We start from the raw sequence: 48790 nt of genomic DNA on the forward strand, positions 1-48790 counted from the left end.
GAATCTTTAGGAGCCGCCATGACCCTGCTCAGGATCGACGAGCCGCAGCAAGCCGCCGACAACAACACTTCGTTCAGCCATCATCCGCTGTTCCGGCTCGGGTTCCGGCCGTTCTACCTGCTTGCCGCCGCTTTCGCCGCGGTCAGCGTGCCGGTATGGGTTGCGCGCTACTACGGCATGGCTTCCTTCCTCACGCATGTCGATTTGAACTGGCACATGCACGAGATGACCTTCGGATTCGCGCTGGCGGTGATCATCGGTTTCCTGTTTACCGCCGGGCGCAACTGGACCGGCCTGTGGACGCCGCGCCGCGGCCATCTCGCGGCGCTGGCCGGACTCTGGCTTGCGGGCCGCATCGCGATGCTGGCAGCGCCCGCGTGGCTGGCCGCGATCGTCGACCTGCTGTTCCTGCCGCTGGCGGCCTGGCCGATCTATCGCGTGCTGCAACGCACCGGCAACAAGCGCAACATGTTCCTGGTCGGCCTGCTCGGCCTGCTGACCCTGGTCAACGCATGCTTCCATGCGGCGGTGCTCGGCCTGATCTCCGCCTCGTCGGTCACGCCCATCCATGCGGCGGTGCTGATCATCGTGATGATCGAATCCGTGATCGGCGGCCGCGTGATTCCCGGCTTTACCGCGAATGCGGTGCCGGGCGTGAAACCGGTCACCGACGCGCGCCAGGACAAGATCAGCCTGACCCTCACCGCGCTGGCGGCGCTGGCGTGGCTGGCGCAGCTGCCGGCGCCCTTCGTCGCGTCGCTCGCGATTGCCGCGGCATGCGCACAGACAATGCGGCTGGCAGGATGGAAATCCCATGTCACCGTGCGCAATCCCATGCTGTGGATCCTGCATCTTTCCTACGCGTGGATCCCGGTCGGGTTCTTCCTGCTGGGCCTGGCCGCGATCGACGTCGTGGCGGCGACGTCCGCCTTCCATGCGCTGGCGATCGGCTCGATGGCGGGACTGATCATCGGGATGATCACGCGCACCGCATTGGGGCATACCGGCCGCCAGCTGAAGGCGGGGCGCAGCGAATTCGCGATGTATCTGCTGGTGCAGTGCGGCGTGCTGGCGCGCCTGCTTGCCGCCGCCGGCGTGATGCGCACGCCGATGCTGCTTGCCGCCGCCGCCTGCTGGAGCGCCGCATTCCTGCTGTACGTTGCTGTTTATGCGCCTTACCTGATGGCGCCCCGCGTCGATGGCCGCGAAGGTTGATTGCAACGTAACACTTGACATTTTTTCGCAGGGTAACGCAATTCCGGGCTATTTGACTTAGATCAAGGCTGCGCTTTCGTCCGGAAACGTACACTGCAAGCCAGTCTGATAGCGCGCCATTCCTGGCGCGCGCGACAGCAGGAGCTTATTAATATGGCAGTCCCCGCCAACGCAGTACCCGTCATCTCCAACGTCCAGTTCGATGCGCCGCTCATCCGCAAGATGAGCCAGCAGGGACCGCGTTACACGTCGTATCCGACGGCCGACAGGTTCACCGACCAGTTCGGAATGGGGGATTACCTGCAAGCAGTCAACAGCGTGCGCGCGATGGGCGCGCGCAATCCCTTGTCGCTCTATGTGCACATCCCGTTCTGCGACAAGCTCTGCTACTACTGCGCCTGCAACAAGATCATCACCAAGAACCGCAGCAAGGCCGAGGAATACCTGACCTACCTGAAGCGCGAGATCGAGATCCAGGGCAAGCTGTTTGCCGACATGAACACGGTCGAGCAGCTGCACTTCGGCGGCGGCACCCCGACCTACCTGTCGGATGCGCAGATGGGCGAGCTGATGGCGTTCCTGCGCAAGTGGTTCCGTTTTGCTACGGACGAAGCCGGCGAGTACTCGATCGAGATCGATCCGCGCACGGTGTCGCCGGAGCGCGTGCATTCGCTGCGCGCGCAGGGCTTCAACCGCATCAGCTTCGGCGTGCAGGACTTCGATCCGGACGTGCAGAAGGCGGTCAACCGCATCCAGCCGGAAGAATGCACGCTCGGCGTGATGCAGGCCGCGCGCGACGCCGGTTTCCGCTCGATCAGCATCGACCTGATCTACGGCCTGCCGAAGCAGACCATCATCACGATGGGCCAGACCCTGACCAAGGTGATCGCGGCCAACCCGGACCGTATCTCGATTTACAACTATGCGCACATGCCGGCCTTGTTCAAGCCGCAACGCCGCATCAACGAAGATGAACTGCCGAGCGGCGAAACCAAGCTCGACATGCTGTCGCTGTGCATCAAGCGCCTGACCGACGCCGGCTATGTCTACATCGGCATGGACCACTTCGCCAAGCCGACCGACGATCTCGCCGTCGCGCAGCGCCAGGGCCGCCTTCATCGCAACTTCCAGGGCTATTCGACCCATGCGGAAGCGGAGATGGTGTCGGTGGGCGTGTCGGCGATCAGCTCGGTGGGCTCCACCTACAGCCAGAACGAAAAGACGCTGGAAGCGTACTACGAGCGCATCGAGCAGGGCGAACTGCCGATCTGCCGCGGCATCAAGCTCAACGTCGACGATCTCCTGCGCCGCATCATCATCCAGATGCTGATGTGTAATTTCGAACTGTCCATCAAGTCGCTGGAGCTGGCCTACCCGATCACCTTCGCCAACTACTTCGCCGCGGAACTCGACAAGCTGCGCACGCTCGAAGCCGACGGCCTGCTGACCATCGATTCCGAATGGATCACGGTGACGCCGAAGGGCCGCCTTCTGATCCGTAACATCTGCATGGTGTTCGACCGTTACCTGAACACCAAGCAGGAAGTCAAACTGGAACGCCTGCGTTACTCGAAGACGATCTGACGCAGCACGGCCCGTCTTTCCGGCCAGGACGAGGCTGTCCAAAGCGGCAACATGACAGTGCCTGCGGGTTGGTGCCGGATGTGATGAACACGGGGTTGGCGCGTTTGTGCTATCTTTCGCGGTCTTTCAAACGCGCCGCCCCCATCCCGGCCTTCCTCCTTGAACAGGGAAGGGGGCGCGCGGCGACTGCGAATTGATCGAGTGACCGACTTACACCTTCTTTCTGTTTTCATGATCGGCCTGCTGGGCGGCGTGCACTGCGTCGGCATGTGCGGCGGCATCGTCAGCGCCTTTTCCGTCGCGTCCGCGCGGCGTCCCTTCCCGGTGCGTGTCACCACCTCGGGCGCGCTCGCTTCCGGTGCCGCGCTCGACGACGCGCTGCGCGTGGTCGCCTACAACGCCGGCCGTCTTTCCAGTTATGCCATTGCCGGCGCGATCGCCGGCGGCGTCGCGCAGGGCGTGCGCACGCTGTCCTTCATGTCCTCGCTGCAGATCGGCGCTTATGTGCTTGCCAACCTGATGCTGGTGGCGCTCGGGCTCTTCCTGATGGATGCCTGGCGCGGCCTGGCGCGGCTGGAAGCGGCCGGCCAGCTTGTCTGGCGCCGGGTGCAGCCGCTGGTCAGGCATCTGCTTCCGGTCGACAGCGCCGGCAAGGCGTTTGCGCTCGGCGGGCTGTGGGGCTGGGTGCCCTGCGGCATGGTGTACAGCGTGCTGCTGACCGCGATGCTGAGCGGATCGGCAACTTCCGGCGCCGCCGTCATGCTGGCCTTCGGCGCCGGCACGCTGCCGGTGCTGCTGACCATGGGCATGCTCGGCACGAAGCTGCAGGCGTGGACCCGCCGGCGCGGCGTGCGCATTGCGTGCGGCGCGGTCGTGCTCGCGTTCGGCCTGCTTGGACTGGCGCGCGCCGGCAGCGGCCTGTCGCTCGGCTGGCTCGATGCGGTCTGCATCACTCCCGCCGCCTCCACCGGAGGACACTGATGGCCGGCTTGTCCTGTTTTCACTGCGGCCTGCCGGTTCCGGCGGATTCCTCCTGGTCGGTCGAAATCGCCGGCGAGGCGCAGCAGATGTGCTGCCCCGGCTGCGAAGCGGTGGCGCGCACCATCGTGGAAAACGGCTTGTCGGATTACTACCAGACGCGCGACGGCTATTCCCCCACCGCCGACCAGGAAGCGCTGGTCCCGGCCGAACTGCGCCTGTATGACGCGCCCGAGGTGCTCGGCCAGTTCGCGGAGCAGGCGGAAGGCCAGGACAGCCGGTGCGAGGCAGTGTTCTCGGTCGACGGCATCCGCTGCGCCGCCTGCGTCTGGCTGATCGAGCGCCGGCTGGCGCGCGTGCCCGGCATCGAGGCAATGAACCTGAACGTGGCGACCGAGCGCCTGCATGTGCGCTGGCAGAAGGACGCCTGCAAGCCGAGCGATATCCTGAAAGCGGTGCGCGAAGTCGGCTATACCGCTTATCCGTTCGATGCGGTGCGCCATGACGAGCAGCTGCAGCGTGCGGCCAAGAAACTGTTCCGGCAGGTGTTCATCGCCGGCCTGTCGATGATGCAGGTCATGATGTATGCGGTGCCGGTCTATATGGCGACCGACGGCACGATGGATGCCGACATGGAAGCGATGATGCGCTGGGCCAGCCTGCTGCTGACGCTGCCGGCGGTCTGCTATTCGGCGCTGCCGTTCTTCCAGGGCGCCTGGGCGAACCTGAAGGCGCGCGCGCTCGGCATGGATGTGCCGGTGGCGCTGGGGATCGGCGCGGCCTTCATCGGCAGCACGGTGGCCACCATCAGCGGCAAGGGCGACGTCTATTTCGATTCGGTCACGATGTTCATCTTCCTGCTGCTGTGCAGCCGCTACCTGGAACTGGTGGCGCGGCGCAAGGCGGCGTCGGCGCTCGAGCGGATGCAGCATGGCCTGCCGGCGGCGGCCGCGCGCATGCCGGGATTCCCCGCCGACCGGACCACCGAGACGGTGCCGGCGGCGCAACTGCAGGCCGGCGACATGTTGCTGGTCAAGCCGGGCGAGGCGATCGCGGCCGACTGCGTGATCGTGGAAGGCAGCACCGCGATCGACCTGTCGCTGCTGACCGGCGAAAGCAAGCCGCAGCGCAAGCAGCCAGGCGATATGCTGCCCGGCGGCGCGGTGAACGCGTCGCAGGCGATCGTTGTCAGGGTGACCAAACTGGCGCGCGACAGCACGCTGTCGACGCTGGTCAAGCTGATCGAGCGCGCGGGGCAGGCCAAGCCCCAGCTCGCGCTGTGGGCGGACAAGGTTGCCGCCTGGTTCGTGGCGGCGCTGCTGCTGTTCGCGGTCGTGATTTTCGGCGTGTGGCAGTGGGTCGACCCGTCGCGCGCCTGGCCGATCGCGATCGCGGTGCTGGTGGTGTCCTGCCCGTGCGCGCTGTCGCTGGCGACACCGAGCGCGCTGGCGGCGGCAACCGACCGGCTGGTGCGGCAAGGCGTGCTGGCGGTGCAGCCGCATGTGCTGGAGACCTTGCACCGTACCACGCATGTCATTTTCGACAAGACCGGCACGCTCACCCTCGGCCGGCCGGCGCTGCGGCAGATCGCCGCACTGGCGCGCCAGGACGAGCTGCAGTGCGTGCGCATCGCCGCGGCGCTGGAGGCATCCAGCGCGCATCCGCTGGCGCAGGCGATCGTGGAAGGCGCAAGCTCGCGCGCCGCGGCGCCACTGCCGGAGGCGGGCGATGTGGTGAATCATGCCGGGCAGGGCGTGGAAGGCATCGTGGACGGGCGGCGCTACCGCCTCGGTTCCGCCGCCTTCGTGGCCGGCATCACCGGCTGTCCGGCGCCGGACGCCGCCGTGCCCACGCTGACGCCGGTCTACCTCGGCGCCGAGGACGGCTGGCTGTCCCGTTTCGATCTCGCCGACGAGCCGCGCCCGGACGCGGCGGCGGTGGTCGAGTACTTCCGCGCGCACGGCAAGACGGTGATCCTGCTCAGTGGCGACGAGGAGGGGGTGGCGCAGCGCGTCGGCCGCGAACTCGGCATCGACGCCGCGCACGGCGGCCGCCTGCCCGAGCAGAAGCTGGAATTCGTGCAGCGCCTGCAGCAGGGCGGGGCGGTGGTGGCGATGGTGGGCGACGGCATCAATGACGCCGCGGTGCTGCGCGCCGCCGATGTTTCCTTCGCAATGGGCGGCGGCGCCGCGCTCGCGCAGACCCATGCCGATACGGTGCTGCTGTCCGGCCGCCTGTCATCGGTCGCCGAAGCGCACCAGGCGGCGAAACAGACCATGGCGGTGGTGCGCCAGAACCTGGCCTGGGCGACTCTCTACAACGTGATTGCGATTCCGGCCGCGGCGCTCGGATTGCTCAATCCCTGGCTGTCCGGCATCGGCATGTCGGCCAGCTCGGCCATCGTGGTGATCAACGCGCTGCGGCTGCGCCGCGTACCGCAGTCGCGCCCCGCAGCACAACCGCAGCCGGCTCTCGAAGGCCGGCCGGTATAAAGAAAAGAACAGCATGGAAGCACTCTATCTCCTCATCCCGCTCAGCATCGTGATCGTGTTCATCGCGATCTGGGTGTTCTTCCGCGCCTCCGACAACGGCCAGTTCGATGACCTGGTTGGACCGGCGATGCGCATCCTGCAGGACGACGACCGTCCGCGCACCGAGACTCCTTCCGACAAGGACGCTTCCGACAAGGCAGGGAAGCCCTGATTTCCCCCGCATTTTTTTTGCCCGAATGCCCCTTTTTGCAGAAGGGTTGCCTTGATTCGGATCAATTTGATTCAAGTCAAAGTTTTTCGGGGGGCGAACTCGTAACCTGCCCCCCATCGTGTTTCTAACCCTGGGAGAATGTACGTGGATACATCACTGAACTACAACTACAAGGTCGTGAAGCAATTCGCGGTCGCTACTGTAGTGTGGGGCGTGGTGGGCATGCTGGTCGGCGTTTTCATCGCCGCGCAGCTGGCCTGGCCCGCTCTCAACTTCGACATCGCCTGGTTGAGCTACGGCCGCTTGCGTCCGTTGCACACCAACGCTGTCATTTTCGCATTCGGCGGTTGCGCGCTGTTTGCGACGTCGTACTACGTCGTCCAGCGTACCTGCCAGGTACGGCTGTTCTCCGACGGTCTGGCCGCCTTCACCTTCTGGGGCTGGCAGCTGATCATCGTCGCCGCCGCCGTCACCCTGCCGCTCGGTTATACCTCCGGCAAGGAATACGCGGAACTGGAATGGCCGATCGACATCCTGATCACGCTGGTCTGGGTTTCGTACGCGCTGGTCTTCTTCGGCACCCTGGTCAAGCGCAAGGTGCCGCACATCTACGTGGCGAACTGGTTCTTCGGCGGCTTCATCCTCGCCGTCGCGCTGCTCCACGTGGTCAACAGCGTCGAGATTCCGGTCACCCTGACCAAGTCCTATTCCGCCTATGCCGGCGTGCAGGACGCGATGATCCAGTGGTGGTACGGCCATAACGCGGTGGGCTTCTTCCTGACCGCGGGCTTCCTCGGCATGATGTACTACTTCATCCCGAAGCAGGCCGAAAAGCCGGTTTACTCCTACCGCCTGTCGATCGTGCACTTCTGGGCGCTGATCTTCACCTACATGTGGGCGGGTCCGCACCACCTGCACTACACCGCGCTGCCTGACTGGACCCAGTCGCTCGGCATGGTGTTCTCGCTGATCCTGCTGGCACCGTCCTGGGGCGGCATGATCAACGGCATCATGACCCTGTCCGGCGCATGGAACAAGCTGCGCAACGACCCGATCCTGAAGTTCCTGATCGTGTCGCTGTCCTTCTACGGCATGTCCACCTTCGAAGGCCCGATGATGTCGATCAAGACCGTCAACGCGCTGTCGCACTACACCGACTGGACCGTCGGCCACGTGCACGCCGGTGCGCTCGGCTGGGTGGGCTTCATCTCGATGGGCTCGATCTACTACCTGCTGCCGCGCCTGTTCGGCAAGCAGCAGATGCACAGCACCCGCCTGATCGAAGTCCACTTCTGGGTGGCGACCATCGGCATCGTGCTGTACATCGCCGCAATGTGGATCGCCGGCGTGATGCAGGGCCTGATGTGGCGCGCGGTCAACGCTGACGGCACCCTGACCTACACCTTCGTGGAATCCGTCAAGGCGACCTATCCGTACTACGTGATCCGCTTCGCGGGCGGCCTGCTGTACCTGACCGGCATGGTCCTGATGGCCTACAACACGTTGATGACCGTGCGCGGCGCCAAGCCGGCTGATGCACGCATCCCGGCGCTCGCGTCGACCCACGCCTGAATCAAGGAGCAAACATGAAGAAATTTTCACATGAACTGATCGAGAAGAACCCCTGGCTGCTGATCGCGCTGGTTCTTCTGGTGGTCAGCGTCGGCGGCCTGGTCGAAATCGTTCCGCTGTTCTTCCAGAAGTCGACCACGGAACCGGTCGCCGGCCTGAAGCCGTACTCGGCGCTGCGCCTGACCGGCCGCGACGTCTACATCCGCGAAGGCTGCTACAACTGCCACTCGCAGATGATCCGTCCGTTCCGCGCCGAAACCGAGCGCTACGGCCACTACTCGGTGGCGAGCGAGTTCGTCTACGACCGCCCGTTCCAGTGGGGCTCCAAGCGTACCGGTCCGGACCTGGCGCGCGTCGGCGGCCGCTACAGCGACGAGTGGCACCGTACCCACCTCGACAATCCGCGCAGCGTGGTGCCGGAGTCGAACATGCCGGGTTATCCGTGGCTGGCGACGACCAAGGTCGATCCGCAGTCGGCGGCGCCGAAGATGATTGCCCTGCGCAAGCTGGGCCATCCGTACACGGATGAGGAAATCGCCAACGCAGCCAAGGAGCTCGAAGGCAAGACCGAGCAGGACGCGCTGGTCGCCTACCTGCAAGGCCTGGGCATCCAGATCAAGACGAAGAGGTAATCATGGCCTTCGAATCCCTGATCACCGATGCGCGCAATTTGGTGACCGTACTGAGCTTTCTGACCTTCATCGGCATCTGCTGGTGGGCATACAGTGCGCGTCGCAGCGCAGACTTCGAGGCGGCAGCGAACCTGCCGTTCGCTGACGAAATGGATACGCAAGCTGCGGAGAAACAACATGGCTGACTTTACAAGTGATTTCTGGAGTATTTACATTGCGCTGCTGACGATCCTCGGCATCGTTGGCTGCACCATCCTGCTGTGGGTGCAGTCCAAGGCCAAGATCGTCCTGAATGATGGCGAGGAGGCGAAAACCACCGGCCATACCTGGGACGAAGACCTGAGCGAGCTGAACAACCCGATGCCGCGCTGGTGGATGTGGATGTTCGTCATCACCATCGTGTTCGGCGTGGTCTACCTGGTGCTGTATCCCGGCCTGGGCGCGTTCAAGGGCCAGTTGGGCTGGGCATCGACCGGTGCGTATGAAGCCGAGCTGAAGAAGGCAGATGCCGACTTCGGTCCGATCTTCGCGAAGTACCAGCAGCAGGATCTGAAGGCGGTCGCGGCCGACCCGCAGGCCCATGCGATCGGCGAGCGCCTGTTCCTGACCTACTGCGCGCAGTGCCACGGTTCCGATGCCCGCGGCAACAAGGGCTTCCCGAACCTGACCGACAAGGACTGGCTGTACGGCGGCGAGCCGGACGTGATCAAGGCCACGATCATGAACGGCCGCGCCGGCAACATGCCTCCGATGGCAGCGGCAGTCGGCGGCGACAAGGACGTGGAAGCGGTGGCGCACTATGTGCTCTCGCTGTCCGGTTCCACCGCCGACCCGATCAAGGCATCGTTCGGTAAGGAGAAGTTCGCAGCCTGCGCAGCCTGCCACGGTCCGGAAGGCAAGGGCAACCCGGCGATGGGCGCGCCCAACCTGACCGACAAGACCTGGCTGTACGGCGGCAGCGCGGAGACCATCATGGAAACCATCCGCAAGGGCCGCACCAACACCATGCCGGCGTTTAACGACTTCCTCGGCGAAGGCAAGGTGCACCTGCTGGCGGCGTATGTCTGGAGCCTGTCCAACACGACCTCTGACCAGAAGTAATTCTAGCGCGAGGCTATAATGCATGGCGGCCGCTGCGCCGCCATGCTTATTTCAAGAGGGGAAAAGGGTTTCTCCTCCTGAAATAAATATACCGAGCGAGTCATCCAATGAGCGAACCTGCAGCCAAGGTTTCCGTAATCAAGATGTACCAGGCGCGGGAAGAAATCTACCCGCGCGAAATCCAGGGGCGCTATACCACCTGGCGCTGGATCTTCGTCTGGCTCACCCAGATCGTTTTCTACGGCCTGCCCTGGTTGTCCTGGAACGATCGCCAGGCGGTGCTGTTCGACCTCACCGCCCGCAAGTTCTACCTCTTCGGCCTCGTGCTGTGGCCGCAGGATTTCATCTACCTGGCGCTGCTGCTGATCGTCTGCGCGTTCGCGCTGTTCCTGTTCACCGCCGTCGCAGGGCGGGTATGGTGCGGCTATTCCTGTCCGCAGACCGTCTACACCGAGATCTTCATGTGGATAGAGCGGAAGATCGAAGGCACGCGCAGCGCCCGCATGCGGCTGGACAAGCAGCCGATGTCGGTCGAGAAGTTCACCAGGAAGTCGGCCAAGCATCTGGCCTGGGGACTGGTGGCGCTGTGGACCGGCTTCACCTTCGTCGGCTATTTCACGCCGGTCCACGAGCTGCTCGCCGAGGCGGCGACCCTCAGCTTCGGCCCTTGGGAATGGTTCTGGGTGCTGTTCTACGGCTTTGCCACCTACGGCAATGCCGGCTGGCTGCGCGAGCAGGTCTGCACCTACATGTGCCCGTATGCGCGCTTCCAGAGCTCGATGTTCGACAGCGACACGCTGGTCATCACCTATGACCGCGAGCGCGGCGAGCCGCGCGGCGGCCGCAGCAAGTCGGCCAAGTCTTCGTCGCTGGGCGACTGCATCGACTGCTCGATGTGCGTGCAGGTATGCCCGACCGGCATCGACATCCGCAACGGCCTGCAGTACGAGTGCATCGGCTGCGCCGCCTGCGTCGATGCCTGCAACAGCGTGATGGACAAGATCGGCGCGCCGCGCGGCCTGGTGCGCTACGCGACCGACAACGCGATGAAGGACAAGCTGACCCCGCAGCAGATCCGCCGCCGCGCGCTGCGTCCGCGCGTGTTGATCTACTCGGCGATCATGCTGGTCATCATCACCGCCTCGGTCGTGTCGCTGATGATGCGCACGCCGGTGAAGATGGACGTGATCCGTGACCGCGGCTCGATGGGGCGCGAGGTCGAGGACGGCATGATCGAGAACGTCTACCGCCTGCAGATCATGAATACCGACGAACGTCCGCACAAGTACAAGATCAGCGTGTCGGGCATCGATTCGATCGCACTTGCGTCGCCGGATGAGGTCGAACTGAAGGGCACCGAAGCGCGCGCGGTCCCGGTGCGGGTGCGAGTCGGCCCGGGCAAGGGCGAGAAGGGCTCCAACAAGATCGCATTTGAATTGCAGGCGCTCGACGAAGAGCGGCTGCACGTGAAGGAAAAAGCGGTATTCATCGTGCCGCGTTGACGCGTTACTCAGGAGATGGTGATGATGGCAGCAACTGTTCCCAACAAGTCGGCCGACGTGAAGCCGTGGTACAAGCACCGCTGGCCCTGGCTGCTGATGCTCGGTCCGGCAGTCGTCGTGGTCGCGGGCTTCATCACGATCTACATCGCGGTCACCCAGCAGGATGCGCTGGTGGTCGACGACTATTACAAGGAAGGCAAGGCGATCAACCAGGACCTGCGGCGCGACCAGGTCGCCGCCGCCATGCAGCTGGGGGCGGCGCTGCGCTATGACGCGGCCAACGGCCGGCTGCTGGGCACCATCGAAAGCCAGAAGAAGCCGTACGCCGGCAAGGTCTTCGTCAGCCTGGTGCACTCGACCCAGCCGGGCAAGGACATGAAGATGCAGGCGCAGACCGACCAGCAGGGCACGTTCTCGGTGGCGCTGCCGATGCTCGACATCGCGCGCTGGCAGGTCGTGATCGAAGGCGAACAGCGCGACTGGCGCCTGGGCGGGGAATGGATGTGGCCGCAACAGCAGCAGGTGGTGCTGCAGCCCGCTGCCGCCGACGGGCAATGAAATCGGAAACCGGTATTTTTGTCTCAGGGCACGAAGTCAGAGACTCCGGCATAATTCAAATCACCTGATCTTTCTCATTCTCGTGAATCGTTTCCCGGAATCGGGAATCCGTTTCCGGGAAAATGAAAGAAAATTAACAGGCGCAGAACCGGGGAATGCCGATTTTCGGGTTGAAAGGAGGGTAGGTTGATGGCGCGGCTGATGATGGTCGTTTTGTGGCCGTCTTTTCTGGTGGCGATCGTCGCGGAAGGGTTCTTTTTTTCGTTGTTCGACCCGAACGACCTGTCGCTGTTCGGCGGGACTTATCCGGATGTCCAGCCGCTGGCGGTGTATACCCTCGGTTTCTTCTGCTTCTGGGCATTCTGCTCGCTGGCCAGCATGCTGACCTGCTACCTGATGGGCTCGCCGGGTGACAAGCGCCAGCCGTTCTGACCGGATCGCGCACGCACGCGAACGGCAGGGCGCATCATGCACCCTGCCGCCTGATTTTCAGCTAAGTTATTGATTCTTCAAGGGGCGCTCCGGCCGGTGCCGGCCGGCGCTCAGGCGCAAGTCTGGGTCCCGGCCGCCACCGCCTTCAGCGTGGTCGGATCCAGCAGTTCCAGTTCCCGGTTGTTCACCTTGATCCAGCCCTGTTTCTTGAACTTCGAGAGCAGGCGGCTGATGCTTTCGATCGTCAGCCCGAGATAGTTGCCGATTTCCTCGCGCGTCATGCGCAGCTGGAAACTGGTCGACGAATAGCCGCGCACCGAGTAGCGCGCCGACAGGTTGGTCAGGAAGGCGGCGAAGCGCTGTTCCGCGCGCATGTTCCCCAGCAGCAGCATGACACTTTGCTCACGCGTGATTTCCTGGCTCATCATCCGGTGGAAGTGGTGCAGCAGCGTCGGGATCTCGGCGAACAGCGCCTCCAGGCGGGCGAACGGGATTTCGCAGACTTCGCTGTCTTCCAGCGCGATCGCGTTGCAGTGGTGGCGCTCGGTGCTGATCGCGTCCAGGCCGAGCAGCTCGCCCGCCATCTGGAAACCGGTGATCTGCTGGTCGCCGCTCGGATTGATCTGGTGGGTCTTGAAATGGCCCAGGCGGATCGCATACAGGTTCGTAAACGGGTCACCGACGCGGTACAGGTGCGCATCGCGCGGCACCTTGCGGCGGCGTCCGATGATCTGGTCCAGCTTGGCCATATCCAAATCATTCAACCCCATCGGCAGGCAGAGCTGGTGCATGCTGCAGGCGGAGCAGCGCGCGCGCAGGTCATGAACGGTGGCGGTGGACTGAGGGGCAGGGAAAGGGATAGGTTGAGTCATTTCAGCTGGATTGAGTCGATGCAGATTCATTTTACGAGCCCGTTTCCGAGATTATAGAAAATTGCCGTTGTTGCTTCTATTTGAGCTGGGTCAAGAATAGGGATGCAAAAGCCGTACCACATGTGAACCTGTGAACAGGCTGGCAATCCGGGCGCATATCGCCGCTTCGTTTTTCAGGCCCCCGACGATAATTGCTTTCACCCGACGGAAACGCACGCCTCTTTCTAGCAGGTTTCGTGCGCAGTCCGGGACGGAGCCAATTTCGAACGACAGGGACGACATGCTGACTGAACGGGAAATCGAGAGCTGCTATCTCGGCCAATTCATTCCTCTGCACTACCACCATAACATGCTGATGGACAGCCGCCGCATGGAGGGTTTCAAGGCGGCCATCGAGCGCACCGTGTTCGCCGGCGCGCGGGTGCTGGAACTCGGCGGCGGCACCGGCGTGCTGTCCTGGTTTGCCGCGCAAAAAGCGGAAAAGGTCTGGTGCGTCGAATTCAACCCCGAGCTGGTGGCCGAATCGCGCCGCCTGCTGGCCCGCAACCGCAACGGGCACAAGGTGGAAGTGGTGCATGCGGACGCATTTGAATACCTGCCGCCGGAACCGGTCGATGTCGTGATCTGCGAAATGATCCACGTCGGCATGCTGCGCGAGAAGCAGGTCCAGGTGATCGAGGCCTTCAAGCGCCGCTACCGCGAGCGTTTCGGGCCGAAACTGCCGGTGTTCGTGCCGGAGGCGGTCATCATGGCGGTCCAGCCGCTGCAGCAGGAATATGATTTCGCCGGCTTCCAGGCGCCGATTGTGCAGTTCCAGGAGCCCTCGGCGATCCAGGCGGGAAGCAGCGAGCTGTCGCCGCCGGCGGTCTACAGCATCCTCGATTTCACCACCCCGGTCGCCGAGGCCATCCAGTGGGAAGGAAGCTTCCCGGTGATGCAGGACGGCTGCGTCAACGCGCTGCGTTTCATCACCAAGAACATCCTCGCGGTGGTGATGGAGCAGGGCGAGACGATCGACTGGCTGAACCATTACATGGTGCTGCCGCTCGAGGAGCCGGTGCAGGTGGAGGCCGGCGACACGCTGCGGGTAAGCTTCCAGTACCGCGCCGGAGGATCGATCCCGTCGCTGCAGAATGCGCTGCGCGCGGTGCGCGTCACGCACGACGCCGCACGCCTGGTCGAGGAGCGGATCGCGGCCTGAACGGACAATGGGAGAGGGCGCGCACCGCGCGCGCTTTCCCTATTGTTGCTGACACCCGTTTCGTGTCAGGATATCCGCGCGCTTTTCTGTCGTTTTTCTGTCGCTTGGCCGAGCCTTTCGCGCCATGGACTTCGTCATCCGCCCGGAACACGGCTGCGATGCAAGCGCCATCGACGATCTTACCCGCCAGGCGTTTGCGTCTCATCCCCATAGCAGGCATACCGAACATTGCATCGTTCGCGCACTGCGCGCGTCCGGCGCCCTTGCGATTTCACTCGTGGCCGAGCGGTCGTCCCGGGTTGTCGGGCACATCGCCTTTTCACCGGTGGCCGTTTCCGACGGCTCGCACGGATGGTAAGGGCTGGGGCCGGTTTCGGTACTTCCGCCGCTCCAGAAACAAGGCATCGGGCGGGGCCTGATCGAGCATGGCCTGGCGCTGTTGCGCGGACGCGGCGCCGCCGGCTGCGTACTGCTCGGCGAGCCGTCGTACTATGGCCGCTTCGGTTTCGCCAACCATCCCGGGCTTGTTCTGCCCGGGGTGCCGCAGGCGTTTTTCCTGGCGCTTCCGCTCCAGTCCCTTGTCCCGCAAGGCGAGGTTTTCTATCACGCGGCCTTCGGCGCCGCAGATTGATGTCTGGTGGACGGCCCGCGCCGGCGTGCCTCCCCCCGGCACGGCCGGCTCTCTCCGCGTGAGGAAGGCTTACTTGCGCAGATTGAGGAAGATGTTCGCGGCAAACACCAGGATGCCGGCGGCGGCGAGGATTTCGGATGCGGCCAGCACCGGGACCACCTGGCGCGCGCCGGACAGCACAAGGGCGAGCGCGATCGCCATCACCGGCAGCGAGATGTTGTTGAGCCAGAAGTGGATCTTCGCCAGACGGCTGGCGCCGGCTTCCGGGAAGACGCTGTAGACCAGGCCGGCCAGCGCCATCGTGGTCCAGCCGAGCAGGTTGATGTGCGCGTGCACCGGGCGCATCGTGAAGTTCTCGCTGGCGCCCATTGCGATGCCCAGCCCGACGCCGACGATCAGGTAAAGCACCGCCAGCTTGAGCCAGACGATACCGACAGGCGAGATGAGGGTGCGCGGGGAAGCGTGCATGATGATTCTCTCTTTCTTGAATGGGTGGATCAGGCGGGTTGTTCTTCGGCGGCGACGACATGCAGCACATCCCTGCCGGTCAGGCGCGAGGCGGCGGCAACGATCGCGTCGGCCTGCGGCAGGAAGGCCTGCTCCAGCAGGTAGCTGGACGGCGCCGGCGCGTCCGGACCGGTCAGGCGCATCACCGGCGCGCGCAGCGCGTCGAACGCGTGCTCGGCGACGATGGCGCTGATCTCGGCGCCGACGCCGCACATGCGGCTGGCTTCATGCACCACCAGTACGCGCCCGGTCTTGCGCGCCGAACGCAGGATCGCTTCCTCGTCGAGCGGCTTCAAGGTGCGCAAGTCGATCACCTCGGCGTCGATGCCGTTTTCCGCCAGCCGGCCGGCCGCCTGCAGGCAGGTGTCGACCATCTTGGCATAGGAAATGATGGTGACATCGGCGCCTTCGCGGCGCACCGCCGCCTTGCCGAGCGGGATCACGACTTCGCCCTCCGGCACCTCGCCCGGCACGTAGCCAAGTGCGAGGTCGGTGAAGAACAGCACGGGATTGTCGTCGCGGATGGCGGCCTTCAGCAGGCCCTTGAAGTCGGCGGCATTGGACGGCATGACCACCTTGAGTCCGGGGCTGTGCACAAACCAGGCTTCGAGGTTGTGGTTGTGCTGCGCGCCGACCGTCCAGCCGGCGCCGGTCATCGCCATCACGACCATCGGGAATTCGAACTGGCCGCCGGAAATGTAGCGCAGCTTGCCGGCGCTGTTGACGATCTCGTCCATCGCAAAGCACAGGAAGGGCGCGAACAGCAGGTCGACCACCGGGCGCAGGCCGGTCGCCGCCGCGCCGGCCGCGGTGCCGGCGATGATGCCCTCGGCCAGCGGCGTATTGCGCACGCGCAGCTTGCCGAATTCATCGACGAGTTCGCGGCGCTTGGTGGCGACGCCTTCGCCGAACATCAGCACCCGCGCGTCGCGGCGCATCTCTTCGGCGAGCGCCTCGCCGATGGCTTCATTGACGGTCATTTGCGGCATGGCAGTGCTCCTTATGCGTAGACATCGGTAGTGAGTTCGGCGGGCGCCGGGAAGGGCGACGCCGCCGCGAACGCGCCGGCGCGCTCGATCTGTTCATTGACGCGGCGCTGCATGTCGGCCAGATCCGCTTCGCCAAGCACGCCGCGCGCGAGCAGCCGCTGCTGCAGCGTGGCGATCGGATCGCGGGCGCGCCATGCCGCCAGTTCCTGCGGATCGACATACGCCTGGTCGTCCGGCTCGAAATGGCCGCGCAGCCGATAGGTGTAGGTCTCCAGCAGATAAGGCTTGCCGGTGGCGCGGATCGTGGCGACCGCTTCGACCGCGGCCGCATGCACCGCCTCGGCGTCGTTGCCGTCGACCGTGCGCGAGGGCATGCCGTAGCGCTCCGCCCATGCGCTCACATGGTCGCCGCGCATGGTTTCGTTGCGGTGGACGAATGCCTGCCACTGGTTGTTTTCGCAGACATAGAGAATCGGCAGCTCCCACACCGCGGCGAGGTTCAGCGATTCATGGAAGATGCCTTCGCAGGCCGCGCCGTCGCCGAAGAAGCAGGCGGCGATGCCGTCCTGCGCCAGCATTTTCAGCGACAGCGCGACGCCGGTCGCCAGCGACAGTTCGCCGCCGACGATGGTCGAGGTGAGGACCACGCCCAGCTCCTTCGCGGAGATATGCAGGGAGCCGCTCTTGCCCTTGCAGTAGCCGGTGCTGCGGCCCATCACCTCGGCCAGCATGCGGCCCGGTTCCGCGCCGCGCGCGAGCAGGTGGCCGGCGCTGCGGTGGTTGGTGAGGATGCGGTCGGACTCGCGCAGCGCGCGCACCACGCCCACCGCCGATGCCTCCTGGCCCACCGAGGTGCAGGTGCCGGCGGCCTGTCCGGCGGCATGCATCGCGGCGAGTCTTTCCTCGTAGGCCCGGATCAGCATCATGCATTCCAGCATGGCAGCGGGCGAATTTCCTGTCGTGCGTTGATTCATGTTCGTCCTTTCGAATCGCGCGAAATGCGCTGACGGACGAAGTCTAATGCGGCGCCGGGCGGAAAAGACGGGGCGAAAAAAGGCTTAAGATTTTTTTAAGGATTATTGAATGAAGTTTTAAGAAAGCGGGGAGCGGAAGTTTCCGACGGGTTCGGAAACAGGGGGCGAGGGGCTTGCTGAGTGGATTTGGAGGGAGCGGCATCCCGGCGCGCACCGGGATGCCGAAAAGAGCCTGTTCGCGACAGGTATGCGGCTCAGCCGTCGGCGTTGATCTTCGCGATCAGTTCCTGCAGCACCTGTTCCGCCTTGTCGTTGTCGACCTGGCAGGTGCCGGCGTTCTCGTGGCCGCCGCCGCCGTACTTCAGCATCAGCTCGCCGATGTTGGTGTTGGACGTGCGGTTGAGGATGGACTTGCCGGTGGCGAACACGGTGTTCTGGTTCTTCAGTCCCCACAGCACGTGGATGGAGATGTTGGTCTCGGGGAACAGCGCGTAGATCATGAAGCGGTTGCCGGCAAAGATCGTCTCCTCGTTGCGCAAGTCGAGCACCGCGAGGTTCTTGTGCACCACCGTGCAGCGCTTCAACTGCTCCTTGAATTTCTGCTCGTGCTCGAAATACAGGTCGACGCGCTCCCGCACGTCAGGCAGTTCCATGATCTGGTCGATCGTGTGGTTACGGCAGTAGTCGATCAGGTCCATCATCAGGTTGTAGTTGGAGATCCGGAACTCGCGGAAGCGGCCCAGGCCGGTGCGCGCATCCATCAGGAAATTGAGCAGGTCCCATTTTCGCGGGTGCAGGATTTCGTCCCGGTTGAACTGCGCGGCGTCGCCCTTGTCGACCGCGTCCATCATTTCGTTCCACGCGGCCGGGAAGGCGGCCGAGCCGCCGTAGTAGTCGTACACCACGCGCGCGGCCGACGGCGCATGCGGATTGATCACATGGTTGCCGCGGTCGCCGGTATTGCGCAGCGTCTCCGAGTAGTGGTGGTCGAACGCGATATGCGCGCCGGGGACGTAGGGCAGGTTGGTGGTGATGTCGCGGCCGGTGATCTCGATTTTCCCGTCCTGCATGTCCTTCGGGTGGACGAATTTGATGTCGTCGATCAGGTCCAGGTGCTTGAGCAGAACCGCGCACACCAGGCCGTCGAAGTCGCTGCGGGTGACGAGACGATATTTTTGCTGTGTTGCAGACATGAAGGCTCCTTGAACGGATAACGGGCTTGGGCGGAATGCCGGGCGCGCCTCAATGCACCGCCCGGTTGAATTGCCAAAAAGAAAGATCTTACGCCCGGGCGCCGCTGTTTTTCAAGCCGCCGGATCAAGGAGTCCGCGAGAAGCCTATTCGTCCAGCAGCCGGATCGGCCGCTCCACGCACAGCCGGAAGCGGCCGCGGCCGGTTTTCTCGATGTGCACCGGCGCCTTGCGGTCGGCCAGGCGCTTGCTGAGCAGGATCAGGCGCGCTTCGAGATTGTCGCTCACGTCGGGCAGGCGGATGCGGGCGTCCAGCCGCAGCTCGCGGTTGGTGAATTCGGTGCGTTCTTTTTCAAGGAAGTCGCGCAACAGCGTCCAGAAGATCGAGCCGGCCACGCCCTTGATCAGGTAGTCGTCGTCCAGGAAGATGCTGTCGTTCTCGCGGTAATGGCGGATCGCCAGCGGCGTGCCATCCTGCTGCAGCGGCGGTTCGCAGCCGTCCTGCGATTCGTCGGGCGCGTCCGCCGGCGCGTTCTGCAGCAGATGCATCGCCATGCCGAGCTGGCCGGCGAGCGCGACCAGCGCGTCTTCGTCATCGTAGGTGAAGCGCAGGTCCAGCGGGCTTTCGACATACAGCACGCCGAGCAGGCGCTGGCCGGCGCTGATCGGCACCGCGAGCTGGCTGCGCGGCGCCGCCAGCCCGGGCAGCGGGATTTCGGTCTCCAGCGCGCTGGCCCAGTCGCTGTCCTGCGCGCTTTCGCGCACCGCGCGGCTGTACGCGTATTCGGAAGTCATGTGGCCGATGCGGATCGGGGTCCTTTCCCGCGCCGCTACGCCGATCACGCCCTGGCCGAGCGGAATCTCGGAGCCGGCGCCGGACGCTTCGTAGCCGTGGCTGGCCACCGTGTACAGGCGCCCGCCCGGCTGGTCCAGCATCAGCACCATCGCATGCCGGATGCCGAAGTGGCGTTCCAGGCAGGACAGGGTTTCCGCCAGCAGGCGGTCGAGGTCGCCGCACGCGGCCAGGCGCTCCGTCGTCGTGCGCAAGCCGGCCAGCAGGTTGCGCTGCGGCGGTTGCGCCGGCAGCGATTCGCCGGGGATCTTCTGGATATCGAGCACGCGGTACACATCCGAGCCGAGCAGGCGGAACACACCGCCCATGCCGGTGTGCGACGCGATGCCCGCCAGTTTCGCCTTCATCGCCTCGAACAGCGGGCCCGCCGTTTCGGTGCGCAGGTATTCGAGCGCGAGGCGGTACTGGGTGACCGTCACCGGATGCACCAGCACCAGCGCCACGCGCGGGTTGACCATCACGTTCTGGCGCGTCTTGTTGAAGAACTGGTAAGAAAGGGCGACATGTTCGCTGTCGACGAACTGCACCTGGGACAGCAGCGCGATATTGGGCATGCCGTCCGGCGAGGCGGTGGCAATGGTCGCCGGGATCACGCCCTCGAAGCATTCGCGGATGGCGTCGAGCTTGATCGTCATGGGTTTTTCCGCAGGGGTTCGCCGGCGCGCGGGCCGGGTGTCTGGGAATAGGCTTCGCCAGGCGCAAAGCTGATACTGACGATGTCGGCCGGCGGAAAGGAGAGCAGGGTGCGGATCAGCACTTCCGGGTAGCCGAGCGGCTCCAGTTCGCGCGCGAACGCCGTCCGGTACGCGGCAACCGTCTGCAGATCGCCTTCGGTCAGCGCGCCGACTTCCGCATGGCTGCCCTTGACCTGCACCGTGCGGTGGGTGGACGGCTCGCTGAAGACCACGGCAATCGAGCCGTTGTCGCGCAGGCATTTCAGCAGCGGCGCACCCTGGGTGGCCGATATGAACACCGTGACCCGGCGCCGGTCCGGCGAGACCCGGCAGCCGGTGGCGCGCACCAGCGTCGGCAGCGCATCGGCGCCGCAGGTTGCCACGTTGATGGAAACGCCGCGCTGCATGAAGGCGGCGTGGGTCGCGTCAATCGGGGGTTCTGGCTGGGCTGTCATCGAGGCCGGCGAGCGGGAAAATACGGATTCCTGGTGTCGTTATCTGTCCGACAAATCATACCCGCGAAATCCGCGCGCGTCATGCGCGTCGCGGCGATTCCCGCCGGGCCTGCGCTTCTGGTAGAGTCCCGGAATGGCTAAGACGACATGGGACCGGATACTGCAATCGCAAGGATTTGGCAGCCGGAAATGGTGCCGCGAACTGATCGCGGATGGCGAAGTGAGCAGCAATGGCGAGCCGGTGCGCGATTACCGCGCCGGCGCCGACACCGACGGGCTGGAGTTCACGGTGTTCGGCGAGACCTGGCGCTACCGCGAGCATGTCTACCTTGCGCTCAACAAGCCGCCCGGCTTCGAGTGCTCGCGCAAGCCGAGCCACCATCCCGGCGTGCTGACGCTGCTGCCCGAGCAGTTCGGCTGGCGCGACGTGCAGCCGGTCGGGCGCCTGGACCACGACACCACCGGCCTGCTGTTGCTGTCCGACGACGGCGCCTTCATCCATGCGCAGTCCTCGCCGCGCAGGCACGTGCCCAAGCTGTATCTGGCGACCACCCACGCGCCGGCCGACGACGCACTGGTCGCGCGCCTGCTGGAGGGCGTGCAGCTGCACGACGAGCCGGCGCCGCTGGCGGCGACGCACTGCCGCGCGGTGGAAAGCCACCGCATTGAAATCGTGCTGGAACAGGGCAAGTACCATCAGGTCAAGCGCATGCTTGCCGCCGCCGGCAACCACTGTGTTGCGTTGCAGCGCACCGCGATCGGCGCCCTGCGCCTCGATGCGCTTGGCCTGGAAGAGGGCGAGTGGCGCTACCTCGAGCAGGACGACCTGGCGCTGCTGGCGCGGGAAACCGCCGAGGCGCCGCCCGGATCTTTTTCAGCGACTGCTGACGTCAGTCAATGAATTGCGATTGTTTCCCGGCGGACTGGAAAACAACTTCCGGTTTTCCTAATAATATATAGCCCCATCTTCATTACGCACCTTGACGCATGGCTGACACTGAGTACAAGCGCTTGATTCAGGCGGCGAAAGGCCGCGCTCTGTTCGGTTATCTTGCTGTTGTACAACGCGCAATGCAGGATGCGGACAAGAGCATCGTCGATCTGCTGTCGGAAGCAAAATCGGCGATCGACCGCTCGACGCTGACCGCGGTGCGCCATTTCCTGCGCCAGGACGGCAACGTGTTCCTGCGCCGCGTCGACATGCTGTTCCGTGCCGGGCTGGAGCGGGCGATGCAAACCATGTACGTCGACCTGCGCCCGGGGATGCGCCAGGTGTCCGCGGACGAGCTGTCGCTGATCGACGACGAGGTGGTGACCCACCAGATCGAGGTCGGCAGGCTGGCGCAGCGCATGCGCGATGCGAACGAGGAAAGCATCGGCCGCCTGAACGTGATCATCGCCAGGCTGCACGGACAGCATGAGGCGAAGGAGCGGGAAAACCCGTTCCGGCCCTACCTGCTGGCGCGCACGCTGTACGACGCGATCAAGGAAACGGTCGACGACGAGGCCAAGGCGAAGGTATTGTTCGAACACCTGTCGACCACGCTCGCGCACCATCTGCCCGGGTATTACAACGCGATCCGGGAGGTATTCGAATCTTCCGGCGTGGTCGGCAAGTTCCAGGCGCAGCGTTCCCGAGCGGCGCACAACCAGCGCTATTTCGGCGCCCCCGTATCGGACCCGGCGATGTCGGCGCAGCTGTCGGCACGGGTGATGCCGGGGCTGCAGCGCGTGCTCGAGACCCTGCAGTCCAGCCAGGGAGGGGCAGCTGCCGGCGCGGCGTCTTTCGGCGCAGGCGGCCAGGCGGAAGCGCCGGGCGCCGCCGCGCCGGGCGCCGCCGCGCCGCCGTCGGTGCAGGAATTCATCCGCACCATGTTCAGCCCGGCGCGCTCGCCGGGCGCGCGCAGCGACGAGGAGCGGCGCGCGGCCGCGCATGCCAATCCGCTGGTCGCCCAGCTCGACGCATTCCAGAAAAAGGCCGTGGCGGGAGGCGGCGCCGATGCCGGCACCGCGCTGCGCGACCGGATGGACCTGTCCAAGGCATCGACGATGGACCGCATGACGGTCGACGTCGTGTCCATGCTGTTCGAATTCATCCTCGAGGACGACCACGTGCCGGCGGCGCTGCGCGCGCAGATCGCCCGCCTGCAGATCCCGATGCTCAAGGCGGCGGTGATGGAGCCGGCGCTGATGCATGACGAGGAGCATCCGGCGCGCCGGCTGCTGAACCGGATGAGCACCGCGGCGGTGGCCGCCGATCCGGCTTCCGCCGCCGGCAAGAAGCTCGCCGCCGAGATCGAGCGCGTCGTCAACAAGGTGCTGGCTGATTTCGACACCGACAGCGCGGTGTTCGAGGACAGCGTGCGCGAATTCGACCAGTTCATGTCGGACTTCCTGCGCCAGGACGATGCGAAGGTGTCGCGCGGCATCGAAGCGGTGGAAGACGCCGAACGCTTCAGTGTGCTGCTCGGCAACGCGGCCAGGGACCTGATGGATGTCTTGCTGCCGCTGAATGCCGACAAGCGTATCTCCGACTTCCTGATCATGCTGTGGCCGCATGTGCTGGTGCGCGCCGCCTGGCTGGACCAGCAGGCGGGGCTGGGGCCGGACCATGCGCAAAGCCTGTACCGGCAGTTCCATGCGGCGCTGCCCGAGCTGCTGTGGAGCGTGCAGGACAAGACGGCGCAGGACCGCGGCGCGCTGATGCGGCTTTTGCCCGACCTCGTGCGCCGCATCCGGAAGGCGCTGGAAATCATCCAGTTGCCGGAAGAGGAGGCCAAGGGCATCCTCGACCTGCTGATGGAAATGCACACCCAGGTGCTGCGCGGCGCACCGAAGGCGGGAGCGCCGGCGCCGGCGGCGCTGGACGATCTGCGGCAGCAGTTCGCGCGGCTGGTGGTCCACTGGGAGCGCGCGTCATGGAACCAGGCCGAGCCGCCGCCGCCGCGCGAAGACCTGATCGAGGAAATCCTCGGGGGCAAGGCAGTCGGCGCCGAACTTCACTTCGGACTCAATATGCCGGCCGCGAGCGCCGCGGACCGCGAATTCCTCGCGCAGACCTATCTGCTCGGCACCCGCGTCGCATTCCGCGCCGCCGACGGCAGCAACCGCGCCGGACAACTGGTGTGGATCAGCACCCACCGCTCGCTGTACCTGTTCCGGCAGGAGCGCGGCGCGGCGCTTGCGATCTATACGCCGGCGTCGCTGCTTGCCGCGCTGCAGGCGGAAGAAATCGTACCGGTCGAATATGCGCCGGTATTCGAGCGCGCGGTCGAGTCCCTGCTCTTTGGCGCGGGCAGCCTCCAATAGAACAAGCATGTCCCGGCAGCGCCGGGACATCGGTTACTTGATGATGCGATAGCAGGGGTTGTATTTCTTGCCCGGCAGCTTCATCCGGTGCTGCGCGACGAATGACGACAGAAGCGCGTCGAGGTGTTCCATCAGGTCGGCGTCGCCGCGGATTTCGAAGCGCCCGTGCTGTTCGATCGCGCGGATGCCCTGGTCCTTCACATTTCCCGCCACCACGCCGGAGAACGCGCGCCGCAGGTTCGCCGCCAGCAGGTGCCGCTCCTGGTTCTTGTGCAGGTGCAGGTTGCGCATGTTTTCATGCGTCGGCTGGAAGGGCATCTGGAATTCGTGGTCGATTTTCAGTGACCAGTTGTAGTAATAGGCATCGCTGCGCTCCTTGCGGTATTCGCGCACCAGCTTGATGCCCGCCAGCATTTCGCGTGCGACCTCTTCCGGGTCGTTGACGATGATCTTGTAGCGCTTCTGTGCCGCCGGCCCGAGCGTTTCACCGATGAAGCGGTCGATCTGGGTGAAATACTCCTTCGCCGCTTCCGGTCCGGTAAAGATCAGGGGGAAGGGCTGGGTTGCATTGTCGGGATGCAGCAGGATGCCGAGCACGTAGAGAATTTCCTCCGCAGTGCCCGCGCCGCCGGGAAACACCACGATGCCGTGCCCCACGCGCACGAAGGCTTCGAGGCGCTTTTCGATGTCCGGCATGATGACCAGGTCATTGACGATCGGGTTCGGCGACTCGGCGGCGATGATGCCCGGTTCGGTCAGGCCGAGGTAGCGGCCGTTGCCGATGCGCTGCTTCGAGTGCGCGATCGCCGCGCCTTTCATCGGTCCCTTCATCGCGCCCGGCCCGCAGCCGGTGCAGATGTCCAGCCCGCGCAGGCCGAGTTCATAGCCGACCTTCTTCGAATAATCGTATTCCTCGCGCGAAATCGAATGCCCGCCCCAGCACACCACCAGGTTCGGGTTGGTGGTCGGCCGCAGCACGGCGGCGTTGCGCAGGATGTGGAATACCGAGTCGGTGACGCCCTCCGAGGTCGACAGGTCGAATTTCGGATTGTCCTTGATCTCGTCGTTGACGTAGATCACGTCGCGCAGCACCGCGAACAGGTGTTCGTGGATGCCCTTGATCATTTTGCCGTCGACGAAGGCATTCGCCGGCGCGCCCTTGATATCGAGCTTGATGCCGCGCTCGCGCTGGATGATCGAGATGTCGAAGGATTTGTAGCGTTCCAGCAGTTCCTTGCCGTCGTCGAGCGCGTTTCCGCAGTTCAGGACGGCCAGCGAGCAATTGCGGAAGATGTTGTAGAGGCCGCCCTGGCTGGTATCGAGCAGCTTCGCGACCTCCGCCTTGGACAGGATGTCGAGGCGGCCTTCAGGGGAAATCTGGATATCGACGACGTCGTGTTTCATAGTGATATAGAACGCTTCATCAAAGAAAAGTGGAACATGCCTGCGTAGTTTCTTTTCATCCAGCTTACACGGATAACGGCGAGTTGCGTAGTCCGGCGTCAATAACCGTTTGCTTTGTGGAAGGCCGGGAAGGCCGGCGAACGTTCGACAAGCGCCTGCGTCGAATGACTTGCGTGCGATTTATTAAACGGATGACAGCTAAATGATGGATACGATGGTCACGCCGGACGAAGTGACGCGACTGGAGACCCTGGGGCGGTACCGGATCATGGATACCGCCGCCGAGCCCGCATTCGACGACATCGTGGCCCTTGCCGCCGGCATCTGCGGCACGCCAATGGCAGTCGTTTCGCTGCTCGATGATAAACGGCAATGGTTCAAGTCCAGGATAGGGCTGGCGGTGCAGGAGACCGCGCGCGACATCGCGTTCTGCCACCATACGATCCGCCAGGATGCGCTCTTCATCGTCCACAATGCGTCCGCCGATCCGCGCTTTGCGCACAATCCCCTGGTGACCGGCCCGCCTTTCATCAACTTCTACGCCGGCGCGCCGCTGCTTACCCGGGACGGCCACGCGCTGGGCAGCCTCGCAGTTCTCGACCACGTGCCGCGCGAGCTGAGCGAGTTCCAGCAGGCGGCACTGCGCACCCTCGGCCGCGAAGTGGTGGCGCAGATTGAATTGCGCAAGAACCTGGATGATTTGAAGCAAGCGGTTTCTGCACGGGATCAAGCCGCGAACCTGCTGAAGGCGTCCTACCGCCATCTCGAGCAGCGCGTCGCCGAGCGCACCGCCGAGCTGCAGGTCGCCCACGCGACGCTGCAGGCAGAGTTCGAACGGCGAACCCGGGAAGCGAGCCTGTCGCAGAACATCATCGACAGCCTGCCGGGCATCGTCTACGTATTCGACCAGGGCGGGCGGTTCCTGCGCTGGAACCGGAATTTCGAGATCGTCACCGGGTACAGCCATGAAGAGATGGCGCGCTCGCATCCGCTGGATTTCTTCGGCACCGAGGAGGAAAAGGAGCTGGTCGCCGACCGGATCGCCGAGGTGCTGGGGCGCGGCAGCGCGGCCGTCGAAGCCGCGCTGAGAACGGCGGACGGGCGCCGCATCCCGTATTACTTCAATGGCGTGCGCATCGAGCTGGACGGGCGCTCCTGCATCGCCGGCATGGGCGTGGACATCACCGAGCGGCGCCGCGCAGAGGAAACGCTGCGGCTACGCAACCGGGCGATCCAGGCGAGTGTGAACGCGATCATCATCACCGACCTTGACGGCAACATCGAATACGCGAACCCGGCTTTCGAGCGGATCACCGGCTATTCGCCCGCGGAAACGCTGGGACGCAACTGCCGCTTCCTGCAGGGAGACGATAGCGAGCAGCCCGGGGTCGACGCGATCCGGGCGGCGATCCGCCGCCGCGACGAAGCATCGGTGCTGCTGCGCAATTACCGCAAGGACGGCAGCCTGTTCTGGAACGATGTGCACATCGCGCCGGTACGCGGGCCCGATGGGGTCGTATCGCACTTTGTCGGCGTGCTCAACGACATCACCGAGGTCAAGCATTACGAGAAGGAACTGGAACGACAGACCAATTTCGATGCGCTGACCGCGCTGGCCAACCGCAAGGTGCTCAAGGAGCGCATCCGGGATGCGATCGCCACGACGCAGCATTTCGGCGGCTCGGTGGCGGTCGGTTTCATGGACCTCGACAACTTCAAGTTCATCAATGACAGCCTCGGGCACAACGTCGGCGATGAATTGCTCAAGCAGGTGGCCGAGCGCCTGGTGTCCTGCCTGCGCGGCCAGGACACGGTCGCACGCTACGGCGGCGACGAATTCGCGTTCGTGCTGGCGGAGCAGAAGGATGAAAAGGCGGTGGGCGCGCTGATGGAACGGATCCTGAAGACCATCGACCGGCCGTTCCGGGTCGGCAGCCACAAGTTTTTCGTCAGCTGCAGCATCGGCCTGAGCTTCTATCCGCGCGACGGCGCGGACGCCGACACGCTGCTCAAGAATGCCGACGCGGCGATGTACCGGGCCAAGGACAGGGGAAGGAACAACTTCCAGTTCTACGCGCCGTCAATGAACCGGTACGCCACCGAAAGGCTGTCGCTCGAATCACAGCTGCGCCAGGCGCTGGCGGCCGACGAATTCGCGCTGCACTATCAGCCGAAGGTGGATCTGCGTACCGGCGAGATGGTCGGCGCCGAGGCGCTGCTGCGCTGGTATCCCGGCAAAGGCAAGGCGGCGGTGCCGCCATCGGCATTCATCCCGCTGGCGGAAGAGACCGGCCTGATCGTCCCGATCGGCGAGTGGGTGCTGCAAACCGCCTGCGCGCAGATCCGGGCGCTGCAGGACGCCGGCCTGCCGCCGCTGCGTGTGGCGGTCAACCTGTCGGCACGCCAGTTCAAGCCGGCAACGATCACCACCGTGGTGGGCGATGCGCTCGCCGCTTCCGGCCTCGACCCCGGCATGCTGGAACTGGAGCTGACCGAAAGCGTGGTGATGCAGGACCCGGAGGAAGCGGCGGGCGTGCTGCGCGACCTGAAGGACATGGGGCTGCACCTGTCGATCGACGACTTCGGCACCGGCTATTCCAGCCTGTCCTACCTGCAGCGCTTTCCGGTCGATCATCTGAAGATCGACCAGTCCTTCGTGCGCGACATCGGCGCCGACCCGAACGACGCCATTATCGCGCGCGCCGTCATCTCGCTCGGCCACAGCCTCGGCATGAAAGTCATCGCCGAGGGCGTTTCCAGCCGGGAGCAGCTCGACTTCCTGCGTCAAAACGGCTGCGACGAACTGCAGGGCTTCCTGTTCAGTTGCCCGGTACCCGTTGAAGACCTGAGGCGGATGCTGCAGAACCGGCAGACGCTGTCGTTGCATTAGCGGCCTTGCTGCCCGCCTTGGCGATTGCCTTCTTGTGCGCGGATGTGATGGTCCAGTAGTAGATCGTCTTGTGTCCGACGCGCTCCGTCTTTTCCGGCGGCCATTCCGGGCCCATGTCAAAGTCATGCGAGACCACCCGCGTGCCGACCTTGAGCTGCTTCCATAATTGCGGGCGCAGCGCACGGTTGACATCCGGCAGCAGGTACAGCGTTACCACGCTTGCCTCGGAAAAGTTCGCGGTAAACAAGTCGCCGACCATGAACTTGACCTTGCCGTCTACTCCCGCGCTTTCTGCGTTGGCCTTCGCCTCGGCAATGCGCTGCGGGTTGATGTCGATGCCGACGCCGCGCGCGCCGCGCTCCTTGGCGGCGGTGATCACGATGCGGCCGTCGCCGCAGCCGAGGTCATAGAGCACGTCGTCCTTGCCGACCTTGGCCATGTCGAGCATCTTCTCCACGATCGGTTCCGGCGTCGGCACATAGGGCACGTCGGGCTTGCGCGCCGGTTCCTGCTGCGCGAACGCGGGCAGGCCGGACAGCGCCAGCAGGGCGGCGACCAGGAACATCGCGAGCACCGGACTGAAGAGCAGGGTGAAGGGATCTGGGTGGTGGCTAGGTTTCATTTACGTCTCCTTTGGAAAGGTGCTCGGTTTGCATGGCGCCGATGCGCGCCGAGCGCATACGCATCAGCCACAACAGCACGCAACCGGCGGCCAGCACCGCCACGCCCATCCAGGCCGCGTTTATCCCGCCCAGGGACTGGCTGGAAACGTACGAAAGGCTGGACCACAGCATGTAGGCGCAGGTCGCGCAGAAAATCGCCGGCAGCAGCGGGTACAACGGCACCCTGAACGGACGGACGGCAGCCGGCTCGCGCAGGCGCAGCAGGAACAGCGATATGCCGGAAAGCAGGAAGAACAGCCAGAATACCGGTGCGGTGAACTCGACCATCGCATTGAAGCCGCTGCCGGTCATGCTGCCGGCGGCGACCAGCAGCAGCGCTGCGATGCCCTGCACGCGCAGCGCATTGACCGGCGCGCCGCGGCGGCTGTCCCACAGGCCGAGAGACGCCAGCGCCGGCCAGTCGCGCCCCATCGCGTAGCTGGTGCGGGCGCCGACGATCATGGTGGCATTGAGCGAGGTCAGCGCGGCAACCGCGACGATCGCGGAAATCACTTTTTCCCCGGCCGGGCCGAATGCGACGCGCAGCAGGTCGGCCGCCGGCGCCTCGGTCCGCGCGAGGGCGGTGACGCCGAGGCCGTGCCAGTAGGCCCAGTTGACCAGCAGATACAGCGCCGTAATGATGAGGATGGACCAGACCAGCGACCTGACCATGCCGCGCCGCACGTCCTTCAGTTCGGCGCTGATGTAGGCGGCTTCGTTCCAGCCGCCATAGGTCAGCAGCACGAACACCATCGCCAGGCCGAGCGCCTGCGGCCCCGGCGAGGGCACGGCTGCGGCGGCCGCGGTTCCCGCGCCGGCTTCCGGCGCCAGCAGGCCGGCGGCAGCGACCAGCAGCAGGCCGCCGGCTTCGATTGCGGTCAGCCAGGCTTGGGCGGCGATGCCGGTACGGGTGCCGCGCAGGTTGATCCAGGAAATCCCGGCCACCGCGAGCGCCGCATACCATGCTGAACCGCCGAACGGCAGCGGCAGCAGGCGGTTCATGTAGTCGCCGAACACGAATGCAAGCAGCGCGATGGAACCGGTTGTCACCACGGAAAAACGTGCCCACCAGAACAGGAAGGATACCGAAGGCCCGTACGCGCGCTGCAGGAAATGGTAATCCCCGCCGGCGTGCGCGAAGGCGGTCGCGAGTTCCGCATAGCACAATGCGCCGACCAGCGAAATCACGCCGCCGAGCAGCCAGAGAGCGAATATCCAGGTGGGGTCGCCTGCCAGCCCGGCAACCGTTGCCGGCGCCTTGAAGATGCCGGCGCCGACCACGATGCCTACGATCACCGCGGTCGCATCCCGGACGCGCAGCACCTGCTGCGGCGAACCGGGTAACGGCGCCGCGTTGTCATGAGGCTTTGTATGCATGGACATCCTTTAGGTGGACCGAAGGTGCGAAAGCGGCGCGATGAAAAAGTTTCGGCAGGGTGTCGCAAGGTTCGCGCTTGCTCAATAGTCGCAGAGCTTTCGCTCCCGGTAGTCACCGGTGGGCGAACGGAAACATCGAACCGGGAGGATGCCTGCAGTCTAACTACTTGCCTTCTGCATTATTGCCTGGGAAATCCAACCATCGACCAACATAGGAGGAAGTATGAAGAAGCTACCATTGGCGGTATTCATTTCTTTGCTTGGAGCAAGTGCGGCAACATTTGCGCAAGGCAGCAGCTCCTCGTCTTCTGCCACGCCGGACCGGGGGACGACAGGCTCGATGAGCTCCGACAGCCCGGCGGCTGCCGGTTCATCGGCCGGCTCCGGCATGTCGCCGGGCGCCGGCAGCACCGGCGGCGGAAGCGGCATGCCGGGCGGCGCGTCATCCACCGGTAGCGCGGCCGGCAGCAGTGGCGCTTCCGGCACGACCGGAACCGGTGCCAGCGGAACAGGGGCCAGCGGAACAGGGGCGACCGGTGGTGCGGATGCATCCGGTTCGAGCGCCGCCAATCCCGCGTCGGGCGGCGCGTCATCCGCGGGTAGCGCTACGGGCGGCAGCGGCGCCTCCGGCACGACCGGAACCGGCGCTGGCGGCGGCGCGGCGGGCAGCGCCTCGGCGAGCGGCGGGATGAGCAGCGGTTCGGGCTCCGGCGCGGGGAGCAGTGGCGCGGGCAACGCCAGCGGCATGGGCGCGGCGACGACCACCGGGCCGGGTGGTACGCCGAGCAACATCAGTACGGAGGAGGAAAGGCGGCGCCAGATGAACTCGATCGGCGGCGCGACGGGCGGAGGCTCGGGCGGCGCCGGTTCGTCGGGCAGCGGTGCCACGGGCGGCACCGCCGGCAGCTCGAGCCTGCCGGGACCGACCGGCACCAGCAGCGATACCGGCATGGGCAGCAGCGGCGCCGGCTCCGCATCGGGCAGCGGCGCGTCGGGCTCCGGTTCTTCCCCGGGCATGAACAGCACCGGCAGCGGGCCCGGCATGAGCGGGCCGACCGGAACCAGCACCGGCCGCTAGGACGACAGGCGTCGGCCCCGAAGCAGGAACCCGGGCGGGTGCGGGGCACTCCCACCCGCATGAATCAAACGATGCGAGTCGAGGAGGGGTGATGCTTACCGCGGTATTGATCTTGCTGGTCTTGCACGGTCTGCTGGGCGGCGCCGACGTGCTGTTCAATCACGAGTGGCGCGAGCGCCTGCCTTCGCAGGTCTGGGCAAGAACCGAGCAGGCCCTGCACAGCGGGCGCGAACTCGTGTTCGCGCTGCTTTTCGGCAGCATGGCATGGCTGCAGTTCGGCGGCGCGCTGGCCTGGACGCCGGTTGTGCTGCTCCTGGTGGAAATCTCGATCTCGCTCCGCGATACCCTGCTCGAGGACCGGACCAGGCCGGTGTCGGCCGTCGAGCGCACCATGCATACGCTGCTCTTCATCAACTTCGGCGCGTATTCGGCATTGCTGGTGCCGGTGCTGCTGGAATGGCGGGCACTGCCCACCGGTATCGCCATCGAGTACCGCGGCATCCTGACCTGGATGCTGTCGGCGCTTTCGCTGCTGGCGCTCGGGTGGAGCGTGCGCGACTGGCTGAGCTACGTGCTGCTCGGAAAGCGAGAGGCCAGTCAGCATGCGGCCGCGGCAGCAGGATGATTGCCTCACGGCATGGATAACGACGGTGCGTCAAAGTCTGGAACTATTGTCGTCCTTCATGATCTTTTGTCTACGTAGCGGAAATCACAGAACGGCGTAACGCGGACGGATCGTGCCGTCCGGAGTTCGGCGCCCTCCCGGCATCGCTGCCTGTCGCGGGTAGCGCCTCTCCTTGCCAGTACGGGAAGGGGCAGGCCACCGCCGGAACGGTTCCGCGTTTCGCCGTCTGGACTGCCGCTGCGCTCCGACAGTCAACGGACCTTTCCATGCCATTCCGATCATTCCGACTTACCCTGCGCTTCGTAGTGCCCCTGGCTCTCGTGCTCGGTCTGTTTGCGTACGCAGTGGTGCCACTGATGGATAACCTGACGCTGCGCTGGTTCGTGCGCGACCTCGATACCCGATCGCAGTCGCTTGCCAATGCCTTGCAGGATCCGCTGCTCGAATACGTGCCGCAGCGCGCCGAGCGGCGTATCACGCAGCTGTTCGACCGCGTCATGCGCGACGAGCGGCTTTATGCAATCGCGTTCTGCGATATGCAGGGGAACGTGCTCTACAAGACCGCCACCTATCCGCTCTCGCTCGGTTGCCGCCCGCTGGACGGCAGGGCCGGCGGGCCGCAGTCGCTGGTGACGGTACCGAAGGGGCCGCTGCATGTGTCGGAGAGCGCGCTCGAACAGGACATGCAGTCGCTCGGCAAGCTGATCCTGGTGCATGACATGAGCTTCATCGAAAGGCGCAGCGCGGATACCAAGAAATACGTGATCCTGCTGTTCGCGACCCTGGCGGTGGTCATTTCCCTGATTACCGTGTTCGTCGCGCACCTGAGCTGGCGCGACTGGATTTCCTCGGTCAAGAGCCTCCTGCGCCGCGAGGCCGGCGCGCGCGCGCCGCCGCAGGCGACGCCGTCTGAAATCCATCCGCTGGAAGGCGACTTGCGCGCCTTGCTCTACGAATTCAACGTCGACCGCCATACGCGCGACGACGGCACCCACCTCTGGACCCCGGAAAAGCTGCGCGTGCTGCTGCATGAGGAACTGGCCGGCGATGAAATCCTGGTCGTCTCGAACCGCGAGCCGTATTCGCACACCCATGGCCGCGGCGGCATCGAAGTGCAGCGTCCGGCCAGCGGCCTGGTCACCGCGGTCGAGCCGGTGATGCGGGCCTGTTCCGGCACCTGGATCGCGCACGGGAGCGGCTCGGCCGACCGCGAGACCGTCGACCGCAATGACCGGGTGCCGGTGCCTCCCGCCAGCCCGAGCTACACGCTGCGCCGGGTGTGGCTGTCGAAAGAGGAAGAGGCGGGCTATTACTTCGGATTCGCCAATGAAGGCTTGTGGCCGCTGTGCCACATCGCGCACGTGCGCCCGGTGTTCCGTTCCTCGGACTGGGAGCAGTACGAAGCGGTCAACCAGCGTTTCGCGGATGCGGTGATCAAGGAAGCGCGCACCGACGACCCGGTCGTGCTGGTGCAGGACTATCACTTCGCGCTGCTGCCGCGCATGGTGCGCGACGTGCTGCCGAAGGCGACCATCATTACCTTCTGGCATATTCCCTGGCCGAATCCGGAATCCTTCGGCATCTGCCCGTGGCGCGAAGAAATCCTGGAAGGCCTGCTCGGCAGCACCATCCTCGGCTTCCATACGACCTTCCACTGCAAGAACTTCCTGGAAACCGTGGACCGCTACCTGGAAGCCCGCATCGAGCACGAGTCATCGACCATTTCCTACGGCGGCAAGCTCACTCAGGTCGAGCACTACCCGATCTCGATCGCCTGGCCGGAAGCGCAGCCCGAGTTGCCGGGCGTCGAGGAATGCCGGCTGTCCGTGCGCGAAGAGCACAACCTGCCGTCCGACCATCTGGTAGGCATCGGCGTGGACCGGCTGGACTACACCAAGGGCATCATCGAGCGTTTCCAGGCGGTGGAGCGGATGCTCGAAGCGCATCCCAACCTGGTCGGCAAATTCACGATGATCCAGATCGCGGCGCCGACCCGGTCCTCGCTCGACGAATACCAGAACTTCGAGGCGCGGGTGCGCGCGCTGGTGCAGCGGATCAACAGCCGCTTCGGCAGCGGCAGCTACCAGCCGATCATCCTGAAGGTCGAGCATCACAATGCGGAGCAGGTGAACCGCTATTTCCGCGCGGCTGAAGTCTGCCTGGTCACCAGCCTGCATGACGGCATGAACCTGGTGGCCAAGGAATTCATCGCCGCGCGCGACGACGAACACGGGGTGCTGGTGCTGAGCCAGTTCACCGGCGCCGCGCGCGAACTGCACGAGGCGCTGGTCGTCAATCCCTATCACATCGAGCAAAGCGCCGAGGCGCTGTACCGCGCGCTGACGATGCCCGAGCTCGAGCAGCGCGACCGCATGCGCAGCATGCGCGCGCTGGTAAAGGACTTCAACATCTACCGCTGGGCCGGCCGCATGCTGCTCGACGCCGCCCGGCTGCGGCAGCGGGAGCGGATCATGACGCGCATCCGTTCGCACAGCCGCAAGGCCTTGCGCCGGGTGGTATGAGCATGACGCCGCTGTTTTCCGCGGACGGAATGCGCCGCCTGCAGGAGGTCGCCCGGCCGGGGCTGCTGTGCGCCTTCGATTTCGACGGCACGCTGGCGCCGATCGTGACAGTCCCGGGACAGGCGGGCATGCCGCAGCCGATCGCACAGAAGCTGCAACGGCTGGCGTCGCTGGCGCCGATTGCGATCATTACCGGGCGCGCGCTCGACGACATTCGCCCGCGCCTGCCGTTTGCGCCGGACTTCCTGGTCGGCAATCATGGCCTGGAAGGACTGCCGGGCTGGGAAGCGCACGCCGCGGACCACGAGCGCTTGTGCGCGGCCTGGCTGCGGCAACTCACCGAGGCGCTGCATGGACGGCCGGAGGCGGAAGGCATCGCGCTCGAAGACAAGCGCTACTCGCTCTCGGTCCACTACCGCGTCGCGCCCAGCGCGCAGCGCGCGCGCAGCTTCCTCGATACCGTCTTTGCCGCTCTTTCGCCGCAGCCGCGCGTGGTCAGCGGCAAGTGCGTCTACAACCTGGTTCCCGAAGCCGCATGCCACAAGGGCGCGGCGCTGGAGCGCCTGATCGCTTCCTGCGGAGCCCGGGCCGCGCTGTACGCGGGCGATGACGTGACCGACGAGGATGCGTTCCGCGTCAAGCGCCCGGACCTGCTGTCGGTCCGGGTCGAGGCTTCCGCCGAAAGCGAGGCCGACTGCTACCTGCCGTCCTTCGACGACATGGCCGGCCTGCTCGACGAACTGATCGCGCGGCTGGAGGCGCAGGGCGCTGCCAACTGGATGAGAGCGGCGGGCGCCGCCGGCCGGACGGCGCCTGCGCGATAATGCGGGAAAGCGACAGCAAGGATGCAAGGATGGACCGCGCATGGCACGCGAACTGAAAGGGCTTGCAGCATGAACACGGAATTCATCGCCGCACTCGATATCGGCGGCACCAAGATGGCGGCAACGGTGGCCGGGCCGGATGGCCCGCTGGTGCGGCTGTCGCAGCCGGTGGTCAAGACCGGTCCGGTGCGGGCGCTGCCGGAGCAGGCGCTGGCGCTGATCGATGCGGCATGCGCCCAGGCGGGTATCGAACCGGACGCGGTCGCCGCCGTCGGCGTCGCGTCCTGCGGGCCGTTCGTACTCGAGGACGAAATGATCGCGCTGGCTGCCCCCAACCTGTGCGGCGCGCGCGCGCTTGCGGCCGACCTGCCGAACGACTGGGAAACCATTCCGCTCGAGCAGGTGCTGCGCGAGCGCTTCGACAAGGTGGCGATCGAAAACGACTGCGTGGCCGCGCTCGCGGCCGAGCTCGGTTTCGGCGCGGTGATCGGCGAAACCGATTGCGTGTACGTGACATGGAGCACTGGCGTCGGCTTCGGGCTGTGCGTGGACGGCCGCATCCTGCGCGGCAAGAACGGCAACGCCGGCCATGCGGGACACATGCTCCTCTCCGACAACGGGGAGGCGGTCTGCGGCTGCGGCAACCGCGGCGATGTCGAAGCGCTGGCTTCCGGGCGCAATATCGGCAACCGGCTCGGGAAGCCGGCCAGCGAACTGTTCCGGGCCGCGCGCGAGGGCGACCAGGCGGCGCGCGAGGCCGCGCTGCAGGCCGCGCGATGGTTCGGACGGGGCCTCTACAATGTGGTCGCGGCGCTCGATACCCGCGTCTTCGTGATCGGCGGCAGCGTCTGGCAGCATCACGGCGACTGGCTGGCGCCGGTCGTGCTGGAAGAGATCACGTCGCGGCTGCCGGCGCTGACCGCCGGCGTGAAGATCCTGCCGGCGGCGCTCGGCCCGCTGGTGGCCGATGTCGGCGCGCTTGCGCTGGTGGTGCCGCCGGCGTGGGGCGAGGAATGGCGGCGTACCGCGCCGTGGCAGAAGCTGGCGGGCTGACCGTACCGGGCCGGCCGATGCGCATCCTGATGCTCGGCGCCAGCCGATCCGGCTGTTTCACCCGGCGTGGTTACGACGCCGAGATTCCTCAAAGGAACCTTTGCCCGGGCGCTGCATCTTATTGCTTTCCCTGACAGAAGCGATAAGCAGCCCATGAACAAGACGGCATTGCCCTCCCTGCCGGTTCCCTGGCAAACCTGGATCAACGACAACCTGGCGCGCGGCTGCGAACCGGCGACCATGGCGCAGATCATGGTGCGGGACGGGAAATTCGAAGCGACCCTGGCCCGCGCCGCGATCGAGGAAGCGCGCAGCGCGGGTTTCGGCCACCTGCCGGCTGCGCCCGTGCTGCAGCCGCTGCCCCGCATCGACACCGCGTCCAACGTCGTGCGCACGCCGGACCGCGATGTCCAGATCCTGGCGGCGCTGCGCGCGCCGCGCATCGTCGTGCTCGGCAGCCTGCTCAGCGATGAGGAATGCGATGCGCTGATCGCGTACGGCCGCGAGCGCCTGGTGCGCTCGCCGGTGGTATCCGAGAGCGACGGCAACACGCAGCTGCACGCCCATCGCACCAGCCGCGGCGCGATGCTGCAGCGGGCCGAATGCGAACTGGTGGCGCGCATCGAGGCGCGGATTGCCGCGCTGGTCCAGTGGCCGGCGGAGAACGGCGAGGGCATGCAATTGCTGCAATACGAGAAAGGCAACGAATACCGTCCGCATTACGACTGGTTCGATGCCTCGCGTCCCGGGCCGCGCAAGCACCTGGAACGCGGCGGCCAGCGCGTGGCCACCGTCGTCATGTACCTCTCCGACGTGGAGCAGGGCGGCGGCACCTCCTTCCCCAACGTGGGCCTGCAGGTGCAGCCGAAGAAGGGGAGCGCTGTCTTCTTTGCCAACACCGATGCGTACCGCGTGCCCGACCCGCAAACCCTGCATGCCGGCGAGCCGGTGGTGCAGGGCGTGAAATACATCGCCACCAAGTGGCTGCGCGAACGAGCCTACGTCTGACGCCGTCTTGAGACGGCGGGCGCCGGCCCGCGCGTTTTTCCCCCAGCCTGTACAATGTTGTTTACACTACAAAAACAGCAGCAGCGTTGGGGGAGAACCAGATGGGTCGGCACCGTTTTGACGGGCAGCTGCCTTTCGCGCAGTCGCTAGCGCAAGAACCGCCTTCCGGGACCGTCGACCGACGGTCCTCTGTCATTCCATTTCCCCACGCATTTCCGGACGACGTCACGTTTTCCGGACAACCCGGCGAAGCCCCGTGCGGATTTTCATCCATCCCGGCCCCGGTGTTGCGCCTGCAACGCGCGATTTTCCCCTTGATTCCTCAGTTTCGCAGCAAGAAGCCGTATGGCACGGTATCTGCTTATTGGCAACATCGCAATAAGCGTTTCGATAACAACCCTTAAGGAGAGAAGGATGAGACTTGGATTCTTACGTCGTATCGCGGTCGTCGCAGGCATTGCGCTGGCAGCAGCCGTCCCGGCCCAGGCGCAGCAGCAGTTTGTCAACGTGCTGACCGGCGGAACAAGTGGCGTGTATTACCCGATGGGCGTGGCGCTGTCGCAGATCTACGGCAAGGCCATCCCGAATGTGAAGACGTCGGTGCAGGCGACCAAGGCATCCGCCGAAAACCTCAACCTGCTGCAGGCAGGCCGCGGCGAGATCGGCTTCACGCTGGGCGACGCGCTGTCGGACGCATGGAAGGGTGACGAGGAGGCCGGCTTCAAGGTGCCGCTGAAGAAACTGCGCGGCATCGCCGGCATCTATCCGAACTATATCCAGATCGTCGCCTCCGCCGATTCCGGCATCAGGACGCTGGCCGACCTGAAAGGCAAGCGCATTTCCGTCGGCGCGCCGAAGTCCGGCACCGAGCTGAACGCGCGCGCCATCTTCAAGGCCGCCGGCCTGACCTACAAGGACTTCGCCAAGGTGGAATACCTGCCGTTCGGCGAGTCGGTGGAACTGATGAAGAACCGCCAGCTGGACGTGACGCTGCAGTCGGCCGGCCTCGGCGTGGCCTCGCTGCGCGACCTGGCGACCGCGCTGAAGATCGTGGTCGTGCCGATTCCGCCGGAGGTGGTGCAGAAGGTCGGCGATCCGGCTTACCAGTCGGGAACCGTGCCTGCAAACACCTATGAAGGCCAGACTGCCGGGGTCCCCACCGCCTTCGTGCAGAACTTCCTGGTAACGCATGAAGGCGTGCCGGCCGACACGGTGTACACGATGACCAAGTCCATGTTCGAAAACCTGGACCAGCTGCTGGCGGCGCACGCGGCCGCGAAATCGATCCGGAAGGAAACGGCGGCGGCTGGCATGCCGATCCCCCTGCACCCCGGCGCGGAAAAGTACTACCGCGAGATCGGCGTGCTCAAGTAATCCGCGTCAGCGGCCACACCACGACATAACACGGAAGCACGGACGGCCGGACGGCCGATCCGTGCCGCTTTGACGATTCTGAGGAGCAGGCATGTCCCAATTCAATCTGCACGCCGCGGTACCCGGTGAAGCGGCGGCAACCGGGGAGGAGTTTCAGGAGCATGGCGTGCAGCGCAAGCTGCAGGGCGTCTCGCTGAAGCTGCTGCTCGCCGCGGCATTGGCGTTTTCCACCTATCAGCTGGTGGTCGCCGCATTTCATCCTTTATCGAGTCTTGTGATCCGGTCGCTGCACGTGGGTTTCCTGCTTGCCATGACCTTCCTGTTGTACCCGGCGGCCCGCAGCGGCAAGCTGTCGTCGGTCGCATGGTATGACTGGATCCTGGCAGTGGCGGGCTTCGGGCTGTCGACCTACCACTGGATTTTCGAGGCCGACCTGATCATGCGGGCGGGGGATCCGAGTACGGCCGACCTGGTGGTCGGGACGGTCATGGTGGTGATGGTGTTCGAGGCGGCGCGGCGCATCCTTGGGCTGGCCTTGCCGCTGGTGTGCGGGACCTTCCTGCTGTACGGCATGTTCGGCGAATACCTGCCCGGCGCGCTCGCGCATCGCGGCTACGGCTTCGACCAGATCGTCAGCCAGCTGTTTACCGGCACGGAAGGCATCTACGGCATTCCGACCATGGTGTCGGCCACCTACATCTTCCTGTTCATCCTGTTCGGCGCATTCCTGGAGCATGCCGGGATGATCAACCTGTTCAATTCGCTCGCGCTCGGGCTGGTCGGGCATGCGAAGGGCGGGCCGGCGAAGGTGGCGGTGATTTCGTCCGGTTTCATGGGCACGATTTCCGGTTCGGGCGTGGCCAACGTGTTGACCGTCGGCCAGTTCACGATTCCGCTGATGAAGCGATTCGGCTACAGCGGCGTGTTCGCCGGCGCCGTCGAAGCGACAGCGTCGATGGGCGGGCAGATCATGCCGCCGGTGATGGGCGCGGTCGCCTTCATCATGGCCGAGACGCTGAACGTGCCCTACGTGGAGATCGTCAAGGCAGCGGTCATACCCGCGGTCCTGTATTACGTCACCGCATTCTGGATGGTGCATCTGGAAGCGTCGCGCGCGGGCCTCACCGGCCTGCCGAAGGAGCAGTGCCCGAACCCCTGGCGCGCGCTGAAGGAAAGCTGGTACCTGGTGCTGCCGCTGGCGGCGCTGGTGGCGATGCTGTTCCACGGCTTCACGCCGATGTTCGCCGGCATGACCGGGCTGGCGCTGACGGCAATCCTGATTCTCGGCGCGGCGCTGGCGGCAAGGCTGTCCTCGCGGGCGTTCCGCTATGTGTTCTGGATTGCGATAGGCCTGGGCGCGGCGAGCTTCGTCCAGTTCGGCATCTATTCGGTGCTGGCTCTCATCGCCGCGCTGGTGGCCGCCTGCTTCTTCATCAAGGGCGGCAGGACGACGCTGCACTCCATCCGCAGCAGCCTGGTGGACGGCGCCAGGCAGGCGCTGCCGGTGGGGGTGGCATGCGCGATCGTCGGGATCATCATCGGCACGCTCACGCTGACCGGCGCCGCGTCCAGCTTCGCCGGGTTCATTCTCGAGATCGGCGAGCGGAGCCTGTTCCTGTCGCTGCTGCTGACGATGATCGTCTGCCTGATCCTCGGCATGGGCATCCCGACCATTCCGAACTACATCATCACCAGTTCGATCGCAGCACCCGCGCTGCTCAAGCTCGGCGTACCGCTGATCGTCAGCCACATGTTCGTGTTCTATTTCGGCATCATGGCCGACCTTACGCCGCCGGTCGCGCTGGCCGCGTTTGCGGCGGCATCGATCGCAAAGGAATCGCCGATGAAGATCGGCATCAAGGCAACGCATATTGCGGTCGCCGGCTTCGTGATTCCGTATATGGCCGTCTATGATCCGGCGCTGATGCTGCAGGGCGAATGGACCTTGCCGGCAGTCGCTTATGTGGTCGGCAAGGCGCTGCTGGCAATCACCTTGTGGGGCGGCGCGGCGGTCGGTTTCCTGTTCGCGCCGTTGAACCTGGTGGAGCGCGGCCTTGCGATCGTTTCCGCCAGCATGCTGGTCGCTGCGCTCCCGCTGACCGATGAGATCGGCTTCGCGATGTCGGCCGCCTTCTTCGGCTGGCATCTGTGGCAGAAACGCCGCCTGGCGCCGGCATGACGGGACTGTGCCTGGCAGCGGCGGCGCTGTCGCTGAGCCTGCCGCTGCAGCACTTCACGCTGGCCTGGACGCATTCCATCGAAAAGATCCGGTGGGAGGAAGACTACCGGGTCAGCGCCGCCGGGCTGGAGCTGGCCGAGGCGCGCATCCGCGGTTCCGGCGCCGGGATGGAGCCGCCGCAAGGCGCGCTGCTGAAAGACGGGGTGTGGCATTACCGGCCGGCGTTGCGGCCGCTGCCCGCGCTGACACTGAACCGGTCCGGCTTTGTTGCCGACTATGAAATCTGCGGCGGCGGGCGCTGCCGCCCGCTCGCCGAACTCCTCGGCCCCGAAGCTGCGGCCCCCGTGGTCACGCTTGCTCCCTGCGCGGCACGCTAAGTGCCGCCCCGCGCCCGCCATACAGCCATCCCTTGCGTATCAGCAGCTTCTCCGCCTCCGCCAGGAAGAACGGTATGGATGCCAGCGCCAGGCAGGCGCCGAGCTGGGCCACCGACAGCGGCTCGGTCCGGAATACGGTATTGAGGAAGGGAACATACACCACGGCTATCTGCAGCAGGAAGGTCAGGACGACGGCGCCCAGCAGCGGCAGGTTGGAGCGCAGGCCCTGGGAAAACAACGATTCGGTTTCGGAGCGGATCGCCAGCACCAGCCCCATCTGCGCAAAGGTCAGCACGGTGAAAACCATGGTCTGCCAGGCGCCGATGCCGGCCGAAATCGCCCACGCCTGCACGGACAGGGCCACCGCCGCGATCGCCAGCCCGACCGCCAGCATGTGCTGCCACATGCCCTGGGCGAAGATGCTTTCGCCGGGCGGGCGCGGCGGGCGTTGCATGATGCCTTTTTCAGCCGGCTCGGCTGCCAGTGCGAGGCCGGGCAGGCCGTCGGTCAGCAGGTTGATCCAGAGAATATGGATGGGCAGGAGCGGAATCGGCAGGCCGAGGAAGGGGGCGAGGAAGATCGTCAGGATCTTCGCGGAATTGCCGGTCATCGAATAGCGGATGAACTTGCGGATATTGTCGTAGATGCGGCGCCCCTCACGCACCGCGCCGACGATGGTGGCGAAATTGTCGTCCAGCAGCACCAGGCTGGACGCTTCCCGCGCCACATCGGTGCCGCCCTTGCCCATGGCCACGCCGATGTCGGCGCGGCGCAGCGCCGGAGCGTCATTGACGCCGTCGCCGGTCATCGCGACGAACTCGCCGCGCGCCTGCAACGCGGTCACGATCCGGATCTTCTGCGCCGGGTCGACCCGCGCATATACCCGGACCTCCGCCACCTTCTGGCGCAGCGCCGCATCGTCGAGCGCCGCGAGCTCGGCGCCGGTGAGCACCGCGGCGTCGCCGCGGGCAATGCCGAGCCGGCGTGCAATCGCCAGCGCGGTCGCCGCGTGGTCGCCGGTGATCATCACCGGCGTGATGCCCGCGGTGCGGCACAGCGCGACCGCTTGCTGCGCTTCCGGTCGCGGCGGGTCGATCAGGCCGGCCAGGCCGATGAATTCCAGGCCGGATTCGATGCGCGCCGCGTCCGGTTCGGCCGGAACCACTGTCCAGGACCGGCGCGCGACCGCCAGCACCCGCAATCCGCGGGCCGCCATCGCTTCCGCCCGCGCCAGGATTTCCTCCTGCGAAAACGGCAGGCTGCCGGCCGCGCCGGCTGTGCTGGCGCAGCGCGGCAGCACGCTTTCCGGCGCCCCCTTGGTATACGCGACCAGGCCTTCGCGCCCGCGGTGGAAGGTGGTCATCCGCTTCCGTTCGGAATCGAAGGGCAGTTCGAACACGCGCGGCGCATCTTGCTGCAGCGCTTCCTTGTCGAAGCCGGCCGCCGCAGCTGCCGTATAGAGCGCCAGTTCGGTCGATTCGCCGCACGGCATGCCGTCCTGGTCGCGCGCCGCGTCGTTGGACAACGCCAGCGCCTGGAACAGTGCGATCCAAGGCTGCTGCATGGGGAGTGACTGCCAGTCGGTACGCATCTCGTTGCCGGCAAATATTTCGGCCACATGCATCCGGTTCTGGGTCAGCGTGCCGGTCTTGTCGGAACAGATGTAGGTGACCGAGCCCAGCGTCTCGACCGCTGGCAGGCGGCGGATCAGCGCTTGCCGGCGTACCATCTTGTGCGCGCCGATTGCCAGCGAGATCGTGACGATCGCCGGCAATGCTTCCGGAATAGCGGCTACCACCAGGCTGACCGCGGTCAGGAACATCAGGCCGGCCGGTTCGCCGCGCAGCAGTCCGACCACGAAAATGATCACGCAGATTGCCAGCACCGCGAGCCCGAGGCGCCGGCCGAAGGCGGCAAGACGTTTCTGCAGGGGCGTCTTCATTTCCTCGCCGGCGTCCAGCAGCGTGGCAATCTTGCCAAGTTCGGTTGCCATGCCGGTCGCCACCACGATGCCCAGGCCGCGGCCGGCGGTCGCGGTCGTGCCCTTGAACGCCATGTTGCGGCGATCGCCGGGTGCCAGTTCGCGTGCTTGCATCGGGTCGGACGTCTTTTCCGCCGCAACCGCTTCGCCGGTCAGGATCGCTTCATCCGTCTTCAGCTGGATTGCCTCGATCAGGCGGAGGTCGGCCGGCATCACGTTTCCCGCTTCCAGTACCACGATATCGCCCGGTACCACTTCGGCCGCCGGCACCAGCTGGCGGCGGCCGTTGCGCACGACCATTGCGCCGGTCGCCGCCATCTGCTTGAGCGCGGTCATTGCCCGCTCGGCACGGGCTTCCTGTACGAACCCGATGGCGGCATTGAGCACCACGATCGCCGCGATGACCAGGGTGTCTTGCAGGTCGCCGACCACGCCTGACACGATCGCCGCCGCGATCAGAATGAGGATCATGACATCCGAGAACTGGTCGAGGAGCATGCGCCAGGCCTGGCGCGGCGGTTTTTCGCGGATTGCGTTCGCGCCGTGCTGTTCCAGGCGGCGTGCTGCTTCCAGCTGGGACAGGCCGGCGGCCGGATTGACCGCGAGCCGGCCGGATACCTCGGTACCGTCCAGCGTGTGCCAGTGGATCGTTGCGGATGTGTTGTCGGGGCGGGCGTGTGAACCGTTCTGCATGAAGTGGGCAGCGGCAAAGTGGGCGCAAGCGGCGCGGATCTGCTCCGCTTGCCGGAAAGCACCGAGGCGTGCCCGGCGCGTGGCTTATTTCACAAGCGTGACCGGCACCTGGACCAGGTGGACGACCTTGTAGGCGACCGAGCCCATCATCAGGTTGGTGACGGCGCCGAGCCCGCGCGTGCCCATCACGATGCCTTCGCACTCGATTTCCTGCGCATATGCGGCGATGGTCGAAGCGACATCGCCCACGCGCCATTCGGTCCGGTAGGGGACGCCGGCATCGTCCAGGATCGCCATCGCGGCCTGCAGCACGCGCTGCGAATCCGCCGTCTGGATCGTCTTGATCTCCTGTTGCGACATATAGGCGTGGGCGCGCGTGTCCAGCGGTTCCTGGATGTTAAGCAGGTGCAGCTGCAGCGACGGCGTGTCGGCGACCAGTTTGGCGGCGTAGCGGACTGCGTGCTCGGCGCTCTTCGACGCATCCACGGGTACGAGAATCTTGCGCATCGGGGTTCCCCTGTTGGTTGTTCATCCTTTCCGCGCAGGCTACCGTTGCGCAGCAAGAATTCATTTGATTTGCGTCAAAGCGAACCAGAATCCCTGCCTGCGGTGCCCGCGCTGTGCGACCCGTGAAGCGCCGGTGCCAGACTGTTTTCTACCGGTTGTTTTCGTCCGCCGTTTGCGCGCCGTCGCGCGTGCGACGCCGTATGTGAAAAGAGTTCAAGACCTCTTCGCAACAGCAAAGAAATATTTTTGATATTCAATGCGTTCAGGCAAACGTTACATGTCATTAACACGCTATGATTAATGCCGTATTACAACTTTTGCCTGTTACGCCGTATGTTCAAGAAAACCGTACTGGCGCTGCTGATGAGCACAGCAGCGTCCGTTTTTGCCATGCCGTTCAGTTCCCAGCACGCCGTCGTGTTCGAGGAAGCGACCGGCACGGTACTGCTCGAAAAGAATGCGCACGCGATCGTGCCGATCGCGTCGCTGACCAAGCTGATGACCGCGATGGTCGTCCTCGATGCCAGGCAGGACATGAACGAGCTGATCACCATCGATGAAAGCGACGTCGATACGCTCAAGTTCAGCTCCTCCCGCGTGCCGGTCGGTACGGTGCTGCCGCGCAGCGCCGTGCTGGAACTGGCGCTGATGTCTTCCGACAACCGCGCCGCCGCCGCGCTCGGACGTACCTATCCGGGCGGGCACGGCGCGTTCGTGCGTGCCGTGCAGGACAAGCTGGATGGGCTCGGCATGCGCCATACCGAGATCGAGGAGCCAACCGGGCTGTCGCCGCGTAATCGCTCGACCGCGGCGGATCTGGTCAAGATGGCAAGCGCCGCCTCTCAGTATCCGGACATCGTGCGGTTGAGCACCGGCACCGAAGACCTGATCGACATGAACGGGCGCCTCGTCGCCTACCGCAACACCAATCGCCTGGTCGGGCGCAGCGACTGGGATATTCAGTTGTCCAAGACCGGTTTCACGCGCGAAGCCGGACGCTGCCTGATCATGCGTTTCCAGGCAGCGGGCAAGAACGTGATCATGGTGCTGCTGAACGCAAAGGAGAGCGCGCAGCGCATGCTGGATGCGGAAAACGTGCAGCGCTTCATCAGCGGCCAGCCTCTGCTGGCTGCCAAGCCGGCGCCGCAGCTGGCGCGCAAGGGCAAGGGCGGCAAGGGCGGCATCATGCTGGCCAAGGCCAAGAGCGGCGGCAAGGCACACAAGAAACGACGCACCGTCTGACACCCGCCGGCGTATCGCCCGGCAGTGCGCAAACCCCCGTCCTTCCCCGAAGACGGGGGTTTTTTCTTGGGCGTCCGCATCCGCACCCGGGCTCCTTTGCACAATTACCACATTCCAGCCTGTCAACGCTGACAGGTTTGCACCTGCCAGGCGCAATTGTCTTTGACGCGACATTTCCTGCGATCAATAGTGTTCTTGAGGGCGCTGCACTGCGAAAGCCGCGGCGGTGCCTTCGGAGCCGCGCGCCCGCTGTCTGCCGGCACGCATGTCCGCAACCAGGAAAGGAGTCCCATGAAAATCCGTCTCAGCATCCTCGCCGCCATGCTGGCGGCATCCGCCAGCCTGACCGTTTCCGCATCGGAGTCATTCCCGCCGCCGCTGCAGCAGAAAGTCGACAAGTACAAGCAGAAGCTCGTTGAATGGGCGGCCAATCCCGTGATCGTCGATGCGGTCAAGGAGGCCAATGCGCGCGGTGCCGCGAGCGGCATGAGCAACAGCAAATGGCTGGAAGTGGATGAAAAGAGCGCTGCCGCCCAGGTCTATTCGACCAGCAAGGCCGGCGTACTGGTGACCAGATGGGAAGAAGACAAGAGCATCAACAAGCTGGTGGTGCGCGATGAAAAGGGCAACCTGGTCGCCGCCAGCACCAAACCGCTGCTGTACAACAACGCAGTGCGTCCGGTGTACATCAATGCGATGAAAGGGCAGGCATGGGCGGCGGGCGCGGTGGCGCCGGACCCGACCACGCAGGTCAAGAGTGTGCAGGCGTCAGCGCCTGTGATGGACGGCGGCAAGGTGATCGGCGTGATCCACGCCGGGATCAGCGCCGAATGACAACTGCCGGCCGCATCCCCCGCAGGCGGCACACCGAATGGAGACGCCCATGAAATTCATCGAGAGCATGAAGGTCGGCACGCGGCTGGCCGTTGGTTTCGGCACCGTCCTGGTGCTGATGACTGTCCTGACCGGCGTGGCGATCAGCCGGATGGGATTCATCCGTGCCAGCCTGGACGGGATCGTGCAGGACGATGCCGCCAAGCTCAGGCTGGTCAATGCGATGCGCGACCTGGTGCGTTACCAGTCCGTCACCGTGCGCGACGTCGTGATGCAGGAGGATTTCGCGTTCAAGAAAAAGGAATTGCTGCTGGCCAGGCAATCGAAGGAAACCTATCGCGCCGCCGCCGCCGAGCTGGACAAGCTGTTGACCGATACGCAGGGCGGCGCGGCATTGGCGAAGATCGCCAGGCTCGACGCCCGCGCGCTGGCCGCGATGGACAAGGCGGTCGACCTGTCGCTGTCGGGCGACAAGGAAGCGGCCGCGGCGATGATCCGGGACGAAGTGCGGCCGGCCCAGATCGAGCTGATCGGCGCGCTCGAAGCGCTGCTGCAGCAGGTGGAAGCCGAGTCGCGCCGCGCCGCCGACGACGCCGGGCAGACCTACCGCAACGCAGTGGCCGCGATGATGCTCGTCGGCGGCCTCGCGCTGCTGGTTGGCGTTGCCGCGGCGGTACTGATCACGCGCAACCTGCTGCGCCAGCTCGGCGGCGAGCCGGACTACGCGGGCCGCATTGCCGGCCGCATCGCCGCCGGCGATCTGGCGGTCGATATTCCCGCCAGGCAGGGCGACCACGGCAGTCTGATGTTCGCGATGAAGGAAATGCGCGACAGCTTGGCGCGCATCGTCGGCGAGGTGCGCAGCGGCACCGACGCCATCAACAACGCGGCGGAGGAAATCGCGTCCGGAAATCTCGACCTGTCGTCCCGCACCGAGCAGCAGGCCGGCGCACTGGAAGAAAGCGCATCGTCGATGGAAGAGCTGACCTCCATCGTGCGGCAGAACGCCGACAACGCACGCCAGGCCGACGCGCTCGCCAATTCCGCGGCCGAGGTCGCGCGCAAGGGCGGCAACGTCGTCTCCGAGGTGGTGCGCACGATGGGGGCGATCAACGACTCGGCGCGCCGGATCGCGGACATCATCGGCGTGATCGACGGAATCGCCTTCCAGACCAACATCCTGGCGCTCAACGCGGCGGTGGAAGCCGCCCGCGCCGGCGAGCAGGGGCGCGGCTTTGCCGTGGTCGCGTCGGAAGTGCGGGCGCTGGCGCAGCGCTCGGCCGCCGCCGCGCGCGAGATCAAGTCGCTGATCGACGATTCCGTCGACAAGGTCGGCGCCGGCGCGCGCCTGGTCGACACCGCCGGCAGCACGATGAACGACATCGTCGACAGCGTCGGCCGGGTCACGCAGATCATCGGCGAGATCGCCGCCGCCGGCGTCGAGCAGGCGTCCCGCATCGCGCAGGTCAACGGCGCGGTGTCGCAGATGGACCAGGTCACGCAGCAGAACGCGGCGCTGGTAGAGCAATCCGCGGCTGCCGCCGCGTCGATGCGCGAACAGGCGGCGCGCCTGTCGCAGATGGTCGGCGTGTTCCGGCTGGACGCGCGGCAGCTGCCTGTCGTGCAGAAAGCGCAGGCACGACAAGATCCGCCGCGCCGCGCGAGCGTCGTCCGGCCGCCGGACAGGGTGCTGCCGCCGGCGCCGCTCCAGGCGCCGCGGGCGATGTCCGCGCCGCGTCGCGACCGGTCGGCGGAAGCGCGCCGGCAGGCGGTGATGATGGCGGAATGGGAAGAATTCTGAGTACCGAGCAACCAGCAACGGGGCGCGTCCCCGGGAAAGCAGACGAATGAGCATGAATGCATCGAACCTGGACGAGAACATCGCCGCGCCCGAGCGCGAGGCGGGGGCGCCCCCGAACGTCTACTGGCATGCCGGCATGATTTCGCAGCGCTACCGGCAGGAGCAGTTCGGCCACCGGCCGGCGACCGTGTGGCTGACCGGCCTGAGCGGCGCGGGCAAATCCACCATTGCCTACCAGCTGGAAAGGATGCTGCTGGCAGAAGGACATCCGTGTTATGTGCTGGATGGCGACAACCTGCGCCACCGGCTCAACCGCGACCTCAGTTTTTCCGCGGCGGACAGGAAGGAAAACCTGCGGCGCGCGGCGGAGGTCGCGCGCCTGATGAATGAAGCCGGGCTGATCGTGCTGGCCTCCTTCATCTCGCCG

Annotated in this window: 41 protein-coding genes and 1 pseudogene; 29 read left to right on the top strand and 13 right to left on the bottom strand. The window is 65.4% G+C overall.

Annotation, left to right across the window (positions count from 1 at the left end; translation table 11 throughout):
* The first annotated feature begins 18 nt into the window (after nucleotides 1-18).
* The 12 genes from VEC01_RS10855 to VEC01_RS10910 all read left to right on the top strand — a co-directional run bounded on the left by VEC01_RS10855 (nucleotide 19) and on the right by VEC01_RS10910 (nucleotide 12277).
* Nucleotides 19-1215, top strand: coding sequence for an NnrS family protein (locus VEC01_RS10855; RefSeq protein WP_324900828.1), 1197 nt, complete (start codon nucleotides 19-21; stop codon nucleotides 1213-1215).
* Nucleotides 1216-1368: 153 nt separating this feature from the next.
* A complete protein-coding gene (hemN, locus tag VEC01_RS10860; RefSeq protein ID WP_324900829.1) occupies nucleotides 1369-2799 on the top strand; it encodes an oxygen-independent coproporphyrinogen III oxidase in 1431 nt (476 codons plus the stop codon).
* A 201-nt stretch (nucleotides 2800-3000) separates the two neighbouring features.
* Nucleotides 3001-3780: a sulfite exporter TauE/SafE family protein gene (locus tag VEC01_RS10865; protein WP_324900830.1), complete on the top strand. Its 780-nt coding sequence runs from the start codon at nucleotides 3001-3003 to the stop codon at nucleotides 3778-3780.
* On the top strand, nucleotides 3780-6269 hold the full coding sequence (locus VEC01_RS10870) for a heavy metal translocating P-type ATPase (RefSeq protein WP_324900831.1): 2490 nt from the start codon (nucleotides 3780-3782) through the stop codon (nucleotides 6267-6269). The genes VEC01_RS10865 and VEC01_RS10870 overlap by 1 nt, the downstream gene beginning before the upstream one ends.
* A gap of 13 nt (nucleotides 6270-6282) precedes the next feature.
* Complete coding sequence (gene ccoS / locus VEC01_RS10875) at nucleotides 6283-6480, top strand: cbb3-type cytochrome oxidase assembly protein CcoS (RefSeq protein ID WP_324900832.1); 198 nt, start codon at nucleotides 6283-6285, stop codon at nucleotides 6478-6480.
* 144 nt (nucleotides 6481-6624) lie between these two features.
* Nucleotides 6625-8052 carry a cytochrome-c oxidase, cbb3-type subunit I gene (gene ccoN, locus VEC01_RS10880; RefSeq protein WP_324900833.1) on the top strand — a complete coding sequence of 476 codons (1428 nt, stop codon included), beginning with the start codon at nucleotides 6625-6627 and terminating at the stop codon, nucleotides 8050-8052.
* 14 nt (nucleotides 8053-8066) lie between these two features.
* Nucleotides 8067-8684, top strand: a complete 618-nt coding sequence (gene ccoO, locus VEC01_RS10885; protein WP_324900834.1) for a cytochrome-c oxidase, cbb3-type subunit II — start codon at nucleotides 8067-8069, stop codon at nucleotides 8682-8684.
* 2 nt (nucleotides 8685-8686) lie between these two features.
* On the top strand, nucleotides 8687-8869 hold the full coding sequence (locus tag VEC01_RS10890; protein ID WP_324900835.1) for a cbb3-type cytochrome c oxidase subunit 3: 183 nt from the start codon (nucleotides 8687-8689) through the stop codon (nucleotides 8867-8869).
* On the top strand, nucleotides 8862-9785 hold the full coding sequence (gene ccoP / locus VEC01_RS10895; protein WP_324900836.1) for a cytochrome-c oxidase, cbb3-type subunit III: 924 nt from the start codon (nucleotides 8862-8864) through the stop codon (nucleotides 9783-9785). The genes VEC01_RS10890 and ccoP overlap by 8 nt, the downstream gene beginning before the upstream one ends.
* Nucleotides 9786-9892: 107 nt before the next feature.
* The gene (ccoG, locus tag VEC01_RS10900) at nucleotides 9893-11287 is read left to right on the top strand and encodes a cytochrome c oxidase accessory protein CcoG (RefSeq protein WP_324900837.1); all 1395 of its coding nucleotides are present in this window, start codon (nucleotides 9893-9895) and stop codon (nucleotides 11285-11287) included.
* A 21-nt stretch (nucleotides 11288-11308) separates the two neighbouring features.
* Complete coding sequence (locus VEC01_RS10905; protein WP_324900838.1) at nucleotides 11309-11845, top strand: FixH family protein; 537 nt, start codon at nucleotides 11309-11311, stop codon at nucleotides 11843-11845.
* A 201-nt stretch (nucleotides 11846-12046) separates the two neighbouring features.
* A complete protein-coding gene (locus VEC01_RS10910) occupies nucleotides 12047-12277 on the top strand; it encodes a hypothetical protein (protein ID WP_324900839.1) in 231 nt (76 codons plus the stop codon).
* Nucleotides 12278-12387: 110 nt separating this feature from the next.
* Here VEC01_RS10910 and fnr read toward each other — a convergent pair whose 3' ends face one another.
* A complete protein-coding gene (gene fnr / locus VEC01_RS10915; protein WP_324900840.1) occupies nucleotides 12388-13149 on the bottom strand; it encodes a fumarate/nitrate reduction transcriptional regulator Fnr in 762 nt (253 codons plus the stop codon).
* A gap of 280 nt (nucleotides 13150-13429) precedes the next feature.
* Between fnr and VEC01_RS10920 the strand changes: the two genes are divergently transcribed.
* Together VEC01_RS10920 and VEC01_RS10925 are read left to right on the top strand one after the other, a co-directional pair.
* Complete coding sequence (locus VEC01_RS10920; RefSeq protein ID WP_324900841.1) at nucleotides 13430-14350, top strand: methyltransferase domain-containing protein; 921 nt, start codon at nucleotides 13430-13432, stop codon at nucleotides 14348-14350.
* 124 nt (nucleotides 14351-14474) lie between these two features.
* Nucleotides 14475-14981: pseudogene (locus VEC01_RS10925) on the top strand (GNAT family N-acetyltransferase).
* Nucleotides 14982-15050: 69 nt separating this feature from the next.
* Here the strand turns inward: VEC01_RS10925 and VEC01_RS10930 are convergent.
* The 6 genes from VEC01_RS10930 to VEC01_RS10955 form a co-directional block, all read right to left on the bottom strand.
* Nucleotides 15051-15449, bottom strand: coding sequence for a hypothetical protein (locus tag VEC01_RS10930; RefSeq protein ID WP_324900842.1), 399 nt, complete (start codon nucleotides 15447-15449; stop codon nucleotides 15051-15053).
* A gap of 29 nt (nucleotides 15450-15478) precedes the next feature.
* Nucleotides 15479-16477: an alpha-ketoacid dehydrogenase subunit beta gene (locus tag VEC01_RS10935; protein WP_324900843.1), complete on the bottom strand. Its 999-nt coding sequence runs from the start codon at nucleotides 16475-16477 to the stop codon at nucleotides 15479-15481.
* Between the two features lie 11 nt (nucleotides 16478-16488).
* Complete coding sequence (locus tag VEC01_RS10940; protein ID WP_324900844.1) at nucleotides 16489-17451, bottom strand: thiamine pyrophosphate-dependent dehydrogenase E1 component subunit alpha; 963 nt, start codon at nucleotides 17449-17451, stop codon at nucleotides 16489-16491.
* Nucleotides 17452-17705: 254 nt separating this feature from the next.
* Complete coding sequence (locus VEC01_RS10945) at nucleotides 17706-18644, bottom strand: exopolyphosphatase (protein ID WP_324900845.1); 939 nt, start codon at nucleotides 18642-18644, stop codon at nucleotides 17706-17708.
* A 144-nt stretch (nucleotides 18645-18788) separates the two neighbouring features.
* A complete protein-coding gene (locus VEC01_RS10950) occupies nucleotides 18789-20129 on the bottom strand; it encodes a GAF domain-containing protein (protein WP_324900846.1) in 1341 nt (446 codons plus the stop codon).
* A complete protein-coding gene (locus VEC01_RS10955) occupies nucleotides 20126-20623 on the bottom strand; it encodes a pyridoxamine 5'-phosphate oxidase family protein (protein ID WP_324900847.1) in 498 nt (165 codons plus the stop codon). Before VEC01_RS10955 ends, VEC01_RS10950 begins: the two co-directional genes overlap by 4 nt.
* A 133-nt stretch (nucleotides 20624-20756) precedes the next feature.
* On the opposite strand from VEC01_RS10955, the gene VEC01_RS10960 reads away from it, so the two are divergent.
* Together VEC01_RS10960 and VEC01_RS10965 are read left to right on the top strand one after the other, a co-directional pair.
* The gene (locus VEC01_RS10960) at nucleotides 20757-21524 is read left to right on the top strand and encodes a 16S rRNA pseudouridine(516) synthase (protein WP_324900848.1); all 768 of its coding nucleotides are present in this window, start codon (nucleotides 20757-20759) and stop codon (nucleotides 21522-21524) included.
* A gap of 86 nt (nucleotides 21525-21610) precedes the next feature.
* Entirely contained in the window at nucleotides 21611-23932 is a 2322-nt protein-coding gene (locus VEC01_RS10965) for a DUF1631 family protein (RefSeq protein WP_324900849.1), read from the top strand.
* A 33-nt stretch (nucleotides 23933-23965) separates the two neighbouring features.
* On the opposite strand, the gene ppnN is transcribed toward VEC01_RS10965, so the two are convergent.
* Nucleotides 23966-25336: a nucleotide 5'-monophosphate nucleosidase PpnN gene (ppnN, locus tag VEC01_RS10970; RefSeq protein ID WP_324900850.1), complete on the bottom strand. Its 1371-nt coding sequence runs from the start codon at nucleotides 25334-25336 to the stop codon at nucleotides 23966-23968.
* 202 nt (nucleotides 25337-25538) lie between these two features.
* Between ppnN and VEC01_RS10975 the strand changes: the two genes are divergently transcribed.
* Complete coding sequence (locus VEC01_RS10975) at nucleotides 25539-28226, top strand: sensor domain-containing phosphodiesterase (protein WP_324900851.1); 2688 nt, start codon at nucleotides 25539-25541, stop codon at nucleotides 28224-28226.
* Here the strand turns inward: VEC01_RS10975 and VEC01_RS10980 are convergent.
* From VEC01_RS10980 to VEC01_RS10990, 3 genes are all read right to left on the bottom strand, one after another.
* A complete protein-coding gene (locus VEC01_RS10980) occupies nucleotides 28156-28848 on the bottom strand; it encodes a class I SAM-dependent methyltransferase (protein WP_324900852.1) in 693 nt (230 codons plus the stop codon). The two genes, VEC01_RS10975 and VEC01_RS10980, sit on opposite strands and share 71 nt — an antisense overlap.
* Entirely contained in the window at nucleotides 28838-30265 is a 1428-nt protein-coding gene (locus VEC01_RS10985) for an APC family permease (RefSeq protein WP_324900853.1), read from the bottom strand. The genes VEC01_RS10980 and VEC01_RS10985 overlap by 11 nt, the downstream gene beginning before the upstream one ends.
* A 159-nt stretch (nucleotides 30266-30424) precedes the next feature.
* Complete coding sequence (locus VEC01_RS10990) at nucleotides 30425-31309, bottom strand: hypothetical protein (RefSeq protein WP_324900854.1); 885 nt, start codon at nucleotides 31307-31309, stop codon at nucleotides 30425-30427.
* A 125-nt stretch (nucleotides 31310-31434) separates the two neighbouring features.
* Between VEC01_RS10990 and VEC01_RS10995 the strand changes: the two genes are divergently transcribed.
* From VEC01_RS10995 to VEC01_RS11030, 8 genes are all read left to right on the top strand, one after another.
* Nucleotides 31435-31968, top strand: a complete 534-nt coding sequence (locus tag VEC01_RS10995) for a hypothetical protein (protein WP_324900855.1) — start codon at nucleotides 31435-31437, stop codon at nucleotides 31966-31968.
* Between the two features lie 266 nt (nucleotides 31969-32234).
* On the top strand, nucleotides 32235-34490 hold the full coding sequence (locus VEC01_RS11000; protein WP_324900856.1) for a trehalose-6-phosphate synthase: 2256 nt from the start codon (nucleotides 32235-32237) through the stop codon (nucleotides 34488-34490).
* A complete protein-coding gene (gene otsB, locus VEC01_RS11005; RefSeq protein ID WP_324900857.1) occupies nucleotides 34487-35314 on the top strand; it encodes a trehalose-phosphatase in 828 nt (275 codons plus the stop codon). Before VEC01_RS11000 ends, otsB begins: the two co-directional genes overlap by 4 nt.
* A gap of 69 nt (nucleotides 35315-35383) precedes the next feature.
* Entirely contained in the window at nucleotides 35384-36367 is a 984-nt protein-coding gene (locus VEC01_RS11010; protein ID WP_324900858.1) for an ROK family protein, read from the top strand.
* A gap of 153 nt (nucleotides 36368-36520) precedes the next feature.
* Nucleotides 36521-37375 (top strand): 2OG-Fe(II) oxygenase, encoded by an 855-nt coding sequence (locus VEC01_RS11015; RefSeq protein WP_324900859.1) that lies wholly within the window; start codon nucleotides 36521-36523, stop codon nucleotides 37373-37375.
* A 414-nt stretch (nucleotides 37376-37789) separates the two neighbouring features.
* Complete coding sequence (locus tag VEC01_RS11020) at nucleotides 37790-38749, top strand: TAXI family TRAP transporter solute-binding subunit (RefSeq protein ID WP_324900860.1); 960 nt, start codon at nucleotides 37790-37792, stop codon at nucleotides 38747-38749.
* A gap of 91 nt (nucleotides 38750-38840) precedes the next feature.
* A complete protein-coding gene (locus VEC01_RS11025; RefSeq protein WP_324900861.1) occupies nucleotides 38841-40928 on the top strand; it encodes a TRAP transporter permease in 2088 nt (695 codons plus the stop codon).
* Entirely contained in the window at nucleotides 40925-41305 is a 381-nt protein-coding gene (locus tag VEC01_RS11030; protein WP_324900862.1) for a DUF1850 domain-containing protein, read from the top strand. Before VEC01_RS11025 ends, VEC01_RS11030 begins: the two co-directional genes overlap by 4 nt.
* Here the strand turns inward: VEC01_RS11030 and VEC01_RS11035 are convergent.
* Together VEC01_RS11035 and VEC01_RS11040 are read right to left on the bottom strand one after the other, a co-directional pair.
* The gene (locus tag VEC01_RS11035) at nucleotides 41277-43979 is read right to left on the bottom strand and encodes a cation-translocating P-type ATPase (RefSeq protein ID WP_324900863.1); all 2703 of its coding nucleotides are present in this window, start codon (nucleotides 43977-43979) and stop codon (nucleotides 41277-41279) included. The two genes, VEC01_RS11030 and VEC01_RS11035, sit on opposite strands and share 29 nt — an antisense overlap.
* Before the next feature lie 84 nt (nucleotides 43980-44063).
* Nucleotides 44064-44486, bottom strand: coding sequence for a universal stress protein (locus VEC01_RS11040; RefSeq protein WP_324900864.1), 423 nt, complete (start codon nucleotides 44484-44486; stop codon nucleotides 44064-44066).
* A 333-nt stretch (nucleotides 44487-44819) separates the two neighbouring features.
* On the opposite strand from VEC01_RS11040, the gene VEC01_RS11045 reads away from it, so the two are divergent.
* From VEC01_RS11045 to VEC01_RS11060, 4 genes are all read left to right on the top strand, one after another.
* Nucleotides 44820-45728 carry a serine hydrolase gene (locus VEC01_RS11045; protein WP_324900865.1) on the top strand — a complete coding sequence of 303 codons (909 nt, stop codon included), beginning with the start codon at nucleotides 44820-44822 and terminating at the stop codon, nucleotides 45726-45728.
* Nucleotides 45729-46019: 291 nt separating this feature from the next.
* Entirely contained in the window at nucleotides 46020-46562 is a 543-nt protein-coding gene (locus tag VEC01_RS11050) for a PDC sensor domain-containing protein (RefSeq protein ID WP_324900866.1), read from the top strand.
* A gap of 49 nt (nucleotides 46563-46611) precedes the next feature.
* Nucleotides 46612-48363: a methyl-accepting chemotaxis protein gene (locus VEC01_RS11055; protein WP_324900867.1), complete on the top strand. Its 1752-nt coding sequence runs from the start codon at nucleotides 46612-46614 to the stop codon at nucleotides 48361-48363.
* Nucleotides 48364-48415: 52 nt separating this feature from the next.
* Nucleotides 48416-48790: adenylyl-sulfate kinase (locus VEC01_RS11060; protein WP_324900868.1), on the top strand; the 375-nt coding region annotated here is incomplete at its 3' end.

It is taken from the genome of Noviherbaspirillum sp., assembly GCF_035627455.1.
In the GTDB taxonomy this organism is placed as follows: Bacteria; Pseudomonadota; Gammaproteobacteria; order Burkholderiales; family Burkholderiaceae_D; genus Noviherbaspirillum.

What these genes read in the sequence shown, in the direction of transcription:
- VEC01_RS10855 (WP_324900828.1), top strand. Translation starts at nt 19, where the DNA reads ATGACCCTGCTCAGGATCGACGAGCCGCAGCAAGCCGCCGACAACAAC.
- hemN (WP_324900829.1), top strand. Translation starts at nt 1,369, where the DNA reads ATGGCAGTCCCCGCCAACGCAGTACCCGTCATCTCCAACGTCCAGTTC.
- VEC01_RS10870 (WP_324900831.1), top strand. Translation starts at nt 3,780, where the DNA reads ATGGCCGGCTTGTCCTGTTTTCACTGCGGCCTGCCGGTTCCGGCGGAT.
- ccoS (WP_324900832.1), top strand. Translation starts at nt 6,283, where the DNA reads ATGGAAGCACTCTATCTCCTCATCCCGCTCAGCATCGTGATCGTGTTC.
- ccoO (WP_324900834.1), top strand. Translation starts at nt 8,067, where the DNA reads ATGAAGAAATTTTCACATGAACTGATCGAGAAGAACCCCTGGCTGCTG.
- VEC01_RS10890 (WP_324900835.1), top strand. Translation starts at nt 8,687, where the DNA reads ATGGCCTTCGAATCCCTGATCACCGATGCGCGCAATTTGGTGACCGTA.
- ccoP (WP_324900836.1), top strand. Translation starts at nt 8,862, where the DNA reads ATGGCTGACTTTACAAGTGATTTCTGGAGTATTTACATTGCGCTGCTG.
- ccoG (WP_324900837.1), top strand. Translation starts at nt 9,893, where the DNA reads ATGAGCGAACCTGCAGCCAAGGTTTCCGTAATCAAGATGTACCAGGCG.
- VEC01_RS10905 (WP_324900838.1), top strand. Translation starts at nt 11,309, where the DNA reads ATGATGGCAGCAACTGTTCCCAACAAGTCGGCCGACGTGAAGCCGTGG.
- VEC01_RS10910 (WP_324900839.1), top strand. Translation starts at nt 12,047, where the DNA reads ATGATGGTCGTTTTGTGGCCGTCTTTTCTGGTGGCGATCGTCGCGGAA.
- fnr (WP_324900840.1), bottom strand. Translation starts at nt 13,149, where the DNA reads ATGACTCAACCTATCCCTTTCCCTGCCCCTCAGTCCACCGCCACCGTT.
- VEC01_RS10920 (WP_324900841.1), top strand. Translation starts at nt 13,430, where the DNA reads ATGCTGACTGAACGGGAAATCGAGAGCTGCTATCTCGGCCAATTCATT.
- VEC01_RS10930 (WP_324900842.1), bottom strand. Translation starts at nt 15,449, where the DNA reads ATGCACGCTTCCCCGCGCACCCTCATCTCGCCTGTCGGTATCGTCTGG.
- VEC01_RS10935 (WP_324900843.1), bottom strand. Translation starts at nt 16,477, where the DNA reads ATGCCGCAAATGACCGTCAATGAAGCCATCGGCGAGGCGCTCGCCGAA.
- VEC01_RS10940 (WP_324900844.1), bottom strand. Translation starts at nt 17,451, where the DNA reads ATGAATCAACGCACGACAGGAAATTCGCCCGCTGCCATGCTGGAATGC.
- VEC01_RS10945 (WP_324900845.1), bottom strand. Translation starts at nt 18,644, where the DNA reads ATGTCTGCAACACAGCAAAAATATCGTCTCGTCACCCGCAGCGACTTC.
- VEC01_RS10950 (WP_324900846.1), bottom strand. Translation starts at nt 20,129, where the DNA reads ATGACGATCAAGCTCGACGCCATCCGCGAATGCTTCGAGGGCGTGATC.
- VEC01_RS10955 (WP_324900847.1), bottom strand. Translation starts at nt 20,623, where the DNA reads ATGACAGCCCAGCCAGAACCCCCGATTGACGCGACCCACGCCGCCTTC.
- VEC01_RS10960 (WP_324900848.1), top strand. Translation starts at nt 20,757, where the DNA reads ATGGCTAAGACGACATGGGACCGGATACTGCAATCGCAAGGATTTGGC.
- VEC01_RS10965 (WP_324900849.1), top strand. Translation starts at nt 21,611, where the DNA reads ATGGCTGACACTGAGTACAAGCGCTTGATTCAGGCGGCGAAAGGCCGC.
- ppnN (WP_324900850.1), bottom strand. Translation starts at nt 25,336, where the DNA reads ATGAAACACGACGTCGTCGATATCCAGATTTCCCCTGAAGGCCGCCTC.
- VEC01_RS10975 (WP_324900851.1), top strand. Translation starts at nt 25,539, where the DNA reads ATGATGGATACGATGGTCACGCCGGACGAAGTGACGCGACTGGAGACC.
- VEC01_RS10980 (WP_324900852.1), bottom strand. Translation starts at nt 28,848, where the DNA reads ATGAAACCTAGCCACCACCCAGATCCCTTCACCCTGCTCTTCAGTCCG.
- VEC01_RS10985 (WP_324900853.1), bottom strand. Translation starts at nt 30,265, where the DNA reads ATGCATACAAAGCCTCATGACAACGCGGCGCCGTTACCCGGTTCGCCG.
- VEC01_RS10990 (WP_324900854.1), bottom strand. Translation starts at nt 31,309, where the DNA reads ATGCCGGGCCCGCTGCCGGTGCTGTTCATGCCCGGGGAAGAACCGGAG.
- VEC01_RS10995 (WP_324900855.1), top strand. Translation starts at nt 31,435, where the DNA reads ATGCTTACCGCGGTATTGATCTTGCTGGTCTTGCACGGTCTGCTGGGC.
- VEC01_RS11000 (WP_324900856.1), top strand. Translation starts at nt 32,235, where the DNA reads ATGCCATTCCGATCATTCCGACTTACCCTGCGCTTCGTAGTGCCCCTG.
- otsB (WP_324900857.1), top strand. Translation starts at nt 34,487, where the DNA reads ATGAGCATGACGCCGCTGTTTTCCGCGGACGGAATGCGCCGCCTGCAG.
- VEC01_RS11010 (WP_324900858.1), top strand. Translation starts at nt 35,384, where the DNA reads ATGAACACGGAATTCATCGCCGCACTCGATATCGGCGGCACCAAGATG.
- VEC01_RS11015 (WP_324900859.1), top strand. Translation starts at nt 36,521, where the DNA reads ATGAACAAGACGGCATTGCCCTCCCTGCCGGTTCCCTGGCAAACCTGG.
- VEC01_RS11020 (WP_324900860.1), top strand. Translation starts at nt 37,790, where the DNA reads ATGAGACTTGGATTCTTACGTCGTATCGCGGTCGTCGCAGGCATTGCG.
- VEC01_RS11025 (WP_324900861.1), top strand. Translation starts at nt 38,841, where the DNA reads ATGTCCCAATTCAATCTGCACGCCGCGGTACCCGGTGAAGCGGCGGCA.
- VEC01_RS11030 (WP_324900862.1), top strand. Translation starts at nt 40,925, where the DNA reads ATGACGGGACTGTGCCTGGCAGCGGCGGCGCTGTCGCTGAGCCTGCCG.
- VEC01_RS11035 (WP_324900863.1), bottom strand. Translation starts at nt 43,979, where the DNA reads ATGCAGAACGGTTCACACGCCCGCCCCGACAACACATCCGCAACGATC.
- VEC01_RS11040 (WP_324900864.1), bottom strand. Translation starts at nt 44,486, where the DNA reads ATGCGCAAGATTCTCGTACCCGTGGATGCGTCGAAGAGCGCCGAGCAC.
- VEC01_RS11045 (WP_324900865.1), top strand. Translation starts at nt 44,820, where the DNA reads ATGTTCAAGAAAACCGTACTGGCGCTGCTGATGAGCACAGCAGCGTCC.
- VEC01_RS11050 (WP_324900866.1), top strand. Translation starts at nt 46,020, where the DNA reads ATGAAAATCCGTCTCAGCATCCTCGCCGCCATGCTGGCGGCATCCGCC.
- VEC01_RS11055 (WP_324900867.1), top strand. Translation starts at nt 46,612, where the DNA reads ATGAAATTCATCGAGAGCATGAAGGTCGGCACGCGGCTGGCCGTTGGT.